Origin of the sequence: Aurantimonas sp. A3-2-R12 (assembly GCF_036016755.1) — a bacterium.
Classification (GTDB): domain Bacteria; phylum Pseudomonadota; class Alphaproteobacteria; order Rhizobiales; family Rhizobiaceae; genus Aurantimonas; species Aurantimonas coralicida_A.
Genome location: NZ_JAYXIH010000040.1, coordinates 1 through 40,904, shown reverse-complemented (window position 1 = coordinate 40,904; position 40,904 = coordinate 1). Strand labels below are relative to the sequence as shown.

Annotated in this window: 37 protein-coding genes and 1 tRNA gene; 12 read left to right on the top strand and 26 right to left on the bottom strand. The window is 62.9% G+C overall.

Annotated elements, in window-relative coordinates; translation table 11 throughout:
- The first annotated feature begins 110 nt into the window (after positions 1 to 110).
- Positions 111 to 950: a hypothetical protein gene (locus VSX60_RS17640; RefSeq protein WP_327625580.1), complete on the top strand. Its 840-nt coding sequence runs from the start codon at positions 111 to 113 to the stop codon at positions 948 to 950.
- Positions 951 to 1,466: 516 nt separating this feature from the next.
- Here the strand turns inward: VSX60_RS17640 and VSX60_RS17635 are convergent.
- The 7 genes from VSX60_RS17635 to VSX60_RS17605 all read right to left on the bottom strand — a co-directional run bounded on the left by VSX60_RS17635 (position 1,467) and on the right by VSX60_RS17605 (position 6,212).
- Positions 1,467 to 1,543 (bottom strand) — tRNA-Pro (locus VSX60_RS17635).
- A gap of 273 nt (positions 1,544 to 1,816) precedes the next feature.
- Positions 1,817 to 2,395 (bottom strand): MerR family transcriptional regulator, encoded by a 579-nt coding sequence (locus VSX60_RS17630; RefSeq protein WP_327625579.1) that lies wholly within the window; start codon positions 2,393 to 2,395, stop codon positions 1,817 to 1,819.
- A gap of 27 nt (positions 2,396 to 2,422) precedes the next feature.
- On the bottom strand, positions 2,423 to 2,770 hold the full coding sequence (locus VSX60_RS17625) for an integration host factor subunit alpha (protein ID WP_327625578.1): 348 nt from the start codon (positions 2,768 to 2,770) through the stop codon (positions 2,423 to 2,425).
- 107 nt (positions 2,771 to 2,877) lie between these two features.
- Positions 2,878 to 3,858 carry a beta-ketoacyl-ACP synthase III gene (locus VSX60_RS17620; protein ID WP_327625577.1) on the bottom strand — a complete coding sequence of 327 codons (981 nt, stop codon included), beginning with the start codon at positions 3,856 to 3,858 and terminating at the stop codon, positions 2,878 to 2,880.
- Positions 3,855 to 4,928: a phosphate acyltransferase PlsX gene (gene plsX / locus VSX60_RS17615; RefSeq protein ID WP_327625576.1), complete on the bottom strand. Its 1,074-nt coding sequence runs from the start codon at positions 4,926 to 4,928 to the stop codon at positions 3,855 to 3,857. Before plsX ends, VSX60_RS17620 begins: the two co-directional genes overlap by 4 nt.
- Before the next feature lie 169 nt (positions 4,929 to 5,097).
- On the bottom strand, positions 5,098 to 5,673 hold the full coding sequence (locus VSX60_RS17610) for a YceD family protein (protein ID WP_327625575.1): 576 nt from the start codon (positions 5,671 to 5,673) through the stop codon (positions 5,098 to 5,100).
- A complete protein-coding gene (locus VSX60_RS17605; RefSeq protein ID WP_327625573.1) occupies positions 5,670 to 6,212 on the bottom strand; it encodes a ubiquinol-cytochrome C chaperone family protein in 543 nt (180 codons plus the stop codon). The genes VSX60_RS17610 and VSX60_RS17605 overlap by 4 nt, the downstream gene beginning before the upstream one ends.
- A 206-nt stretch (positions 6,213 to 6,418) precedes the next feature.
- On the opposite strand from VSX60_RS17605, the gene VSX60_RS17600 reads away from it, so the two are divergent.
- Positions 6,419 to 6,892 (top strand): outer membrane protein assembly factor BamE, encoded by a 474-nt coding sequence (locus VSX60_RS17600; protein ID WP_327625572.1) that lies wholly within the window; start codon positions 6,419 to 6,421, stop codon positions 6,890 to 6,892.
- Positions 6,893 to 6,972: 80 nt separating this feature from the next.
- On the opposite strand, the gene VSX60_RS17595 is transcribed toward VSX60_RS17600, so the two are convergent.
- The 9 genes from VSX60_RS17595 to VSX60_RS17555 all read right to left on the bottom strand — a co-directional run bounded on the left by VSX60_RS17595 (position 6,973) and on the right by VSX60_RS17555 (position 16,796).
- The gene (locus VSX60_RS17595) at positions 6,973 to 9,123 is read right to left on the bottom strand and encodes a sodium-translocating pyrophosphatase (RefSeq protein WP_327625571.1); all 2,151 of its coding nucleotides are present in this window, start codon (positions 9,121 to 9,123) and stop codon (positions 6,973 to 6,975) included.
- Positions 9,124 to 9,274: 151 nt separating this feature from the next.
- Positions 9,275 to 10,501: an MFS transporter gene (locus tag VSX60_RS17590; protein ID WP_327625569.1), complete on the bottom strand. Its 1,227-nt coding sequence runs from the start codon at positions 10,499 to 10,501 to the stop codon at positions 9,275 to 9,277.
- Positions 10,501 to 11,001 (bottom strand): transcription antitermination factor NusB, encoded by a 501-nt coding sequence (gene nusB / locus VSX60_RS17585; RefSeq protein ID WP_327625568.1) that lies wholly within the window; start codon positions 10,999 to 11,001, stop codon positions 10,501 to 10,503. The genes VSX60_RS17590 and nusB overlap by 1 nt, the downstream gene beginning before the upstream one ends.
- 4 nt (positions 11,002 to 11,005) lie before the next feature.
- Positions 11,006 to 11,455, bottom strand: coding sequence for a 6,7-dimethyl-8-ribityllumazine synthase (locus VSX60_RS17580; RefSeq protein ID WP_327625567.1), 450 nt, complete (start codon positions 11,453 to 11,455; stop codon positions 11,006 to 11,008).
- A gap of 139 nt (positions 11,456 to 11,594) precedes the next feature.
- The gene (locus VSX60_RS17575; protein ID WP_327625565.1) at positions 11,595 to 12,212 is read right to left on the bottom strand and encodes a riboflavin synthase; all 618 of its coding nucleotides are present in this window, start codon (positions 12,210 to 12,212) and stop codon (positions 11,595 to 11,597) included.
- A complete protein-coding gene (gene ribD, locus VSX60_RS17570) occupies positions 12,212 to 13,297 on the bottom strand; it encodes a bifunctional diaminohydroxyphosphoribosylaminopyrimidine deaminase/5-amino-6-(5-phosphoribosylamino)uracil reductase RibD (protein WP_327625564.1) in 1,086 nt (361 codons plus the stop codon). The genes VSX60_RS17575 and ribD overlap by 1 nt, the downstream gene beginning before the upstream one ends.
- A gap of 91 nt (positions 13,298 to 13,388) precedes the next feature.
- A complete protein-coding gene (gene nrdR / locus VSX60_RS17565; protein ID WP_327625563.1) occupies positions 13,389 to 13,871 on the bottom strand; it encodes a transcriptional regulator NrdR in 483 nt (160 codons plus the stop codon).
- A gap of 89 nt (positions 13,872 to 13,960) precedes the next feature.
- A complete protein-coding gene (glyA, locus tag VSX60_RS17560) occupies positions 13,961 to 15,277 on the bottom strand; it encodes a serine hydroxymethyltransferase (RefSeq protein ID WP_327625562.1) in 1,317 nt (438 codons plus the stop codon).
- Between the two features lie 178 nt (positions 15,278 to 15,455).
- Positions 15,456 to 16,796 (bottom strand): L,D-transpeptidase family protein, encoded by a 1,341-nt coding sequence (locus VSX60_RS17555; protein WP_442872883.1) that lies wholly within the window; start codon positions 16,794 to 16,796, stop codon positions 15,456 to 15,458.
- Positions 16,797 to 17,154: 358 nt separating this feature from the next.
- Here VSX60_RS17555 and VSX60_RS17550 point away from each other — a divergent pair, with 358 nt between their 5' ends.
- Positions 17,155 to 17,817, top strand: coding sequence for a peroxiredoxin (locus VSX60_RS17550; RefSeq protein WP_327625560.1), 663 nt, complete (start codon positions 17,155 to 17,157; stop codon positions 17,815 to 17,817).
- 70 nt (positions 17,818 to 17,887) lie between these two features.
- Here the strand turns inward: VSX60_RS17550 and ldtR are convergent, their stop codons facing one another.
- Both ldtR and VSX60_RS17540 read right to left on the bottom strand, forming a co-directional pair.
- Positions 17,888 to 18,397, bottom strand: coding sequence for a transcriptional regulator LdtR (ldtR, locus tag VSX60_RS17545; protein WP_206455070.1), 510 nt, complete (start codon positions 18,395 to 18,397; stop codon positions 17,888 to 17,890).
- 158 nt (positions 18,398 to 18,555) lie between these two features.
- The gene (locus VSX60_RS17540) at positions 18,556 to 18,978 is read right to left on the bottom strand and encodes a DUF6163 family protein (RefSeq protein WP_327625559.1); all 423 of its coding nucleotides are present in this window, start codon (positions 18,976 to 18,978) and stop codon (positions 18,556 to 18,558) included.
- A 280-nt stretch (positions 18,979 to 19,258) separates the two neighbouring features.
- Here VSX60_RS17540 and hemB point away from each other — a divergent pair, with 280 nt between their 5' ends.
- From hemB to VSX60_RS17515, 5 genes are all read left to right on the top strand, one after another.
- Positions 19,259 to 20,293: a porphobilinogen synthase gene (gene hemB / locus VSX60_RS17535; RefSeq protein WP_442873118.1), complete on the top strand. Its 1,035-nt coding sequence runs from the start codon at positions 19,259 to 19,261 to the stop codon at positions 20,291 to 20,293.
- A 93-nt stretch (positions 20,294 to 20,386) separates the two neighbouring features.
- The gene (locus VSX60_RS17530) at positions 20,387 to 20,857 is read left to right on the top strand and encodes an RDD family protein (protein WP_327625558.1); all 471 of its coding nucleotides are present in this window, start codon (positions 20,387 to 20,389) and stop codon (positions 20,855 to 20,857) included.
- 175 nt (positions 20,858 to 21,032) lie between these two features.
- Positions 21,033 to 22,859 (top strand): SLC13 family permease, encoded by a 1,827-nt coding sequence (locus VSX60_RS17525; protein ID WP_327625557.1) that lies wholly within the window; start codon positions 21,033 to 21,035, stop codon positions 22,857 to 22,859.
- Positions 22,860 to 22,875: 16 nt separating this feature from the next.
- The gene (locus VSX60_RS17520) at positions 22,876 to 23,625 is read left to right on the top strand and encodes an arginyltransferase (RefSeq protein ID WP_327625556.1); all 750 of its coding nucleotides are present in this window, start codon (positions 22,876 to 22,878) and stop codon (positions 23,623 to 23,625) included.
- Positions 23,626 to 23,756: 131 nt separating this feature from the next.
- Entirely contained in the window at positions 23,757 to 24,686 is a 930-nt protein-coding gene (locus VSX60_RS17515) for a DMT family transporter (RefSeq protein WP_327625555.1), read from the top strand.
- A gap of 57 nt (positions 24,687 to 24,743) precedes the next feature.
- Here the strand turns inward: VSX60_RS17515 and parC are convergent, their stop codons facing one another.
- Positions 24,744 to 26,996 carry a DNA topoisomerase IV subunit A gene (parC, locus tag VSX60_RS17510; RefSeq protein ID WP_327625554.1) on the bottom strand — a complete coding sequence of 751 codons (2,253 nt, stop codon included), beginning with the start codon at positions 26,994 to 26,996 and terminating at the stop codon, positions 24,744 to 24,746.
- Between the two features lie 214 nt (positions 26,997 to 27,210).
- On the opposite strand from parC, the gene VSX60_RS17505 reads away from it, so the two are divergent.
- Positions 27,211 to 28,392, top strand: coding sequence for a hypothetical protein (locus VSX60_RS17505; RefSeq protein WP_327625553.1), 1,182 nt, complete (start codon positions 27,211 to 27,213; stop codon positions 28,390 to 28,392).
- Positions 28,393 to 28,472: 80 nt separating this feature from the next.
- Here the strand turns inward: VSX60_RS17505 and aspS are convergent, their stop codons facing one another.
- On the bottom strand, positions 28,473 to 30,353 hold the full coding sequence (gene aspS, locus VSX60_RS17500) for an aspartate--tRNA ligase (protein ID WP_327625552.1): 1,881 nt from the start codon (positions 30,351 to 30,353) through the stop codon (positions 28,473 to 28,475).
- A gap of 185 nt (positions 30,354 to 30,538) precedes the next feature.
- Between aspS and rnd the strand changes: the two genes are divergently transcribed.
- Entirely contained in the window at positions 30,539 to 31,696 is a 1,158-nt protein-coding gene (rnd, locus tag VSX60_RS17495; RefSeq protein ID WP_327625551.1) for a ribonuclease D, read from the top strand.
- A 10-nt stretch (positions 31,697 to 31,706) separates the two neighbouring features.
- Here the strand turns inward: rnd and ppx are convergent, their stop codons facing one another.
- From ppx to VSX60_RS17470, 5 genes are read right to left on the bottom strand one after another with little or no spacing between them, the layout of a single operon-like run.
- On the bottom strand, positions 31,707 to 33,230 hold the full coding sequence (gene ppx, locus VSX60_RS17490) for an exopolyphosphatase (protein WP_327625550.1): 1,524 nt from the start codon (positions 33,228 to 33,230) through the stop codon (positions 31,707 to 31,709).
- Positions 33,214 to 35,616, bottom strand: coding sequence for an RNA degradosome polyphosphate kinase (locus VSX60_RS17485; protein WP_327625549.1), 2,403 nt, complete (start codon positions 35,614 to 35,616; stop codon positions 33,214 to 33,216). Before VSX60_RS17485 ends, ppx begins: the two co-directional genes overlap by 17 nt.
- A gap of 2 nt (positions 35,617 to 35,618) precedes the next feature.
- Positions 35,619 to 36,332, bottom strand: coding sequence for a hypothetical protein (locus VSX60_RS17480; protein ID WP_327625548.1), 714 nt, complete (start codon positions 36,330 to 36,332; stop codon positions 35,619 to 35,621).
- Positions 36,333 to 36,344: 12 nt separating this feature from the next.
- Complete coding sequence (locus VSX60_RS17475) at positions 36,345 to 37,511, bottom strand: AI-2E family transporter (protein ID WP_327625547.1); 1,167 nt, start codon at positions 37,509 to 37,511, stop codon at positions 36,345 to 36,347.
- Complete coding sequence (locus tag VSX60_RS17470) at positions 37,508 to 38,164, bottom strand: CDP-alcohol phosphatidyltransferase family protein (protein WP_327625546.1); 657 nt, start codon at positions 38,162 to 38,164, stop codon at positions 37,508 to 37,510. The genes VSX60_RS17475 and VSX60_RS17470 overlap by 4 nt, the downstream gene beginning before the upstream one ends.
- A gap of 41 nt (positions 38,165 to 38,205) precedes the next feature.
- On the opposite strand from VSX60_RS17470, the gene purM reads away from it, so the two are divergent.
- Together purM and purN are read left to right on the top strand one after the other, a co-directional pair.
- Positions 38,206 to 39,273: a phosphoribosylformylglycinamidine cyclo-ligase gene (purM, locus tag VSX60_RS17465; RefSeq protein WP_327625545.1), complete on the top strand. Its 1,068-nt coding sequence runs from the start codon at positions 38,206 to 38,208 to the stop codon at positions 39,271 to 39,273.
- Complete coding sequence (purN, locus tag VSX60_RS17460; protein WP_327625544.1) at positions 39,270 to 39,962, top strand: phosphoribosylglycinamide formyltransferase; 693 nt, start codon at positions 39,270 to 39,272, stop codon at positions 39,960 to 39,962. The genes purM and purN overlap by 4 nt, the downstream gene beginning before the upstream one ends.
- 608 nt (positions 39,963 to 40,570) lie before the next feature.
- Here the strand turns inward: purN and VSX60_RS17455 are convergent.
- Positions 40,571 to 40,831, bottom strand: a complete 261-nt coding sequence (locus VSX60_RS17455; RefSeq protein WP_327625543.1) for a DUF433 domain-containing protein — start codon at positions 40,829 to 40,831, stop codon at positions 40,571 to 40,573.
- Between the last annotated feature and the right edge of the window lie 73 nt (positions 40,832 to 40,904).

Below are 40,904 nucleotides of genomic sequence, written 5' to 3'. Positions count from 1 at the left end.
ACAGCCCGAATCGCAGGACAGACAGCCTTCGGCGCCATCCGCAACATCGCCGCTACGCTCTTCGTACCTGCCGCTCAGACCATCTGAAGCCAGCCACCTGAGCAGTTACATTGGGCGAGCGCTACGCGCTTCTTGCGGAAGACCTTCTAGCTGTTACGGATAATAGCGCCCTAGACGCCACATCTCAGCAAATATTAAATGGCCTCCTAAGAAATTCCCAACTTAGAGGATTATCTGCGGACCAAATGGCTTGCCGTGCCGAGGGGGTGCTAAATAGCGTAAAGGGTGAATACCTACCATTATCGATTTTATGTAGTAAGAAGTTTGCGCATTCTCTTGAATTTTCTGGAGATGATCGCGATGTGCTTGATATAAATCAGGTAATCCATGTTAAATTCCCCGGTGGGGATTATTCAGACATATCTTTTCCGACTAATGGAAATGTAATTGAGAGTTGGAATTTATTTGATGGTGGAAATATTTTACCTGAACAGGTTTTATGCGATCAGTTCACACACGCCAAGTCAATATACGTTTATGATAGGTACTTTGGTCGATCATCCTTACGCTCGATTACCTCCGCACTAAGTGCAGCAGGTGCCGCAATCCGAGGTTTGATTGATTCTCGGATCGAGATTGCCATCGGCCGGGGGGATGGAGGACTGACCGAAGCTACGATAGCCAATAATTTGGCGCCACTATTTACGAGTCAGAATAATATAAAAATATTCAAATCACAGAAAATTCCCGGGGGTGCTCATATTCACGATCGTTATATCCAGGTTAATCAAAACTGCACGTTTACATTTACGGCAGGGATTGGATGCTTCTTTGACGGCCCTGATGGTCTTAACAGAGGATCACTTATCACTCGGAGCGATCTATTCATTTCACGCTCGAAGTTCTCGATACGTAGGGCGGATGGAAGCATATTGGATATGTTTCGTTAGCATAAATATGACAAATGTGATTATTAAATATTTTATCAGCTGTTTACATTTGTCCATCGCCGGATGGTCATTTGAATGCCCAGACCGCGAAGACCCACGCAAAACCGTGCGATAAAATTTCCACTACAGCAATCCAGAACCCTTGATCCCCAGCCCCTCCACATCCCTCCCCGCAAAAAACTTATCCCCACCCTTCCCGCCTCCCCCTCAATCCCCTCACCGCCGGCCCAAGGATGGGCACGAATGATCACCGGGATCACTCGCGGGCCGGCAGTGCGGCGTCTACGGTGTCACCATTGCGGAGGATGCGCGACCCGGACGGCCCCGACGCGCCCGCCGAATGGATCGCCGGCGGGGCTGGAGCGGAATCGGACCGGCCGCAATTGTGGATGTCGGGGATGGTGTCCCAACCAACCCCCATCGCATCGGGTCAAACCAGGGTCGAAAATTTTGGAGGGTTCTCAGGATTTTTGCCGCCAGGCGCGGCGCCCCCTTGGCCTTGCAAGGCTTTGGAAATGGTCGGAGCGAGAGGATTCGAACCTCCGACCCCCTGAACCCCATTCAGGTGCGCTACCAGGCTGCGCTACGCTCCGACTGCTGACTGTCCTAGATAATCCGGGCATTGCGTGCAACAGGCAAATGCGGTGCGGCGCACGCGATCTCGCGAAAAACGCCCGTCCCGCTCCCGATCGAACCGGCGACGACGCCAGTGCCGGACCGCCTCGTGCAGCGGATGCGCGCGCGAGGCCGGTCAGGCGAGCGTCGGAGATCGAAAGACGGCGCCGCTGTTGCGGCCGGGTGGATTGCCCTGTCCGGCAGCCCCTGAGCGCCGAAAGGCGCAGACGCCGCGTTCAAGCCGGTCGACGTCACCGCACCTGATCGAGCAGACGTTTGCATTCGAGTAACTGCAAGATCACGTCGTCGAGTTCTTCGGCGCTCTCGCGCGGGAGCAATCCGCCGCGTTGGCCGTCTTCGGTGCCGGCGTTGCGGTGACGTTTCAGCAACCCGGCGAAGGGCTTGCCCGGTGCTTCCGCCGCAGCGGTCGGTTTCCCAGCCTCTTCCCGGGATTCGGGCGCAATCAGATCGATATCGTCGAGATGGGGCTCGTCGTTCGCGCCGGCACTTGCCGCGCTTTGCCGTCCCGCCTGAATCTGCTCGAGCGCCGCGATGTCACCCGAACCGATCGCCACGACGAAGCGCGCGCCGTTTTCCTTCAGGATCCGCTGCACGCCCTTGATGGTGAAACCCTTGACGTACAGGAGATACTGGATGCCCTTGAGAAGCTCGACATCGTCCGGCCGGTAATAGCGACGACCGCCGCCCCGCTTCATCGGCTTGATCTGCGGGAAGCGGGTTTCCCAGAACCGCAGAACATGTTGCGGCAGGTCGAGATCTCCCGCGACCTCGCTGATCGTGCGAAAGGCGTCGACGCTCTTTTCCGTCATGGCGGTGACCAATCGACCGTCGCGGCCTTACTCGGCGGCTTTCAGCATCTCGAGACCGTGCGCTTTCGGACGTCGCTCGCCATGCGCCCCCAGTATCCGGTCCTTCAGAACGTTCGAAGGCTTGAACACCGCGACACGCCGGGGCGAGATCGGCACTTCCTCGCCGGTCTTCGGATTCCGCCCAACGCGTTCGTTCTTCTTGCGAACCAGAAACGACCCGAACGACGAAATCTTGACCGATTCCCCGCTGGCGATGGTCGAGCAGATCTCGTCGAGGACCATTTCGACAAGTTGCGCCGACTCTGTCCTGGACAGACCGATCTTCCTGAAAACCGCCTCGGCAAGGTCGGCCCTGGTGAGGGTCTTGTCTCCCATACATGTCCCCTAACTTTCTGGAAGACCGTCGGACACAGATCGCTGGTCGGCGCCCTTACGTATGGCCACACTTTAGCGAAAACATCATCTGAATCAAGGCTTGATATCTACCAGCGGATCAAAACCGCACCCCAGGTGAAGCCGCCGCCCATGGCCTCCAGAAGCACGAGATCGCCACGCTTGATGCGACCGTCGCGAACCGCCGCGTCGAGAGCCAGCGGGATCGAGGCGGCCGAGGTGTTGCCATGCCGGTCGACGGTCACCACCACCTTCTCGGCGGCAATCCCGAGTTTCCGCGCCGAGGCATCGATGATCCGCCGGTTCGCCTGATGGGGAACGAACCAGTCGATATCATCGGCCGTTACGCCCGCCGCCGCGAACGAGTCCTCGATCACGTCGGTGATCATCCCGACCGCGTGCTTGAAAACCTCGCGGCCTTCCATGCGCAGTTTGCCGATCGTACCGGTGGTCGAGGGGCCACCATCGACATAAAGCTTCGACTGGTGGGCGCCGTCCGAGCGCAGCCGCGAGACGATGATGCCGCTAGCCTCGTCCGCTCCGGTTTCGGCGGTCGTTTCGAGCACCAGGGCGCCGGCGCCGTCGCCGAACAGCACGCAGGTCGACCGGTCTTCCCAGTCGAGAATGCGCGAAAAGGTCTCCGCGCCGATGACCAGCGCCCGCCGGGCCATGCCGCTCTTGAGGTAGAGATCGGCGGTGGTCAGCGCATAGACGAAACCGCTGCACACGGCTTGAAGGTCGAAGGCGAAGCCATGTGAGATGCCAAGTCGATGCTGAACCTGCACGGCAGAGGCAGGAAACGTGTTGTTGGGGGTCGCGGTCGCCAGGACGATCAGGTCGATGTCGGCGGGTTCGAGACCGGCGGCCGCGAGCGCCTGCCGCGCCGCCGCCTCGGCGAGCGACACGGTGGTCTCATGGTCGCCGGCGATGTGACGCGCCGCGATGCCCGTTCGCTGGCGTATCCATTCGTCGGAGGTCTCGACGATGCCTTCGAAATCCTGGTTGCGCATGATCCGTTCGGGCAGGGCCGAGCCGGTCCCGCGCACGACCGATCTCGTTTCATTCGTCATTGCAGATTGCTTTCGGGAATTGCGACGGCTTCCTCGGAAACGCGCAGATAGAAGCTATTGAGGTCCGCCTCGATCTTTTCGCGCAGGCCGTTGCGCGCCATCGCGTGAGCCAGATCGATCGCCGCCGCGATCCCTTCCGCATCCGTGCCGCCATGGCTCTTGATGACGATGCCGTTGAGGCCGAGAAACACGCCGCCATTGGCCTTGCGCGGGTCCATCTTGTCGCGAAGCCGTTCGAAGGCGCTCCTGGCCAGGATGTATCCGGCCTTGGCAAGCCAGGTCTGCGACATGGCGGCGCGCAGATAGGCGCCGATCTGCTTGGCGGTTCCCTCGGCCGTCTTCAGCGCGATGTTGCCGGTAAAGCCTTCGGTCACGACGACATCCACCGTGCCCTTGCCGAGGTCGTCGCCTTCGACGAAGCCGCGATAGTCGATGCCGGACAGCGGCGTCTCTTTGAGGAAACGGCCAGCCTCGCGAATCTCGTCCTGACCCTTGACCTCCTCCACACCGATGTTGAGCAAGCCGACGGTCGGGCGCTCCACGCCGAAGAGAGCCCGCGCCATGGCGCCGCCCATCATCGAGAAGTCGATCAATTGCTGCGCGTCCGCGCCGATCGTCGCGCCGACATCGAGCACGATGCTGTCGCCACGCAGGGTCGGCCAGATCGCGGCGATCGCCGGACGCTCTATATTGGCCATCGTGCGCAGACAGAACTTGGCCATGGCCATCAGCGCACCGGTGTTTCCGGCCGAGACCGCGACATCGGCCTCGCGCGTCTTCACGGCCTCGATCGCCCGCCACATGGAGGATTTGTACCGGCCCTGTCGGAGTGCCTGCGACGGTTTGTCGTCCATGCGAATCGAAATCTCGCAATGGTGAAACGTCGATGCTGCCGCCAGTTCGGGGTCCGCGTCGAGAAGCGGCATGACGAGATCGCTCTGGCCGAAGAGGACAAAGCGCGTGTCGGGGTGGCGCTTCAGCGCGATGGCCGCACCCGCGAGAACCACGTCCGGCCCGTGATCACCGCCCATGGCGTCGATCGAGATCGTAATGCCGGTCTTTGAATTCAAAGGTCTCTCGCTTTCCTGCAGTGCACCCGGACGGCGCGGCGCGAAGATATCCGTTTGCGCGCGAACGGCNGTCTTTGAATTCAAAGGTCTCTCGCTTTCCTGCAGTGCACCCGGACGGCGCGGCGCGAAGATATCCGTTTGCGCGCGAACGGCAACCGTCGATTTTCCATCAATTTTTGTTCTCATCGTCACGCGGAACGAGGGACACCAAGGCCTCGAAGGCAGAGGGCGGGCGGGCGTCGGGATCGGGGTCCGTATCGACGCGATCGAAAACCGCGTCCGCCTCACGCGGATACGGGTCGAGGGCCAGCGCCATAGCCTCCACCAGATACGGACCAAGGTCGATGGTGTGACCGGCGTACACCTCAGGCGGATCCTCGCCCTCGGGATCGATGTATAATTCCTGCTCGCCCGGTTGATCGATACGCGCCAGCTTGGAGCCCTCTGGCACGAAAATCAGCTCGAACGGTTCCGTGATCGTCTGGCGCAGCGGCTCCAGGCTGACGACGCTCAGCTGCACGACCGTCGCCGCAACCTGCCCGGTGACACGCACGCCCTCGGCCCGCCAGGGCAGCACGCGGAGATCGCCGACAAACGTTTCGACCGCTGAAATGTCGAGTTCGCCGGCCAGCGCCCCACGCTCCGTTTCATCCGCCTCGAAGCGGACCAGCATACCATCGCGCGGCAATTTGAGCGGCGATATGGGGTATCGGATGGCCTTGGACCCCATAAATTCCCGAGTCATGCCGCCCCTCCCAACTCGCCAGTCTCGATGTGTCCCGAAAGAATCGCGGAGACCGTCGTCGCCTGAAACCGCGTTTTCATTCCCGCCATGTAGGTTGCCAGCCGCAAGGCAACACCCTCCCCCGCCTCGGCGGGAACAACGCGTGCCTGGAGTGCGGCAGCGAGGCGGGCGAGCGGCACCTGGGAATCGTCGAGCGCCGCCTCATAGGCGGCGACGCGCTCGTAGAAAATTCCTGCCAGCTTGCGCATGCGCTTTGGAACCGAGGGATCGCCCACTCCCAGTTCGCGGATCGACTGCTCGACATCGGTGATGAAACGGTCGACGACATCCTGCGCGATCGCCTGGAGCGCAGGCTCTTCCCGGCAACGCTGGAGAAACAGGAAGACATGGATCGACAAGGCGTCGAACCGTCCCATCACGGTATCCGGGATGCCATGCTCCAGATAAAGCTCGGGACTGCGGGCCAGCGCCACCAGTTCGCCATAGAGACGCTCAACGACTTCGCGATTACGACGGTTGGTTTTCAGTCGGGCGAACATGGCTGGGTCCGATGCGTTTCGGGCGATATCACCGGGGCGGGTGCCACAGCGCGGAGCCGATTGCAACGCCGCCGAAGGTGCTTTACCTAGTCCGACCGGCTTGGTTTGAAAGGCGGTGGAGGAGACCGCCGTGCCTTCGCGGCGCGTTGGAAATCGCCGTTATGCAGCGCAGCCTGCGGGACGCGACGTCAATGGCCTCAAGGAGAATGATCAGCGTGAACTCATCCGTCCGCCTGAAGCGATCGATGCTCGCTTCCGCCGCCGTCGCGGCGGTTCTCGCCCTGTCCGCGTGCTCGACCAGCGAGGTCCTGAACCAGGGCTACGTCGTCGACGAAAAAAGCCTCGAGCTGGTTCCGGTCGGCTCCAGCCGCGAGCAGGTGCTTCTGGCTCTCGGCTCGCCATCGACGACGGCGACGTTCGACAACGAGGTATTCTATTACATCTCCCAGAAGCGCGTTCGCCCGGTGGCGTTCATGCAGCCCCAACTGGTCGACCAGAAGGTGCTTGCGGTCTACTTCAATGCGGACGGACGCGTCGAGCGGATCGCCAATTACGGCCTGCAGAACGGTCAGCTCTTCGACTTCATCTCGCGCACGACGACGACGGGTGGCAAGGATAAAACCTTCCTCGGCCAGATCCTGACCGATACCGGCAGCGGCGGGCGCGGTATCCGCCTCTGACCTGAGCCGGACAGTCGGCATGAAAAGAGCCCCGCGAGCGATCTCGCGGGGCTCTTTCCTTTTCGCGACTCCCCGCGAGATCAGCTGTGGGCGAGGACCGCCAAAAGCAGCAGCGCGACGATGTTGGTGATCTTGATCGCCGGATTGACCGCCGGACCCGCCGTATCCTTGTAGGGATCGCCGACCGTGTCACCGGTGACCGAAGCCTTGTGGGCCTCCGAGCCCTTCATATGCTTAGTGCCGGAGGCATCGACAAAACCGTCCTCGAAGGACTTCTTCGCATTGTCCCAGGCGCCGCCGCCGGACGTCATCGAGATGGCGACGAAGATGCCGGTGACGATGACGCCGAGCAGCATCCCCCCCACCGCCGAGAAGGCCTGGCTCTTGTCGGCGATCAACAGGACGCCGAAATAGACGACGATTGGCGCCAGAACCGGCAGCAGCGATGGCACGATCATCTCCTTGATCGCCGCACGGGTCAGAAGGTCGACCGCCCTTGCATAGTCGGGCCGCTCCGTGCCGGCCATGATGCCCGGCTTCTCACGGAACTGTCGGCGCACCTCCTCGACCACGGAACTCGCCGCGCGTCCGACCGCCGTCATCGCGATGCCGCCGAAGAGAAACGGGATCAGGCCGCCGAGGAACAGGCCGACGACGACGAAGGGGTTGGTGAGCGCGAAATCGGGCTCGACCCCTTGGAAATATTCGAAGCCCTGCCCTGCGTTGGCCTGCTGGATAAAATATTGCAGGTCGTAGTTGTACGCGGCGAACAGCACCAAGGCGCCGAGACCGGCCGAGCCAATCGCATAGCCCTTGGTGACCGCCTTGGTCGTGTTGCCGACCGCGTCGAGCGCATCGGTCGAACGGCGAACATCGGCGGGCAGACCCGCCATTTCCGCGATGCCGCCCGCGTTGTCCGTCACCGGCCCGAACGCGTCGAGGGCGACGATCATGCCGGCGATGCCGAGCATGGCGGTCACGGCGATCGCGGTCCCGTAAAGGCCCGCGAGTTGGTAGGTCGAGATGATGCCGGCGACGATGACGATCGTCGGCAGCGCCGTTGCCTCGAGCGACACCGCGAGACCCTGGATGACGTTGGTTCCGTGACCCGACACGGATGCCTCGCTGATTGAACGGACGGGGCGGAAGCCGATCCCGGTATAAAATTCCGTAATCCAGACGATCAGCCCGGTGACCACGAGACCGATGATGCCGCTGAAGAAAAGGTTCAGGCCGTTGATCGTCACGCCATCCGTGGACTGGCCGATGTCGCCGAAGCCAATCGTGGCCCAGGTCGCGATCGCGAGGCCCACGATCGACAGCAGCGTCGTCGCCCACAGGCCCTTGTACAGGGCGCCCATGATCGAGCCGTTCGAGCCAAGCCGAACAAAGAACGTGCCGATGATCGACGTGATGATGCAGGCGCCGCCGATCGCCAGCGGATATGCCATCACGCTTTCGATGATGTCGGAGCCGGCAAAGAAGATCGCGCCGAGCACCATCGTCGCGACGATGGTCACCGCGTAGGTCTCGAAGAGATCGGCCGCCATGCCGGCGCAATCGCCGACATTGTCGCCGACATTGTCGGCGATGGTGGCAGGATTGCGCGGGTCGTCCTCGGGAATGCCGGCTTCCACCTTGCCGACGAGATCACCGCCGACGTCGGCGCCCTTGGTAAAGATGCCGCCGCCCAGACGGGCGAAGATGGAGATCAGCGATGCGCCGAAGCCGAGCGAGACGAGCGCGTCGATCACGGTGCGGTCCGAGGCCGCGAAACCGAATTGCGTGGTGAGAAGGAGAAAATAGACGGTGACGCCAAGCAACGCCAGTCCGGCCACGAGCATCCCCGTGATCGCCCCCGACTTAAAGGCAATACCGAGACCGAGGCTGAGCGAGCGCGAGCACGCCTGGGCGGTCCGGACGTTGGCGCGCACCGACACGTTCATGCCGATAAAGCCGGCGAGACCTGACAAGACTGCGCCGATGAGGAAACCGCCCGCGGCATAGGCCGACAGGAGGAACCAGGTGATGGCAGCAACAACCGCGCCGACGATCGCGATGGTGGTGTACTGGCGCAAAAGATAGGCTTGGGCGCCTTCCCGAATCGCACCGGCGATCTCCTGCATTCGCGCCGAGCCCTGATCGGCCGCCATGACTGATCGGGTGGCCCAAATCGCGTAGACGATCGCCAGTAGCCCGCACAGAGCCACAATAATTAAGATTGTCGGCATGCTGTTCCCTCACTCCTCGCCAGATATGTGTCCGGCGATTTCCCCAATTTTCCCGACGAGAACGAATTTCATTCCCCGTCCCGCAAGGCGACCGGGAGGTTATAGAAGGGCCGGATGCCGTCAAGCGCCCAGATTGGTCGGATGGGCGAATTTACCCTTGCGGCTGCGTCCGCGGCGCGAAGCGCGACTGCACGACCAATGCCACGAGACATAGCGCCACGATTGGGAAGATGACGACATTCATCGTCTCCCAGCCCGCGGCTACGAAGGTCCGCCCCGACATGAAGGACGCGAAGGCGACCGTGGAAAACAGCAGGAAATCGTGCAGCCCTTGCGTCTTGTTCTTTTCCGACGGCCGGTAGGTCTCCGCGACCATCGCCGTTGCCCCGATAAATCCGAAATTCCAGCCGAGGCCAAGCAGCGCGAGACCGACCCAGAAGTTCCAGACCGCGAGACCGGACATGAAAATGCCGCCACTCGCCGCAAGCAGCAAAAGCCCGGTCGCCACGATGACCTGTTTTCCGAACCGAGCGATCAGGCGGCCGGTGAAGAAGCTCGGACCGAACATCGCAAGGACGTGCCACTGAATGCCTAAAACGGCCACGTCCTTGGTGAGTCCGCAGCCGACGATCGCCAGCGGCGCGCCGGTCATGACGAAGCTCATCACCCCGTACGTGCCGACGCCACACAGCAGCGCAACCAGGAAACGCGGCTGTGCGACGATCTCGGACAACGGCCGCGCCGGCATCGCATCGTCCGGATGGGTCTCCTCCGGGCCGTCGGGAATTCGCAGAAATGTCAGGACGCCGGCACCGAGGATACCGAGGATGATGACTCCAACAAACGCTCCGGCGAAATCGACCGGCAGAAAGAGGCCGTCCGTCAGCCGCACGGTCTGCGGTCCGATGACGGCGGCCAGGATGCCCCCGGCCAGCACAATCCCGATGGCCCGCGGTTGATACAACCTGGAGGCGCCGTCGGTCGCGGCAAAGCGATATTGCTGGGTGAAGGAGCCGCCGACGCCGACCAACATCAAGGCCAGCGCGAAGAGCCAGAAACTGCCGCCGAACAAGGCAAGGGTCGCGACCAAACCGCCGGTGGACGTCACCAGCGCCCCCGAAACGAAACCGAGCCGCCGTCCGACTGCCCGCATCAGCGCCGCCGCCGGCAAGGCCCCAATTGCGATGCCGAGATTGAATCCGGTCACCGGGAGCGTGGCCATCGACTTGTCTTCGAGGAGCAGCCACGCACCGGCGAGGCCGCCAATCGAGATCACGACCGGCGCGGCGCCTCCGACCAGAGCCTGCGCGCCCGCCAGAATGAAGGCGTTGCGGCGCACGGCCCGTTCACCGAGCGAAAGGGGCGCCGCGTTCCCCATCAGTCCTTGGCGTCTTTGCCTCGGCCCTCGCCGCGTTCGGCGCGCGCGACGCGGTCAAGCACCGCATTGACCAGCCCCGGTTCGTCGTCATTGTAGAACGCCTTGGCGACGTCGACATATTCAGAGACGATGACGGCGACCGGAACGTCCTTGCGATTGGTCAATTCGTAGGCCCCGGCCCGCAGGATCGCCCGCAGGGTGGTGTCGATGCGCGACAGCGGCCAATCCGTAGGCAACGAGGCGTGGATGCGCGGATCGATGGCTTTTTGAGTCCGCACGACGCCGGAGACCACATCGCGGAACCAGGCCGCATCCGCGTCGCGATAGGTCTCTCCGTCGATCTCCTGGCCGAGCCGGAAACCCTCATATTCCGCTACCGTCTCCAGCAGGCCGGTACCGCCCACATCCATCTGGTAGAGCGCCTGTACGGCGGCGAGTCGTGCCGCGCCCCGCTTATTGGCGGGCTTGACAACGCGAGGCTGTGGCTCAGTCCCGGCCATGATCTCAGGCCCCCAACCGATCGCGGAGCGCGATCATCTGCAGCGCCGCGCGGGCGGCCGCGCCGCCCTTGTCCTTGCGGCGGCGGTCGGCGCGATCGAGCGCCTGCGCCTCGTTCTCGACGGTCAGGATGCCATTGCCGATCGCGACGGTCTCGTCGATCGACAGCGCCATCAGGCCCCGCGACGATTCGTTGGCGACGAGTTCGAAATGATAGGTCTCGCCGCGGATGACACATCCGAGCACGATGAACCCGTCATAATCGGCCCTTCCCTCGTCCGCGCCGGCGAGAGCGAACCCGACGGCCGCGGGCGCTTCCAGCGCGCCCGGCACGGTAACGACATCGAAGGTCGCGCCAGCTTTGTCGAGTTCGGCCTTGGCCCCTTCGATCAGCAAATCGGCGATGTGCTCATAGAACCTGGCCTCGACGACGAGGAGATGCGGCTTGGATGCCATGGGTGTTCCTTCCTGGCGGTCGAGTATTCCGGCAGACGGGGGCGCGGCGCGGGCGACGTTTCGCCGCAGGGAGATCGCGTGGTTCCGTTGTGGTGACCGGTCGGCGTTTGTTAGAAATTCCCGGCAGCGAACCCCGCCACTAGGATGCGGTCGAGTTAGCGCCGAACAGGCGCTCGGCATAGCGCGCAATCTGATCGACCTCAAGATTGATGCTGTCGCCCTGGCGGCGGCCGCCCCAGGTCGTGACCTCCAGCGAATGGCGTATGAGAAGGACGTCGAAGCGATCGTCGGCAACGGAATTGACCGTCAGCGACGTGCCGTCGAGACAAACCGATCCCTTTCTGGCGATGTATCGCTTCATATCCTGGGGCGCGCGCAAGCGGAACCGGACCGCCTCGCCCTCCTCCTCGACGGCGAAAATCTCCGCCAGACCATCGATGTGTCCGGAGACCAGATGGCCCCCGATTTCATCGCCGATCCTCAGCGAGCGCTCCAGATTGATGGCCGTGCCCTCTGCCCACCGCCCGGCGGTGGTCAGGCGCAACGCCTCCTCCCAAGCCTCGACTTCAAACCAGCCGTCATTCGCGGTCTCGCCGGACAGAGCCGTCACGGTAAGACAAACTCCCGAACATGCGATCGAGGCGCCTATGGCGATCGATGCGGTATCGTAAGCGGTCGCAATTCGGAAGCGGCGGCCCGAATCAAGTCGTTCGACGTGGTCGATCCGGCCTATATCCGTGACAATTCCGGTGAACATCAGGCTTCCCTCCGGGCGAACTCGAACGCGTGGTCGGCGCCGAAGCGATACTCCCGGACCAGGCGAAAACGCCGCCGCGCGGCCGCGACATCGATCGGGCTCGCGATACCGTCTTCGCCGATGACGACCTCGCCCCGCAAAAGCACAAACCGATCGACGAGGTCCTCGTAGAGGAAAGCTGCAGCGGTCTCCGCTCCACCCTCGACCAGAACGCTCGACATGCCCCTGGCAGCGAGATCCTCGAGAAGTTCGGGCAGTGCGATCCGGCCGGTGTGCGGATCGGCTTCACAGGCGACGAAACCGACGCCGGCCGCAGCCAGCGCCGCGCGCTTATTCGGGTCCGCATCGGCGAAGCTGGCGATCTGCGTCGGCGTTTCCCTCGCGGTCCGCACGACGGACATCTCAGCTGTCGTGCGCAATCGCGGATCGAGCACGATTCGGGTTGGCGAACGGTCGGCGAGCCCAGGCAACCGGCAATCGAGGCGCGGATCGTCATCGAGAACGGTCCCCGCCCCGACCAGGATGGCGTCGTGTCGTGTACGTGCCAAATGGGTCTGGGCATTGGCGGTCGGACCGGTGATCTTGACCTGTCCCTGCCCTTTCAATCCAAGTTTTCCGTCCGCCGAGAGCGCCAGCTTCAGAGTCACTTCCGGGCGTTTCCTGCGATGCCGGTTGAGATATCCGGAGATCGTCTCCGCCGCTTCGTCCGCCATCAGCCGGCTTGTGACGGCCAGGCCGGCGGCCGCGAGAATTGCGTGCCCCTTGCCGTCGACCCGCGAATCGGGATCGGCCACGGCCGAGACCACCCGTGCGATGCCCGCCGCGATCAAAGCTTCCGCGCAAGGCGGTGTCCGCCCATGATGGGCGCATGGCTCGAGCGTGACATAGGCGGTCGCTCCCTTAGCCAGTGCTCCTGCTTCGGCCAGCGCCACCGGCTCGGCATGCGGCCGTCCACCGACCGCGGTGACACCGCGCCCGACAATTCGCGGGCCATCGCCGTCGTCGCGAACGATCAGGGTCGCGACGGAGGGATTGGTCGCGGTCCGCCCGACATTGCGCATCGCATAGCGAATGGCGGCGGCCATGAAGCGGTGATCCGCAGCAGTGGCCGCCCTCCCCGCCGACAGCTCGATTGGCGACGCCGGCGTCATCGCCCGAGCCTGATCCGATCGGTGATCATTTGGGCTCCTCGGCTGGACCCGCCGAATCCGCCCGGGCCAATTCGCCGATCAACGACTGGAAATCCTTGGCCTCGCGGAAATCACGGTAGACCGATGCGAAACGGACAAAGGCGACGTCGTCGAGTTCCTTCAGCGCTTCCATCACCATCTCTCCGATCGTATCGGACGGAATATCCTGCTCCCCGGACTGTTCGAGACGACGGACGATTCCCGAAATCAAGCGTTCGATTCGCTCCGGTTCGACGGGTCGCTTGCGCAACGCCACCTCGATCGATCGGGCCAGCTTGTCGCGATCGAACGGAACTTTCTTGCCCGACTTCTTCAGGACTTGAAGCTCGCGGAGCTGGATGCGTTCGAAGGTGGTGAAGCGACCGTTGCAATCGGGGCAGACGCGCCGGCGGCGGATCGCGCCGCCGTCTTCGGCCGGCCGCGAATCCTTGACCTGACTATCCTGCGAGCCGCAATAGGGGCAGCGCATGGGCCCTCGTTACTTGTAACGGCGTCCAGTCTCTGCCGCCGGACGCCCGATGAAATTCGATGGGTTCTGGATCCGCGGGCGCGCGAGTCTCAGAGGTTCGGGTAGATCGGAAAGCGATCGGTCAATGCGATGACCCTGTCCTTCACCGCCGCCTCGACCGCCGCGTTGCCCTCCTCGGAATTGGCGCTCGCCAAACCGTCCAGCACCTCGACGATCATCCGGCCAACCTCACGGAACTCCTGCGCGCCAAAGCCACGGCTGGTTGCCGCCGGCGTACCCAAACGAACGCCGGAGGTGATCGTCGGCTTCTGCGGATCGTTCGGGACGCCGTTCTTGTTGCAGGTGATGTTGGCGCGGCCAAGTGCCCGTTCCGAATCCTTGCCTGTCAGGTTCTTGGGTCGCAGATCGACCAGCATCAAATGCGTGTCGGTACCGCCGGAAACGATGTCGACACCGCCCTCGCGCAACGTCTCGGCAAGGGCCTTGGCATTGTCCGCCACCGCCTTGATGTAGGACTTGTACTCCGGCGTCAGAGCCTCCCCGAAAGCCACCGCCTTGCCGGCGATCACATGCATCAGGGGGCCACCCTGCAGGCCGGGGAAGATCGCTGAATTGATCTTCTTGGCGATCGCCTCGTCATTGGTCACCACGATGCCGCCGCGCGGACCGCGCAGGGTCTTGTGGGTCGTGGAGGTGGCGACATGGGCATACGGGAACGGGCTCGGGTGCTGGCCGCCGGCAACGAGGCCAGCGAAATGCGCCATGTCGACCCACAGATAGGCCCCCACCTTGTCGGCGATGGCGCGGAAGCGCGCGAAGTCGATGCGGCGGGAATAGGCCGAACCGCCGGCGACGATGACCGCCGGCTTATGCTCGGTCGCGAGAGCCTCGACCTGATCGTAGTCGATCAGGCCGGTGTCGAGATCGAGACCGTACTGGACGGCATTGAACCAGCGTCCCGACAGATTGGGCTTGGCGCCATGGGTCAGGTGACCGCCGGCGTCCAGACTCATTCCGAGCAGCGTGTCGCCGGGCTTCGACAGCGCCAGCAACACAGCCTGGTTGGCTTGGCTGCCGGAATTCGGCTGGACGTTCGCGTAGGCGCACCCGAAGAGCTGCTTGGCGCGCTCGATCGCGAGATCCTCGACGATGTCCACGAATTCGCAGCCGCCATAATAGCGCCGCCCCGGATAACCCTCGGCGTATTTGTTGGTCAGGACCGAACCCTGGGCCTCGAGAACCGCACGCGAGACGATGTTTTCCGACGCGATCAACTCGATCTCGTGCTGCTGGCGAGAGAGTTCCTGGCGTACTGCGCCAGCTACATCCGGATCCCGTTCCGCCAGCGTCGCGGTGAAGAAGTCCTCGAAATCAGACGGGGCAACGGCGCCGGAAACCTGGCTCATTCGTGTTCTCTCCTCAGAGGCTAGGCAGGCGCGCGCCGCCTTTGAAATGTCCGATCTGGCCATATCACAGCCATTCCGCCAGACCAATGCGCCAACACACAACGCAAACGGGCCGGAGACTGTCGCCCCCGGCCCGAAAAATACGTCACTCATCCACGTCTGGAGCGTGGCTTGGGGGTCAGTAGCCGTCCTCGCCCCGAGCGTAGGGGTTCTGCTCGTTGGCAGCGTAGGCAGTCGCATTGACATCAGTCATCGCGAGCTGCTGCGCCCCGTCCCGCTGATAGATGTCGTCGCGGAACTGCACCACAGACGGATCGGTCGCCCAGGCGGTGAAATAGCTGAAATAGACCGGGATGGTCGTGGTCAGGTTGATATCCTCGCGCTGGCGCGATGCGATCACCTGTTCGATGCGCTGGCGATCCCAGCCCGGCACGTCGCGGGCGATCCAGACGATCAGATCGCGGACGTTCTGCACCCGCACGCAACCAGAGGATTCGAAGCGCAGCAGTTCGGAAAACAGGCTCTGTTGCGGCGTGTCGTGCATGTAGACAGCGTGCGGGTTCGGGAAGTTGATCTTCACCGAGGCCATCGCGTTGATCTTGCCGGGATCCTGACGGAGCAGATATTTCACCGCCTCGTCGGTATTCCAGTCGATCGACTGGGGCGGAATCTCGTTGCCGCTGCCATCGAAGATCCGGATGCTGTTGCGCTCCAGATAGGTCGGATCCTTCTGCATCAGCGGAATGATGTCCCGGCGAACGATCGATGCCGGCGCGTGCCAATACGGGTTGAGGTTCAAATTGGTGATCTTGGAATTCAGGATCGGGGTCTGACGATCGACTTTGCCGACGATGGCGGTATGGCGCTGGACCACCTGGCCGTTCTCGACCGCCTCGATCGAAGCAGCCGGAATGTTGACCATGACGAAGCGGCCGGCAAGCTCGCCAAGCTTTGACTCGATCCGCGTTATGTTCGTCTGCAACTGACCGAGACGCAGGTCGGCCGGGACGTTCATCGCCTTGTAGGTATAGGTCGAGGCGACCCCGTCGGCTGGCAGTCCGTGGCGCGCCTGGAAGCGCTTCACCGCCGCGTCGACATAGGTGTCGAAGGCCTGCGACGCACCTGCGCTGGCCGGCAGATCGCCGGAGATCGCAAGACGCTGGCGAAGCGCCACGACGGCGGGCGACTGGACACCGAGACGCATTGGCTGACTATCGGGTACCATCGGCCATCCGCCCATCTGGACGATTTGCTGGTAATTGGCGATAGCGGCCTGCATCGACGCGACGGTGTTGGACGACAGCGTGGGTGAATTGGATGCGACCTCGCGGACATTGGTGCCGCGCGTATCGAATTGATCGTCCCAATTGCCACGGCTTGGCGCCTGGAGGAGATCGCTCAGGGCATTCTGGGCCAGAACCGTACCCGGCATCAACGCTGCGCTGGCCGCGGCCGTGCCGAGAACGAAGTTCCGGCGCGTCAGGCGTTTTCCGTGAAGCCGATCGGTTGCGTTGGCCATGAGTTCCCCTCGTCAATCTGTTGGTTGCTCGCCGCGACCCGGTCACCCTTGTGAAGGGTGACTTGCAGGTCGCCAAGCGCTGGCGCAGGGCGCCGCTCCCCTGCGTCATGTCGGGTAAGACATCGCAATATGGCCAAAGCGTGAAGCGCGGGCGATCACGCGGCGGATAGGTACAATCTCCGACGGCGCAAGCTCCGCTATTCAGTCTGAGTGTGCTATTCTGACCGCAACTCTGAGCCCTCGGGCTCATCAGGAAAATGCCGGCTGGCGTTACGAATGTCAGGGACGTCAGGCCACGGAGCACGGCTGGGCGCCGTTACCTTTGTTGCCACTGGCACATCGATCCATGGAGGACGTCATGTCGCTGATGATCAACGAGACCGCACCCGACTTCGAGGCCGACACCACCGAGGGACCCATCAGGTTCCACGAATGGATCGGCGATTCCTGGTGCGTGCTGTTCTCGCATCCGAAAAACTTCACGCCCGTCTGCACCACCGAGCTTGGCTACATGGCGAGGATCAAGGGCGAATTCGATAAGCGCGACGTAAAGGTTATCGGCCTGAGCGTGGATCCTGTCGCCGAGCATGCCAAGTGGTCGCAGGACATCAAGGAGACGCAGGGCTTCGCACCCAATTATCCGATGATCGGCGATCCCAATCTAGAGGTTGCCAAGCTTTACGGAATGCTTCCGGCGAGCGTCACGGGGACGTCCGAAGGGCGCACGCCGGCGGACAACCAGACTGTGCGCAATGTCTTCGTCATCGGGCCGGACAAAAAGATCAAGCTGATCCTGGTCTACCCGATGAGCACGGGACGCAATTTCGACGAGGTGCTGCGGGTGATCGACTCACTCCAATTGACCGCCGCGCACCGTGTCGCCACCCCGGCCAACTGGAAGCCCGGCGACGATGTCATTATCGCCGGCTCGGTCTCGAACGAAGAGGCCGAGAAAATCTATCCGCAGGGCTGGAAGGCGCCCAAGCCCTACATGCGCATCGTGCCGCAGCCAAGGAGCTGAGCACCGTGTCAGCCGTCCCGCGACGGCGCCAATGCGCCGTCTGCGACGGTCGAGCCACGTGCCGTCGGGATCAGAGGCGGTAGAGAATCTGATCGTTCCAGAAGCGATCGAGCCGTTGCAGCGACCGGTTCATCTTCTGGAATTCCTGCTCGTCGAGTCCGCCGACCTTGTCGATGGAGCCGATGTGGCGATCATAGAGTTCCGCGACGATCGCTGCGACGGCCATACCCGCTTCGGTGAGCGAAACGCGGACGGCGCGGCGGTCCACCCGCGACTTCTGATGATTGATGAAGCCGAGGTCGACCAGCTTCTTGAGATTGTAGGAGACGTTGGAGCCCAGATAGAAGCCCCGGCTGCGCAATTCTCCAGCGGTCAACGTGGAGTCGCCGATATTGAAGAGCAGCAACGCCTGCACGGCATTGATGTCGGTGCGGCCGTTGCGATCGAACTCGTCCTTGATGACATCCAGCAGCCGCCGATGCAGCCGCTCGACGAGTTGCAACGTCTCGAGATAAAGCGACTTCAGTTCGTTCTTCGCCGAGGGCTGCGTGGCGATTTCGCTCTTGATCTGCGCGTTCATAGTATTGCTCCGCTGTTGTCTTGATGGATGTTCTTTTCGACCCCATCTTGAGACCCAACTTACGCGACGCATCTAAAATTCGACTTAAACCGCAGGCTTAATGCAAGCTTACGATTGCCCGAACAATTTTTTTGCTTAACAAGACGTCTCTCGGCGGCTCAGTAGCCGCGGGCCAGCCGCCCCTCCCGCCACGCCATGAGACGCAGAACTCCCAGCAGGGACAGACCGGATGCATGAAATCCGAGCCGCAGTAGCTCGGAGCCGAAGAGCTCGGGAAAGCCGAGATACATCACTGCTTCGACGATCGCGATCAGGACCCAGACGACCGAACCCCAGCCGACCGTCATCCACAGCCCGATACCGGCGACCGGATAAAGCACCGCCAATGTCGGGGCCGCCATCTTCCACCAGATCGGCATCAGGTCGAAGCGCGCGAGGGGGCCCGCTTCAATGCCGACGAGCCGAATCCAGTAGCCGACACCTGCGACGAACATGACAACCGCCGACAAGCGGCAGAGCCAGGTCGTCAAGCTGCGATTCAGGCTCCTGGCCTTGTGTTGCGGCGCAAGTTCGATCGTCACATCTTGCCTTTCCCGGCCTGCTGGCCTGCGAACGCAACGCCGCCGCGATCGCCCTGGGAGAGCGGTCGACGATCGAAACCGATGACCAGGATTTTGCGCCATGCCTGTTCGTGGCCGGACCCTATGGTCGCTCGGGTGACCTCGTCAATCTTGAACTCCCGCCCCTGACGGCATAGGCAAATCCAAGTTGGCGCCTCGTGGGTCCTTATCCGCAGCACCAAATGAGATACCGGCGCGTCCGATCGCGCGAGATCAAGTACGAACAAAGGACGGGCGTTCCATGAGTCAGCAAAGCGGTTCCCTTTCTTCGATAAGTGAACGTATCGACACCGTGACCGGCGGCTTGAGAATGCGGCGGCTGCGGCAGGCGGATTGGTCCCGGCGCCTGGTTCGGGAGACCGCTATCGGAGTCGATGACCTGATTTGGCCGATTTTCGTGCGCAACGGGGACGGCGAGCCGCAAGCCGTGCCCTCGATGCCGGGCGTGTTCCGCTTCTCGGTGGAAGACTGCGTCGATGCCGCGCGCAAGGCCCGCCATCTCGGCATCCCGGTCGTCGCGCTGTTTCCTTATACCGACGCCTCGAAACGCGACGAAAGCGGTTCGGAGGCGCTCAACCACGCCAATCTCGTCTGCACCGCAAGCCGAGCGATCAAGTCCGCCGTGCCCGAAGTTGGCATTCTTTGCGATGTCGCCCTCGATCCCTATACGAGTCACGGCCATGATGGTCTGCTCGAGGGCGAACGCATCCTCAACGACGAGACGGTGGACATGCTCTGTCGCCAGGCGGTCGTACAGGCGGAGGCCGGCTGCGACATCATTGGCCCCTCGGACATGATGGATGGCCGCGTCGCCTGCATCCGCGCGGCACTCGACGCGGCCGGCCATCGCGACACGCTGATCATGTCCTACGCGGCGAAATACGCATCGGCCTTCTATGGGCCGTTTCGCGATGCGGTGGGCTCGGGTTCGATGCTGAAGGGCGACAAGCGTACCTATCAGATGGATTGCGGCAATTCCGACGAGGCGATTCGCGAGGCGGCGCAGGATATCGCCGAGGGCGCCGACATGATCATGGTCAAGCCGGGCATGCCCTATCTCGACATCGTCGCCCGGCTGGCGGGGGAATTGGGTGTGCCGACCTTCGCCTACCAGACGTCGGGCGAATACGCGATGATCGTGGCGGCTGCACAGAATGGCTGGCTCGACGGCGACCGAGCGATGATGGAGAGCCTTGCCGCCTTCAAGCGGGCGGGCGCCGCCGGCGTGCTCAGCTATTTCTCGCCACAGGTCGCCGAAATGCTGCGCCGTCGCTGAGCCGTGCTTCGCAAACGTGTCGCCAAGTTGCGCCGTGGTCTCACAGTCCCCATCTCAGCCTCACGCAACCAGGATGACAGAGGGCCCGCCCCGATGGACCGAACCGCAAACCCGTCGAACGATTTTTCGACCCCCGATCTGGATACGCCTCGCCTCTATGAAGGCGTGCGGACGCGACGAATCGCTTCTTTCGTCATTGACTATGCGTTGGTCCTTTTCCTGTCGGTTCCAGCCGCGGTTCTGATCTTCCTGCTCGGCATCGTCACGCTGGGAATCGCCTGGGGCCTCTATGCGGTGCTGCTTCCAGTGATCGCCATCGTCTATATCGGCTTCACCATGGGCGGACACCGGCAGGCGACACCGGGCATGCGTTTTGCCGGCGTCCATGTCGCGCGCCTCGACGGCGAGCGTGTCGATCCTGCTGTCGCCGTTCTTCACGGCGTTCTGTTCTGGGCCTCGGCCTCGATCCTGACCCCGCTCGTTCTGCTGGTCAGCCTGTTCACCGCTCGCAAGCAGCTACTGCACGATCTTCTGCTGGGTACGGTCGTCGTTCGCGATCGCTGATCCCGCACTCGTAGCGGCCACCCCGGCGGCAATGTCCGGCAGGCAGCGCCAGCACGGGTGGCGGCCTGAATTCGCGTCCGGTGATCGTCGCCCAACGATGAGCGGGATAGACGCAGGTTGCCAACAAGGGGGCGGAGAACGATAAGGTTCCGCGGTCAACGGAACGCGGCGCCACATGGATTCGATACACGTCTGGGCCACCTATCTCCTCATTCTGGCGAGCGTGATCGGCTATGCTTGGGAGCGATGGCCGATCGAAGCCGTCGCAGCGGCCTCGCTCAGCGCCTTCCTGCTTCTCTTTGCGGTCGCGCCATACCGGGATGCCGCGGGCTTTGCGGTCACGAGCGGCGACCTGCTTTCGGGATTTTCCAATCCGGCGTTGATCACGGTGTTGGCGCTGCTGATTGTCGGACAAGGGCTTTTCGCCACCGACGCGATGGCGCGACCGACGCAGTGGCTGACCCGAATTGGGGGTACCGTCGGCGGGCGCGCCACCGCGGTGGTGCTGCTCAGCGCGGCCTTGCTGTCCGCATTCCTCAACAACACCCCCGTCGTCGTCATCTTCATCCCGATCCTGACGATGCTTGCGACCCAGCGTGGTATCCCGCCGGCCCATGTCTTCATGCCGTTGTCCTTCCTGTCGATTCTCGGCGGTATGACGACGCTGATCGGTTCGTCCACCAATCTGCTGGTCGCAGGCGTTGCCGCCCGTTCCGGCATCGAGATCGGCTTCTTCGACATCACCGTGCCGGGGCTTGCGATCGCGGTCGTCGGCGGAATTTACGTGATCGGGTTCATGCCGCGCATTCTCACGCCGCGCCAGGGATCGGAAGGCCGCGTGGCGGATTCGGGCGGCAAGCAGTTCCTCGGCGAAATCGATATTACCGAAGGCCACGCCTTCGAGTGGCTCACGGCGAGAGCGGGCCTCTTCCCCGGTCTCGGCGATCTGATGCCGCGCATGATCCTGCGCGGCGAACGAACGATCCTGCCACCCTTCGACGACATCACGCTGGCGGTCGGCGACCGCCTGATCGTGACGGCGACCCGGCGCGCTTTTTCCAAGGCGCTGTCCACAGGCAATCTGACGGTCAAGGCGCTGGATCCCTCGGCGGAAACCCTGGGCGACCAGACCAACAAGATCGGCCCCGACATGGTGATGGCCGAGGCCGTGGTCGCACCGGGCTCGCGCTATGCCGGCCGCACGATGCAATATTCGGGTCTGCGCACCCAGTTCGGCATCACGCTCTTCGGCTTGCAGCGCAAGAGCCGTATGGCGCGCTCCGCGCTGTCGGAAATCAGGCTGGAGCCCGGCGACACCTTGCTGCTTTGCGGACAGGCAAGCGCGATCGCGAAGTTGAAGGGCAACCACGACCTGCTGCTGCTGGAATATTCCGCCCAGACGATTCCGCAAAGCGCCAAGGCGGGCCTTGCCGCCTCCATCTTCTTCGCCATCGTTCTCATGGCGGCGACCGGCGCCCTTCCCATCGAGGTGCTCGCCGTCGTCGGCGCCCTCCTAATGGTCGCCACCGGGTGCCTGACGGTCGGCGAAGCGGCGCGCGCGTTCGATCGATCGATATTCATGTTGATCGGCGCCTCGATCGCCGCTGCGGTGGCGCTCGAACGGACGGGCGGCGCCGCAATGATCGCAGAGACCGCCATGACGGCGCTGGCTGGCTTATCCACCGCGGCGATCCTATCGGGACTGTTCCTGGTGATCGCGATCATGACGAATGTGCTATCAAACAACGCCACCGCCGTTCTATTCACGCCGATCGCGCTCGACCTGTCGCGGCGACTGGGAACCTCGCCGGAAGCGTTTCTCGCCTGCGTCATTTTCGCAGCCAACGCGTCCTTCGCAACGCCGATCGGCTATCAGACCAACTTGCTGATCATGGGGCCGGGGCGCTATCGCTTCATCGACTTCGCCAAAGCCGGTGTTCCCCTTGTGATCCTCGTGTGGTTAACATTCTCGATCGTGGCACCGTGGTATTATGGACTATGAGGGAGGCGCGACGGCAGTGACAGTTCATCATCCGCAAACGCCGCAGTTCTTCCTCACCTCGCCCTCCCCCTGCCCGTATCTCAGAGGTCAGGCCGAGCGGAAGGTCTTTACGCACCTCGTCGGCGAGCGCGCCCCGGGTCTACTCGATCTCCTGAGCCAGGGCGGGTTCCGGCGCAGCCAGAACATCGCCTACAGGCCGGCCTGCGAATCGTGTCGGGCCTGCATTTCCGTCCGCATACTGGTCGACGAGTTCAAGCCGAGCCGCTCGATGCGCCGGATCATGGCCCGCAATCAGGATCTGGTCGGCCGGATGGGTGTGCCGGCTCCATCAAGCGAACAGTACTCGCTGTTCCGCCGCTATCTCGAAGACCGGCATACCCATGGCGGGATGTCGGAGATGAGCGTCCTGGACTACGCCATGATGGTCGAGGACAGCCAGGTCGATACGCGTCTCATCCAATATCGCCTGCGGGGACCGGATTCGTTCTTCAGCGACCAATCGGATGGCGACCTCGTCGGCGTCGCGCTGAGCGACGTGATGGGGGATGGAATGTCGATGGTCTACTCGTTCTTCGAGCCGGGGCAGAGAGCCCGAAGCCTGGGGACCTACATGATCCTCGACCATATCGAGCAGACCAGGAAGCTGGGCCTGCCCTATCTCTATCTCGGCTATTGGGTGAACGGCTCGTCGAAGATGGACTACAAGATCCGGTTTCAGCCGCAGGAGCACCTGATGCCCAAGGGCTGGGAGCGCTACGAGGGCTGAGCTGCGCGTCGTTGCGCACGCTTTTCCGGCCGTGGTGTTTCACCGTCGCTTGCGATGATGCTAAGGCGAAGCATATCGGCAGTTTTCGCCGACGCCGCTCATCTATCCCGATCTGTCCATAACGGAATTTTATGTCTGTCCCGCCGCAAGCGAGCGAGTCGTCGCCGTCGTCATCCTACGCGCAGGGCCTCGCCCTTGTCGGCTTCGGCGGCTTCGTCCTCTCCTTCGACATTCCGCTCATTCGGCTCTCGGAGAGCGCCTTCTGGACCGTCCTGCTGGTGCGCGGTGTCCTCACCTGTCTGGCCGCGGTGCTGATCTGGCGCATCGACCGCTTGCTGTTTCCGAGCAGCCGGAAGCTGATCGCCGGGCGCGCCGGGCTTATTGTCACGGGCATCTATTCCCTCGCGGCCGCGACCTTCGTCTTTTCGGTCTTCAACACGAGCGCCGGCAACGTCGTCTTCATCCTTGCCTTCAATCCGATGTTCTCAGCGCTGCTGTCCTGGCGGATGGTCGGCGAGCGGCCGTCGACAGCGACCCTCCTGGCCATCCCAGCAACGCTCTTCGGCGTTCTACTGATCATCGGAGCCGGCTTCGAGACCGGCAACTGGATGGGCGACTTGGCCGCGCTCGCCACCGCCTTCCTCATCGCCCTCGCCATCACCCTTGCCCGGCGCAGCCGAACCGACATGCGTTACGCCGCGGCGCTTGGCGCCTTCCTGCCGGCGCTGATCGCCGCTCCCTTCGTCGCCGTCGAGGGCATCCATTCCGAGGCGATTGGGTGGCTCGCCCTTAACGGCGCGGTGATCATTCCCATCGCGTTGATCTGCCTGGCGCTCGGGCCGATGTTCGTGCCGGCGCCCATCGTGTCGATGGCATATCTGGTGGAAACCGTGCTCGCGCCCGTCTGGGTCTGGATGGTGTTCAGCGAGCGGTCGACGGATCTGGCGCTTGTCGGCGGCATCGTCGTCGTCGGAACGCTCGTGGTGCACTCTCTCGTCGAGCTCGGTCGCGCGCGGCGCTCCCGGCGGCCGCGTATCGCGGTCGCATCCCGCCACGTGTGACGGGAGCGACAAGCGCTCACCCGGCCATCGATCGAGCCGACGCGATGCGCGGCGAGTTCAGCCTTCGAACTTGTTGGTCTTCGGAAAGCCCTTCGGCACCAGGCGGCCGGCCTGCGCCCGGTCACCGCGCCATTCCAGGAGTTCGGCTTCGGAGCGGGTAAACATCCGGCCGGCGGAATCCGACCAGACCAGACCGCCCGCCATCCCGAAGACCTTGGCGTCCGAGACCCCACCATCCTTGTAACGCTGCAGGCGCACGCCCTTGCCGCGCGCCATCTGCGCCACCTGCGCCAGCGGGAAGACCAGCAGTTTTCGATTCTCACCAACGATCGCGACGTGGTCGCCCTCGTCGACCGTCGGCGCGAGCGCCAACGCGGTCTTGCCGGACAGATTCATCAGTTGCTTGCCCTTGCGCGTCGCCGACAGCATATCGGCCTCCGCAACGATGAAGCCATTGCCGTCGGACGAGACCAGCAGACGACGGCGGTCCGGATCGGACACGAAGGCGATAGCGATGTCCTGCTCGTCGTCGAAGTCGAAGGCGAGACGAATCGGCTCGCCCTGCCCGCGCCCGCCCGGCAGCTTGTCGGCGCCGAGCGTGAACGCCCGACCGCCCGTCGACAGAAATACCAACTTGTCGGTCGTCATGGCATGGAAGGCGAGCTTCAGGCCATCGCCTTCCTTGAAGGTCAATGTCGAGAAATCCGCGAGATGCCCGCGCATGCCGCGTAGGAAGCCCTTTTTGGACAGAACGAGGGTCACCGGCTCCTTCTCGATCAGCGCGACGGCGATGTCGTCGAGAGCCCGGTTGGGCGCGTCGGCGAAGAGCGTGCGGCGGCGTCCGAGTTTGGTCTTCTTGGAATAGGTTTCGCGGACTTCGCGAATCTCGCCGGCAACCGACGACCATTGTTGATCGTCGGAGGCGAGCAGCGCTTCCTTTTCGGCTTTCTCTTCCGTGAGCCGATCGAACTCGCGTCTGAGCTCGAATTCCTCCAGCTTGCGCAAGGAGCGAAGGCGCATGTTGAGGATCGCCTCGGCCTGCACGTCGGTCAATTCGAAGGTCTGGATCAGCACCGCCTTCGGCTCGTCCTCCTCGCGGATGATCCGGATCACCTCGTCGAGGTTGAGAAAGGCGATCAGATAGCCGGCCAGGACCTCCAGCCGCCGCTCGATCTGCCCGAGCCGATAACGCGCCCGACGTACCAGCACCTCGCGCTGATGGGCGAGCCACTCGCTCAGCACGTCCTTGAGCGACATGACCTTCGGCACCTTGCCGCCGGACAGGACGTTCATGTTCAGCGAGATGCGCGATTCCAGATCGGTCAGCCGGAACAGCGATTCCATCAAGAGTTCCGGATCGACGGTCCGGCTCTTCGGCTCGATGACGACGCGCACGTCCTCGGCCGATTCGTCGCGGATGTCGGCGAGCAGCGGCAATTTGCGCGCTTGCAGCAGTTCGGCGATCTTTTCGATCAGCCGCGACTTCTGCACCTGATACGGGATTTCGGTAACGACAACGACATAGGCGCCGCGACCCTGGTCCTCGGTCTCCCAACGGGCCCGGACGCGGAACGAGCCGCGGCCGCTGTCGTAGGCTTCGCGGATCTGCGCATGGTTGTCGACGATGACGCCGCCGGTCGGGAAATCCGGCCCCTGCACGAAACGCAGCAACGCATCGGTCGAGGCGTCCGGGTTTTCGATCAGCTTGAGCGCGGCGTCGCAGAGTTCGGCGGCGTTGTGCGGCGGAATCGACGTCGCCATCCCGACCGCGATTCCCGACGAGCCGTTGGCCAAGAGATTGGGGAACGCGCCCGGCAGGACGATCGGCTCCTGATCCTCCTCGTTATAGGTCGCGCGAAAATCGACCGCGTCCTCGTCGAGGCCCCGCAGGAGCAGCGTCGCAACGTCGGTCATGCGTGCTTCGGTGTAGCGCATGGCCGCCGGGCTATCGCCGTCGACATTGCCGAAATTACCCTGACCGTCGATCAGCGGATAGCGGATGGCGAAGTCCTGGCTCAGCCGCACCAGCGCATCATAGATCGACGCGTCGCCATGGGGGTGGAACTTGCCCATCACGTCGCCGACGATGCGGGCGCATTTCTTGTAGCCTTGGCCCGGATCGAGCCGCAGAACGCGCATGGCATGGACGATGCGCCGATGGACGGGCTTCAGGCCATCGCGCACATCGGGCAGCGCCCGCCCCATGATCGTCGACAGCGCATAGGCGAGGTAACGCTCCTCGAGTGCCGCCTTCAGGTCGATCGCTTCGATGTTGCCGCCGCCCGACGGCGGCTCTACAGCCTTGCCCATGCGGCTGGTCTAGGACAGGACTGCGACCGGAACAACTCCGGAACGTGGTTATTCAAGGATTTGTAGGCGCCTAGGCGAGCGCCTTTACTCTAATTCCGTCGCTCGCCGCCCCTCCCCTTATCGCGACGGGGCTTCCGTCCTACAATAGTACGCGACACCGGTCCGCATTCTCATCGCGCTGCGGCGCGCCCAGGTTCAAGCGAAAGGTTCTCACATGCTCGCCAGGACAGGCATATCCCTCGCCACAACGACGCTGCTGCTACTCAGCTCGACGTCGGCTTTCGCGGTCGACGCCGAGGCATTTGCCGAGCGGCTCAAGGCCGTCGCGCAGAAGCAGAACATGTCGCTGACATTCGACAGCGCGGAAGCCGTTGGCGAGAATGTCGTGCTGAAGGGCGTCTCGGGGGCCAAGGCCGATGGGAAAGGCAAGGTCGTCGAGATCACGTTCGAGAACGTCTCCGGCTCCACCCCCGATGGATGGGACGTCGAGCGGGTCGCGTTTCCGGACTTCGACGAGACCGAGGATAGCACGCGCACGCGAATCGGCGGCATGGTGGTTGAGGGCCTGGAGCTCGTCGGGACCAGCGCGACCGACGTACCGGCGGCGATGAAATTCTCCGACTTCTATTTCGAGAGCGCCACGATCGGATCCGTGGAGGTCGAGAAGGACGGCAAGAAAATCTTCAGCCTCGCGGATGCTTCCTTGAGCAACGAGATCGGCGACGATGGTGCGTTCACGGCGGAGTTCGATTTCGGCAGCTTCACGGCGGATCTCACCTCGGGAGACGATCCAGAAGCCACGAAAACGATCCAGGAGGTCGGTTACAGCACGCTGAGTGGCGAGATATCCGGCTCCGCCACCTGGACCCCCGCGAGCGGCCTCCTCGAGCTCGATCCGTTCGACATCAATTTGAAAGATGCCGGCAGCCTGTCCTTCACTTACGGAATTTCTGGCTACACACCAGCGTTTATCGAGTCGCTGCAACAGCTGCAGCAGCAGATGGCCGCCAATCCGGACAATCAGCAGGCATCCGGCATGGCGGTCATGGGGCTGATCTCACAACTCTATCTGAACGCCGCCGACATTACCTTCGTCGATGACTCACTCACCGGCAAGCTGCTCGACTACTATGCCGAGAAGAATGGGCAGACGCGCGAGCGGCTGATCGAGGGGCTCATCGGCATGCTGCCGATGTTCCTGTCCTACCTGCAAAACCCGGACTTCCAGAAGGACGTCACCGACGCCGTGACGGCCTATCTCAACGATCCGAAGTCGTTGTCGATCACCGTCGCGCCGGCCAATCCAGTGCCGGCGACACAGCTGATCGGCGCGGCGATGGGCGCCCCGCAGACCTTGCCGAGCGTGCTGTCGCTGACCGTCAGCGCCAACGATTAAACGTCGACGGCCAACCCAGTTGGGGAATGTCCAGCGATCGCTCTCCCCTCCGCGAAAGGCGCGGAGGGAAGAGCGCCTGGTCAGTTTTTCGCCGCCGGCGCCAGACGCAGGCCGAGTTCACGCAGCTGCGCGGGCGAGGCCTCGTTCGGCGCGCCCATCAGCAGATCGTGAGCCTGCTGGTTCATCGGGAACATGGCGATCTCGCGCAGGTTCTTGGCCCCGCACAGAAGCATGACAATGCGGTCGACCCCAGCCGCCATGCCGCCATGGGGCGGCGCGCCGTACTGGAAGGCACGGTAGAGCCCGCCGAAGCGTTCCTCGACCGTTTCCTTCGAATAGCCGGCGATCTCGAACGCCTTCACCATGGTCTCGGGAATGTGGTTGCGAATGCCGCCCGAGGCGATCTCGAAACCATTGCAGACGATATCGTACTGGAATGCCTTGATCGCCAGCGGCTCGTCGCTCTGCAGCGCGTCCATGCCGCCCTGCGGCATCGAGAAGGGATTGTGGGCGAAATCGACCTTCTTTTCCTCCTCCTGCCATTCGTAGAAGGGGAAGTCGATGATCCAGGCGAGCTCGAACCGATCGCGATCGACCAGATTCAGTTCCTCGCCGACCCGCGTCCGAGCGGCACCGGCGAAGGCCGCGAAGGCGTCCGGCCGCCCTGCGACGAAGAAGCAGGCGTCGCCCGCTTCGAGGCCGAGTTGGGTGCGCAACGCCTGCGTACGCTCTGGTCCGATGTTCTTGGCAAGCGGACCAGCCCCCTCGGCTCCACCTACGTTGTCACTTGCAACTGCATTAATTATCGCATCGATCTTGTCAGGATCTCCCTGATCCATATCGAAAGCTTCAGAAGTCGATGGACCTGGCTCCGTTTCGCGCCAGAAGATGTAGCCGAGACCCGGCTGGCCTTCGCCCTGCGCCCAGGAGTTCATCCGGTCGCAGAAGGCCCGCGAACCGCCGGTCTTGGCCGGGATCGCCCAGATCTCGACCGCCGGATCGTTGGCGATCATGCCGGCGAACACCTTGAAACCCGAACCGGCGAAATGCTCGGTCACCGCTTGCATCTCGGTCGGATTACGCAGGTCCGGCTTGTCGGTGCCGTATTTGCGGATCGATTCGGCATAAGGAATGCGGCGGAAATTCTGGCTGACCGGCTTGCCGTCGGCGAAACTCTCGAACACGGTGCGGATCACCGGTTCCATCGCCTGGAGAATGTCCTCCTGCTCGACGAAGCTCATCTCGACGTCGAGCTGATAGAACTCGCCGTAGAAGCGGTCGGCGCGCGGGTCTTCGTCCCGGAAGCAGGGCGCGATCTGGAAATACCGATCGAAGCCGGACATCATGATCAGCTGCTTGTATTGCTGCGGCGCCTGCGGCAGCGCGTAGAACAGGCCGTTGTGCAGTCGCGACGGCACCAGAAAGTCGCGCGCACCCTCCGGCGAGGAGGCGGTGAGGATCGGCGTCTGGAACTCGAAGAAACCCCCGTCGCCCATTAGCTGGCGCATTTTCGAGACGATCTGCGTGCGCCGCATCATGTTCTTGTGCAGCGTCTCGCGGCGAAGGTCGAGGAAGCGGTATTTGAGCCGGATATCCTCCGGGTACTCCGGCTCGCCAAACACTGGCAGCGGCAGTTCCTTGGCCTGCGACAGCACCTCGATCTCGCGGGCGAACACTTCGACCGCGCCGGTCGGCAGCTTGGCGTTAACGGTTTCGTCCGAGCGCGCCTTCACTTCCCCGTCGATCCGGATGACCCATTCGCCACGCACCGTTTCCGCCACCGCGAAGGCAGGCGAGTCGGGATCGACGACGACTTGCGTCAGCCCGTAATGGTCGCGCAGGTCGATGAACAACAGGCCGCCGTGATCGCGGATTCGATGGGCCCAACCGGACAGGCGGACGGTTTTGCCGACATCGTCCTTGCGAAGGGCGGCGCAGCTGTGACTGCGATAGCGGTGCATGGCATTCTCTCTTGAATCTGGCCCGGGTCCGGCCGCACGTCGGCGCGCGCAGGCACGGTTTGGCGGCTCGATTGAATCGCGGGGGACAAGCGCACGCAGCTTTCGTCCTGTCAAGATTTCACGGGTGCTGTGGCGCATCCGCCTTTCGCACGGCACCGCGATCGGGCTAAGGATATCGGATGCAAATGATCACCACGACCGCGGACCTTGCCAAGGCCTGCACCAACCTCGCCACCGCCGAATATGTCACCGTCGATACCGAGTTCATCCGCGAAACGACGTTCTGGCCCGAGCTCTGCCTGATCCAGATGGCGTCGGACGATCTTGCCGTGCTGGTGGACCCGCTCGCCAGCGGCATGGATTTGGCGCCGTTCTTCGAGCTGATGGCCGACGAGAGCGTCGTGAAGGTGTTCCACGCGGCGCGCCAAGATCTGGAAATCGTCTACAAGCTCGGCGGCATCTTGCCCAAGCCGCTCTTCGATACCCAGGTCGCGGCGATGGTCTGCGGGTTTGGGGAATCAATCGCCTACGACCAACTCGTCGCCCGGACCACCGATGGGCGCATCGACAAGACCTCGCGTTTCACCGACTGGCGCCGCCGCCCGCTCAGCGAGCAGCAGCTAACCTATGCGCTTGCCGACGTCACCTATCTGCGCGACGTCTATCGCGAGTTGACAAAGCAGTTGGAGGCCGACGACCGCGGCCACTGGCTGGCCGAGGAAATGGCGATCCTGGCGGACCCGGCCACTTACGACCTGCATCCGGACGACGCCTGGAAGCGACTGAAGCTGCGGGTGCGCAAGCCGATCGAATTGCAGGTGATGAAAGAACTGGCGACATGGCGCGAGCGCGAGGCACGCGACCTCGACAAGCCGCGCGGGCGTATCCTCAAGGACGATGCGATTTACGAGATCGCCCAGCAGCAGCCGACAGACGAACAGGGGCTCGGCCGCCTGCGGACGATCCCCAACGGGTTCGAACGCAGCGCTGCGGGGCGGGCGATTATCGCCGCAGTGAGCCGCGCGCTGGCGGTGCCGAAATCGGAGCTGCCCCCCATTCCGCGCTCTCGGCAACTGCCCGAGGGCACCGCAGCGGCGGTCGAATTCCTCAAGGTCCTTCTGAAGATCGTGGTCGAGGAAAAGGGCGTCGCGGCCAAGATGATCGCGTCGGGCGACGACCTGGAAAAACTTGCCTGGAAGGGTGAGGAAGCCGAAATTGCAGCGATGTCGGGCTGGCGCCGGGAGATCTTCGGCGAACGGGCGCTCGGGCTGTTGCAAGGCGAGACCGCCCTCGTCTATCGCAACCGCAAGGTCGAAGTGGTCACGCTTGACGAGAACGCGTGAGGTCGCGCGCTTACCGCACTTCCATGCGCAGCGTCTTGTCGACGGTCTTGGCGAATTGCTGAAGGCGGCCTTCGGGCCGCTCCCCGATCAGTGCGGCGAGCGCGCGCGGGATCACCAGCGTGAAGCCGCCGCGTGGATCCTGTGCCCATTTCAGTTGATCGAGCACGCCCGGCATCGACGCCGTCAACAGGTAGGTCGCGCGAAACAGCGATGCGAGAATGCGGGCACGCGTCATCAGTCGGTCCTCGATCAGACGCTCGAGTTCGGGCAGCTGCATCTGCTCGAAACTGCCCTCGTGCCGGTAGTAATTGGTCAGGCCTAGATAGGCTCGGCCGCGATGGTCGACGGCCGGAAAGGCGGCATGGGCGATGATCGAGAGGGATTGCTTGCCGCGATAGTCCGGATGGGCGCGCCAGCCGATATCGGCGAGAAGACAGGCGGCTTCGCGCAGCCGCTCCTCGTCCTCGGTTTCCTCGATGCCAAACGCCTCGAAGGTGCGCCGGCTCCATTCGACGAGTTCCAGGGCATGGGTGGGCGAGCGGGACCGCAGGATCGATAATTCGCGCGCGGATTCGATCAGCGGGTCCTTGGCCTTTTCCGCGTCCGGTAGCAGCGAATAAAGATAGCCCTCGCGCACACCAAGTGCCGACATCACGATCTTTGACGGCTTGATGTGACGCATGACGCTTTTCAGCGCGACGGCGCCATAGGCGAGCAGTGGTCGGCGCGATTTCGAGACCGCGCTGATTCCCTGCAGCTTCTCGGGATCGCCGCGCAGGATGGTGTCGAGGAAATCCTCGATCCCGGAGGCGTCGATCTCGTAGCCATGCATAACGTGCAACGGGTATTTGGTCTGTGCCATGTGCAGCTTGGCCAAGTTGCGCCATGTGCCCCCGACAGCGAAGAAGGGACGCCCCTCACCTTTTCCGGCAAGAGCGCAGGCGGCCAGGTGGCTGTCGGCGATGGCCTGCGCCCGCGAAAGATCTCCCTCGGCGAGATCGCGCAGACGCAGACCGCCGAGCGGAAGAGTCAGTCCCCCTTCGAACTGCCCGTCATGAATGTCGACCAATTCGAGACTGCCGCCGCCGAGATCACCACCGATGCCGGCGGGCGTATGGAAACCCGCCAGCACGCCCTCGGCCGCATAGCGCGCCTCGTCGGCGCCCGACAGGATTGAAATCCGGGAACCGATCGCTTCTTCAGCCGCGACGATGAAATCCGGCCCATTCTGGGCTTCGCGCGCGGCCGCTGTCGCGATCGGATGGAGTTCGACGACATGGGCCTGCTCAGCAAGCTTGCGAAAGCGCCTGAGCGCGGCCAACGCGCTATCGATGGCTTGCGGATCGAGCCGGTTGGTCTGGGTCAGCCCCTTGCCCAACCCGCTCAGAACCTTTTCGTTGAACAGGACCGTCAAGGTCCGGCAGTTGCCTTCGTAGATGACCAGACGAACGGAGTTCGACCCGATATCGACGACGCCAACGGGTCGGCGGTCCTGAAGCCGGCCCTGGGCTATCGGCTCAGTCGAAGCGCGCATGGTCCGCGCGCTGCCGCGCGATGAGTTTTGGGGCATCCGTTTTCAGTGCTTTCCCGCGCCCCGACAGACTCGGATTGGTCATGAAATAACGTTGGGCGTTGAACGGCTGTTCACCCGGCGAAGGAAAGATATGGCGCGACGTCCCATCGGCGGCGACCGACCAGCTCTGCTGATTGTCGAGAATGTTGCCGAGCATGATCTGCGACAGCACCTGACTGTGGACGGTCGGCGTGGTGATGGGCACCAGTGTCTCGACCCGGCGGTCAAGATTGCGCGGCATCATGTCGGCCGAGCCCATATAGACGATCGCCGCCTCGGAGGGCAGTCCCTGCCCATTGCCGAAGCAGAAGATACGGCTGTGCTCGAGGAACCGGCCGACGATCGATTTGACGCGGATATTGTCTGACAGGCCGGGCACACGCGGTCGCAGACAACAGATGCCGCGCACCACGAGGTCGATCTCGACGCCCGCCTGGCTTGCCCTGTAGAGCGCATCGATGATCGCCGGGTCGACTAGCGAATTCATCTTCATCCAGATCTGGCCCGGACGTCCCGCCCGCACATGAGCGACCTCGTCCTCGATGTGTCCGACGATTCGGCTGCGCATCGTCAGCGGCGAGATGGCGAGCTTCTTGACCTCGGCCGGTTCGGCGTAGCCAGTGATGTAGTTGAACACCAGCTGGACGTCATGTGCGATGTCCGGGTCGGCGGTGAAGTAGGACAAGTCCGTATAGATTCTCGCGGTGATCGGATGGTAGTTGCCGGTGCCGATGTGAACGAAGTTCACAAGCTTTCCATCCTCCCGCCGAACGATCAGCGATAGCTTCGCGTGGGTCTTCTTTTCGATGAAGCCGAAAACCACCTGGACGCCCGCCCGCTCCAGATCGCGGGCCCAGCGGATATTGGCCTCCTCGTCGAACCGCGCCTTCAGCTCGACCAGCGCCGTCACCGACTTGCCGGATTCGGCGGCGTCGACCAGCGCCCGGACGATCGGGGACTCGTTCGACGTGCGATAAAGCGTCTGCTTGATCGCGATGACGTTCGGGTCCTGCGCCGCCTGCCGAAGGAACTGCACGACCACGTCGAACGATTCATACGGATGATGGACGATGATGTCCTTCTCGCGGATGGCCGCGAAGCAATCGCCATTGTGTTCGCGGATCCGCTCGGGAAAGCGCGGAATGTAGGGTTTGAACTTCAGATCGTCGCGCGGCAATTTGCAGATCTGCGACACCGAATCGAGCGCCAGCATGCCGTCCATGACCGAGACGCGCGACTCCGGCACCGCCAGTTCGCCCGCGACGAAATTGCGCAGCGTCTCCGGCATGACCGAATCGAACTCGATCCGGATTACCGACCCGCGGCGTCGCCGCTTCAAGGCGCTTTCGAAATGGCGGACGAGATCCTCGGCCTCTTCCTCGACCTCGATATCGCTGTCGCGAATGATACGGAAGGTCCCCGCGCCCTTGACCCTGTACCCTGGAAACAATCGACCTATAAACAATGCGACGATGCTCTCCAGCGGCACCAGGCGCAGGAGCCCCTTGTCAGTCGGCGGCATCTCGATAAATCGCTGCAGCGCCGGCGGCAGGCGCAAAAGCGCGTTCATGGGCTGGGAATCGCGCTCGCGCAGCAGGGCGAGAGCGATCGAGAAGCCCAGATTGGGAATGAATGGAAACGGATGCGCCGGGTCGACCGACAGCGGCGTCAGGACCGGGAAGATCGTCTCGTCGAAATGCTTCTCCAGCCAGGCCCGGTCGTCGCGCTTGAGATCGCCAGCGCCGACGATCTGGATGCGCTCCTGCCGCAGTTCCTTGACGAGTTCGGCCAGCGATGCCTGTTGTTCCCCCTGCAGATGCCCCACATCATCGAGAATCCGGTCGAGCTGTTCCTGCGGCGTCAGGCCGTCGATGCTGCGGACGGTGATTTTCTCGCGCACCTGACCGGCGAGACCGGCCACCCGGACCATGAAGAATTCGTCGAGATTGTCAGCCGAGATCGACAGGAAGCGAATGCGCTCGAGCAAGGGATGCGAGGAGTTCTGCGATTCCTCGAGCACGCGGCGGTTGAACTGAAGCCACGAAATCTCCCGATTGATGAAACGGTCCGCCGGCAACTCGCTGTCGGCCGGCCGGTCGTTGTTCGCCGCCGCCTCCACCTCCGCCGGTGGTGTTTCCAGGATGACCGAAGCCTCCGACAGGATCGGCGTGGTCTCGCCCGCATCCCGCTCCGGGACCGCCGATGCCGCGGCGTTGTCGACGCTCGCCGGCGTGTCGGTCGGAACCTCAGCAGCCGTTTCCTGCCGCCCTGTTGCCGCGCCAGCCATAGGCTTGCGCGTGCGGGATTTCCTCGATTTGGCCCGGGGCGCCGGTGATGCTGTATCCATGATCAGTCCTCCGTCGCGCCCGGGTAGCGGGCCGGCACGACCGCCTGATGACGCACCGCTTCGCTCTCGCGGTCAAGCACCCGCTTGAGAAGGCGCGTGCTTATGCGCTCCTTGGAAGCCAACGCCTCGCGATCGACGGCGGCGACGACGCGGCGGGCTGAATCGAGCGAGCGCTCCATTCGCTCGGCCAGATAGCGGACCATCCGCGGCGCTATGTCGAGCTGGCGGTCGGCGAAAAGTTTGACCAGGACGCCGGCCAAAAGGTCGTCGTCGGGGGCTCCAAGCTCGGCGATCGTCGCCGCGCAAAGGCGCGAGCGAAGATCGCTAAGCGTGAATGCCATTCCCGCCGGCGGCGTCCGGCTTGTCGCAAGCACGCTCCCGGCTCCCAGCCGCGCGGCGTTGACGAGGCCGAACAGGTCGGTTTCCGACAAGTGCGAGCGATCGAGATCGTCGACGACGATGCGAAATCCCGACTGGTCGAGATGGGCGGCCATAGCGCCGGCTTCGGCGATCCGCGCCCCGGCCCGCTCCGCCCATACATTGGCGAGATGCGTCTTGCCCGCTCCGGGCGGTCCCACGATCACCAACACCGAATGCCGCCAATGTGGCCAGGTGTCGACAGCCTCGACAGCGAGCCGGTTCGACGCCGAGACGATGAGATCCTCACGGGCGTGCGAGGCGGCGTGGGGAAGATCGAGAGGGAGTTGCGACGGCATGGCGGCCTTGCCCTATTCGCCGGCACCCGAGCGAGGTTCGGCGCTAATCACCTTCGGAGCCGGAGATTCCTCGACCGTCACGCAAGTGGCATTCTCCGGGGGCGACGGCGGGCCATAATACATCTCGCTTTGTAAATATTGCGTAATTGCAAAGCGGGCCAGAACGCCAACCGCTGCCGCGGCGGGGACGGCGATCAAGAGACCGACGAAACCAAACAGGGCGCCGAAGGCGAACAGCGCGAACATCAGCCAGACCGGATGCAAGCCGACCGAGGCCCCGACCAGCTTCGGCTGCAGGATGTTGCCCTCGAAAAACTGTCCGACGAAGAAAATCGTCGCGACGGCGACGATCCAGATCCAGTCCGGCCAGAACTGCACCAGCGCCACGCCGACGGCGAGCACAAGGCCGACGGTCGAGCCGATATAGGGGATGAACGAGATCAGCCCCGCGAACAGGCCGATCAGCAACCCGAAATTGAGCCCGGTGAGCGTCAGTCCGATGGCATAGAAGGTGCCGAGGATCAGGCTGACGCTGCCTTGGCCACGAAGGAAGCCGGCCACCGAACGGTCGATGTCGTGCGCCAGATGCCGAACGGTCGTGGTGTGCTGGCGCGGGATCCAGGAATCGACCTTCGCGATCATCCGATCCCAGTCGAGCAGGAGATAGAAGGCGACGACCGGCGTCACCACGAACAATGCCACGAAATTGACCACAGCCAGCGACGAGGTCCAGACAGAGCCGAGGAAGGAGGTGATGAACCCGGTTCCCTCATTGACGATCTTGGCAAAATCCTGCTTCAGATTGCTCTCTTCTCCCGAGAATAGAAACGCCAGCGGCCCGCTTCGCGCTGCGGTGGCCAAGCCCTGCAACCGATCGAGATAATCCGGAACGCGCTCTGCGAAACTGGCAATCTGACTGCCGATAACCGGTACGAGAATCAGCACGGCGGCAATGAAGGTCGCCGCGAACAGAACAAGGATGACGACCGTCGCCGCCACCCGCGAAAAGCCGTGGCGCTCGAACCAGTCCGCGACGGGATCGAGGAAATAGGCGATCACCATACCGAGGACGAAGGGCAGCAGAATCCCGGAAAACAGCCATAGCAGCAATACGGCCAGAACCGCAGCTGAGCTCCAGAAGAACACCTGCCGGCGGATCAGCGCACTTCGGTCGTTCATGTCGGATCACCTTCCTCACGCCCGGGATGCCCCTCGGAGGCCATGTGCCGAAGCCAATCAACGAGATAGGCGGCGGCCGACAGTCCGGTCAAGAGCGCTGTGATGCCGACGAGAACGGCAATGAGCAGGTTAAGCTGGAGGCCGAAAGCCGGCTCCGCAAGAGCCACCGCCGCTAACATGAGTTGCGCCAGGGTGGTCATTTTGGAGACCAGCAGCGGACGCACCTTCACAGGCTGTCCCATGACGTAGGACAGAAGCACGGCGGCGATGATGAGAAGGTCGCGGCTGACCACCGCCACCGCCAACCAGGCCGGCAGCTGGTCGAGCAGGCTAAGGCCGACGAAGACCGAAATCAGCAAAGCCTTGTCGGCGAGCGGATCGAGGTAAAGGCCGAGGGTGGACTGCTGATCGAAGTGGCGCGCGATCGCCCCGTCGACGGCATCCGAGATGCCCGCGAGAATGAAGATCAGAAAGGCAAGCTGCCAATCGCCGTCGATCAATGCCCAGACCAGGATCGGGACGCCGAGAAGCCGGGCAATCGAGATGAAATTCGGGACGGTCATGAGGCCGCGCCAATCGTCGAGGAAAACCGCTCGCTCGCCCACCGATACATCGTGACAATTCCTCGCGCCATGGCTTCGGGTCTTGCTCACGGGCCGCGATCATGTCAACTCGGCGGAAACGGGCGGGGACCATGACCGACACGAGCAACTCTCTGACTTACCGGGACGCGGGCGTCGATATCGACGCCGGCAACGAGCTCGTGCAGCGGATCAAGCCGCATGTGCGCTCGACGCGGCGCCGCGGCGCCGACGGCGAAATCGGCGGCTTCGGCGGCCTCTTCGACCTCAAGGCGGCCGGCTACGACGACCCGCTGCTGGTCGCGGCGAATGACGGCGTCGGCACGAAGCTCAGAATCGCCATCGAGACCGGCCTGCACGAGACGATCGGCGTCGATCTCGTGGCCATGTGCGTCAACGATCTCGTGGTTCAGGGCGCCGAGCCGTTGTTCTTCCTCGATTATTACGCCACCGGCCGGCTCAACCCGTCCGAGGGCGAGGCCATCGTCAAAGGCATCGCGAGCGGCTGCCGCCAGGCCGGATGCGCGCTGATCGGCGGCGAAACCGCCGAGATGCCGGGCCTTTATGCCGACAAGGACTACGATCTGGCCGGCTTTGCCGTCGGCGCGGTCGAGCGCGGCCGCCTGCTCCCGGCCGGTACGATCGAAGCTGGTGACATGATCCTCGGGCTCGTGTCCTCCGGGGTTCACTCGAATGGCTATTCGCTGGTTCGGCGCATCGTCGAGCGGTCCGGCGCGCGCTATGGCGACCCGGCTCCCTTCGACGGCGATCGAACGCTGGGCGAAGCCCTGATCGAGCCGACCCGCATCTATGTCAAAGCGCTGCTTTCGGCCTTCGCCGAGACGAACGGCATCAAGGCGCTGGCGCATATTACCGGCGGCGGCTTCGTCGAAAACATTCCACGAGTTCTGCCGGAAACGCTGAGGGCCGACATCGACCTGTTCGCGGTTCCGGTGCCGCCGGTGTTCGGATGGCTCGCCAAGGAAGGCGGCATCGCGGAACTGGAAATGCTGCGCACCTTCAATTGCGGCATCGGCATGATCGTCGTCGTGTCCGAGGCCGACGCGGCGACGGTCAGCGCGATCCTGCAGAAAGCCGGCGAAACCGTCGTGCCGCTCGGGCGCATCCTGCCGCGCAAGGACGCGGCGGTGACCTTCAACGGCGCGTTGCCGCTACCATGAACGCGGTCCGCCGGCAGAGGATCGCGATCCTGATCTCCGGACGCGGCACCAATATGAGCGCCTTGGCCGCCGCCTCGATGGATCCGGCCTATCCGGGCCAGATCGTCGGTGTCATCGCCAACCACGCCGACGCGCCGGGTCTCGAAACGGCGGAGCGCTCGGGCATCACGGCCATAGCCGTCGAACAGGGCGCCTTCGCCGATCGCGCCAAGCACGAGGCTGCGGTCCTCAAGGCGCTGGACGACCTCAAGCCGGACGTCGTCTGCCTTGCCGGCTACATGCGGATTTTGTCGGAAGGCTTCGTGCGGCGCTACAGCGGGCGCCTGATCAACATCCACCCGTCGCTGCTGCCGCTGTTTCCCGGTCTGGACTCCCATAGGCGGGCGCTGGCGACGGGAATGCGAATCCACGGCTGCACGGTCCATTTCGTCACCGAGCGTATGGACGAGGGGCCGATCATCGCCCAGGCGGCGATCGCGATCGAGCCGGACGACACCGCCGAGACGCTGGGGGCGCGACTGTTGCGGGCCGAGCACCGGCTTTATCCGCATGCGCTGAAGCTGGTGCTCGACGGCACCGTGCGCATGTCGAACGGCCGGACGATCACCAAGGGCTCGCGGAAATTGGCGGAGCACAACACGGCCGACGCGCCGCATATTCTCGTGTCGCCGGACGCCCGGCGGGATTGAAACGGGATTGAGAATTCAGCACAATTCAATCTGATCCACGCACTACCACACAACAGTCACGTCTGGATTCATTTACGATTTTGCATTATATTGCGATGAATTAGGAATATATTGGCGCCCAATGAAAAATACTGGAAATCGACTGGGGCATTCGCTTCGCTTTTGGCTCGGCGTGGTTATATCATTCTATATATTCTTGCTTGCATTCAGTTATTTATTTAACATTGTATACCCCATTCCTGATTTTCATGACAGGTCTGAAATTGGGTGCTATTGGACCAACGCTCTGTTTGTCTACGCGGAATGCCAGGGGTTTTTTGGCGCGAACATCATTGCATTTGTTCGATCATTTTTTATATTGTCGATTCAATTATCCCCTATTATAATTTCCTATCCATTGATTGGAATTATATATCTCCTTATTTTTGTCGGTGGATTGGTATTATTTTTATGGTTAGGCGAAAGGGCGTTTTTGTGGTCCAAGACTGCTTGGCTGCGGCGAATTTCGCGTGATTGATTATTCTGGCGCAGCGCTTTGATTGCCCTGGGATAAAGAATAGCGAGACGATCGTAGAGTTTAAGGCTGAAATTCTGGTCGAGGGATAGGCTTACTGTGCCGCCGTGATCGTATGGCGCTCCCGATCGGCGGCATAGCTCAAGGCCGCGCGGATATCAGCCTCCGTCAATTCGGGGAAATCATCCAGAATTTCCCCATTGCTCATACCGGACGAGAGCCAGCCAAGAACATCGGCGACCGCAATGCGGGTACCACGGATGGTCGGGCGCCCGCCGCGGATGTTCGGATCGAGAGTGATATGACCATCGGGCGACTGATACCAACGGGCGCTGATCAAGACCCATGCGCCCACTCTCGCATTCCGATGGACGTGATTTTCCAGGGCTGATCGACGAGCTTGTTCCAAGCTGCGCAGCAGTGGGCGA

What these genes read in the sequence shown, in the direction of transcription:
- VSX60_RS17630 (WP_327625579.1), bottom strand. Translation starts at nt 2,395, where the DNA reads ATGACGGAAAAGAGCGTCGACGCCTTTCGCACGATCAGCGAGGTCGCG.
- VSX60_RS17625 (WP_327625578.1), bottom strand. Translation starts at nt 2,770, where the DNA reads ATGGGAGACAAGACCCTCACCAGGGCCGACCTTGCCGAGGCGGTTTTC.
- VSX60_RS17620 (WP_327625577.1), bottom strand. Translation starts at nt 3,858, where the DNA reads ATGACGAATGAAACGAGATCGGTCGTGCGCGGGACCGGCTCGGCCCTG.
- VSX60_RS17610 (WP_327625575.1), bottom strand. Translation starts at nt 5,673, where the DNA reads ATGACTCGGGAATTTATGGGGTCCAAGGCCATCCGATACCCCATATCG.
- VSX60_RS17605 (WP_327625573.1), bottom strand. Translation starts at nt 6,212, where the DNA reads ATGTTCGCCCGACTGAAAACCAACCGTCGTAATCGCGAAGTCGTTGAG.
- VSX60_RS17600 (WP_327625572.1), top strand. Translation starts at nt 6,419, where the DNA reads ATGATCAGCGTGAACTCATCCGTCCGCCTGAAGCGATCGATGCTCGCT.
- VSX60_RS17595 (WP_327625571.1), bottom strand. Translation starts at nt 9,123, where the DNA reads ATGCCGACAATCTTAATTATTGTGGCTCTGTGCGGGCTACTGGCGATC.
- VSX60_RS17590 (WP_327625569.1), bottom strand. Translation starts at nt 10,501, where the DNA reads ATGGGGAACGCGGCGCCCCTTTCGCTCGGTGAACGGGCCGTGCGCCGC.
- nusB (WP_327625568.1), bottom strand. Translation starts at nt 11,001, where the DNA reads ATGGCCGGGACTGAGCCACAGCCTCGCGTTGTCAAGCCCGCCAATAAG.
- VSX60_RS17580 (WP_327625567.1), bottom strand. Translation starts at nt 11,455, where the DNA reads ATGGCATCCAAGCCGCATCTCCTCGTCGTCGAGGCCAGGTTCTATGAG.
- VSX60_RS17575 (WP_327625565.1), bottom strand. Translation starts at nt 12,212, where the DNA reads ATGTTCACCGGAATTGTCACGGATATAGGCCGGATCGACCACGTCGAA.
- ribD (WP_327625564.1), bottom strand. Translation starts at nt 13,297, where the DNA reads ATGGCCGCCGCCATTCGCTATGCGATGCGCAATGTCGGGCGGACCGCG.
- nrdR (WP_327625563.1), bottom strand. Translation starts at nt 13,871, where the DNA reads ATGCGCTGCCCCTATTGCGGCTCGCAGGATAGTCAGGTCAAGGATTCG.
- glyA (WP_327625562.1), bottom strand. Translation starts at nt 15,277, where the DNA reads ATGAGCCAGGTTTCCGGCGCCGTTGCCCCGTCTGATTTCGAGGACTTC.
- VSX60_RS17555 (WP_442872883.1), bottom strand. Translation starts at nt 16,796, where the DNA reads ATGGCCAACGCAACCGATCGGCTTCACGGAAAACGCCTGACGCGCCGG.
- VSX60_RS17550 (WP_327625560.1), top strand. Translation starts at nt 17,155, where the DNA reads ATGTCGCTGATGATCAACGAGACCGCACCCGACTTCGAGGCCGACACC.
- ldtR (WP_206455070.1), bottom strand. Translation starts at nt 18,397, where the DNA reads ATGAACGCGCAGATCAAGAGCGAAATCGCCACGCAGCCCTCGGCGAAG.
- hemB (WP_442873118.1), top strand. Translation starts at nt 19,259, where the DNA reads ATGAGTCAGCAAAGCGGTTCCCTTTCTTCGATAAGTGAACGTATCGAC.
- VSX60_RS17530 (WP_327625558.1), top strand. Translation starts at nt 20,387, where the DNA reads ATGGACCGAACCGCAAACCCGTCGAACGATTTTTCGACCCCCGATCTG.
- VSX60_RS17525 (WP_327625557.1), top strand. Translation starts at nt 21,033, where the DNA reads ATGGATTCGATACACGTCTGGGCCACCTATCTCCTCATTCTGGCGAGC.
- VSX60_RS17515 (WP_327625555.1), top strand. Translation starts at nt 23,757, where the DNA reads ATGTCTGTCCCGCCGCAAGCGAGCGAGTCGTCGCCGTCGTCATCCTAC.
- parC (WP_327625554.1), bottom strand. Translation starts at nt 26,996, where the DNA reads ATGGGCAAGGCTGTAGAGCCGCCGTCGGGCGGCGGCAACATCGAAGCG.
- VSX60_RS17505 (WP_327625553.1), top strand. Translation starts at nt 27,211, where the DNA reads ATGCTCGCCAGGACAGGCATATCCCTCGCCACAACGACGCTGCTGCTA.
- aspS (WP_327625552.1), bottom strand. Translation starts at nt 30,353, where the DNA reads ATGCACCGCTATCGCAGTCACAGCTGCGCCGCCCTTCGCAAGGACGAT.
- rnd (WP_327625551.1), top strand. Translation starts at nt 30,539, where the DNA reads ATGATCACCACGACCGCGGACCTTGCCAAGGCCTGCACCAACCTCGCC.
- ppx (WP_327625550.1), bottom strand. Translation starts at nt 33,230, where the DNA reads ATGCGCGCTTCGACTGAGCCGATAGCCCAGGGCCGGCTTCAGGACCGC.
- VSX60_RS17485 (WP_327625549.1), bottom strand. Translation starts at nt 35,616, where the DNA reads ATGGATACAGCATCACCGGCGCCCCGGGCCAAATCGAGGAAATCCCGC.
- VSX60_RS17480 (WP_327625548.1), bottom strand. Translation starts at nt 36,332, where the DNA reads ATGCCGTCGCAACTCCCTCTCGATCTTCCCCACGCCGCCTCGCACGCC.
- VSX60_RS17475 (WP_327625547.1), bottom strand. Translation starts at nt 37,511, where the DNA reads ATGAACGACCGAAGTGCGCTGATCCGCCGGCAGGTGTTCTTCTGGAGC.
- purM (WP_327625545.1), top strand. Translation starts at nt 38,206, where the DNA reads ATGACCGACACGAGCAACTCTCTGACTTACCGGGACGCGGGCGTCGAT.
- purN (WP_327625544.1), top strand. Translation starts at nt 39,270, where the DNA reads ATGAACGCGGTCCGCCGGCAGAGGATCGCGATCCTGATCTCCGGACGC.